Source organism: Phorcysia thermohydrogeniphila (genome assembly GCF_004339575.1).
Taxonomy (GTDB): Bacteria; Aquificota; Aquificia; order Desulfurobacteriales; family Desulfurobacteriaceae; genus Phorcysia; species Phorcysia thermohydrogeniphila.
Map to the genome: position 1 here is coordinate 113,977 of NZ_SMFV01000004.1, position 54,726 is coordinate 168,702.

The 54,726-nt window shown below is 45.4% G+C and carries 61 protein-coding genes and 1 riboswitch (2 of these 62 cut by a window edge); of the genes, 31 read left to right on the forward strand and 30 right to left on the reverse strand.

The genetic code is table 11. The annotated features are described in order from the left end of the window. A protein-coding gene (gene accC / locus CLV27_RS06200) for an acetyl-CoA carboxylase biotin carboxylase subunit (RefSeq protein WP_132526918.1) crosses the window boundary here: on the reverse strand, positions 1-1,206 show its 5' portion. 213 nt of this gene lie to the left of the window's left edge; 1,206 of the gene's 1,419 nt are visible here — the first part of the coding sequence; its start codon is at positions 1,204-1,206; the stop codon falls past the left edge of the window. Next, positions 1,206-1,658: a phosphatidylglycerophosphatase A family protein gene (locus tag CLV27_RS06205; RefSeq protein WP_132526920.1), complete on the reverse strand. Its 453-nt coding sequence runs from the start codon at positions 1,656-1,658 to the stop codon at positions 1,206-1,208. The genes accC and CLV27_RS06205 overlap by 1 nt, the downstream gene beginning before the upstream one ends. Positions 1,659-1,708: 50 nt before the next feature. Between CLV27_RS06205 and CLV27_RS06210 the strand changes: the two genes are divergently transcribed. The 3 genes from CLV27_RS06210 to CLV27_RS06220 are packed head-to-tail and all read left to right on the forward strand — an operon-like array spanning position 1,709 to position 4,629. Beyond that, the gene (locus tag CLV27_RS06210) at positions 1,709-2,914 is read left to right on the forward strand and encodes a bifunctional folylpolyglutamate synthase/dihydrofolate synthase (protein ID WP_132526922.1); all 1,206 of its coding nucleotides are present in this window, start codon (positions 1,709-1,711) and stop codon (positions 2,912-2,914) included. Next, on the forward strand, positions 2,895-3,776 hold the full coding sequence (gene truD / locus CLV27_RS06215) for a tRNA pseudouridine(13) synthase TruD (protein ID WP_132526924.1): 882 nt from the start codon (positions 2,895-2,897) through the stop codon (positions 3,774-3,776). The genes CLV27_RS06210 and truD overlap by 20 nt, the downstream gene beginning before the upstream one ends. Before the next feature lie 4 nt (positions 3,777-3,780). Next, entirely contained in the window at positions 3,781-4,629 is an 849-nt protein-coding gene (locus tag CLV27_RS06220; protein WP_132526926.1) for a radical SAM protein, read from the forward strand. 10 nt (positions 4,630-4,639) lie between these two features. Here CLV27_RS06220 and CLV27_RS06225 read toward each other — a convergent pair whose 3' ends face one another. Further along, entirely contained in the window at positions 4,640-5,299 is a 660-nt protein-coding gene (locus tag CLV27_RS06225; RefSeq protein ID WP_132526928.1) for a HEPN domain-containing protein, read from the reverse strand. Between the two features lie 78 nt (positions 5,300-5,377). Further along, the gene (locus CLV27_RS06230; RefSeq protein WP_132526930.1) at positions 5,378-6,820 is read right to left on the reverse strand and encodes an HD domain-containing protein; all 1,443 of its coding nucleotides are present in this window, start codon (positions 6,818-6,820) and stop codon (positions 5,378-5,380) included. A gap of 41 nt (positions 6,821-6,861) precedes the next feature. On the opposite strand from CLV27_RS06230, the gene CLV27_RS06235 reads away from it, so the two are divergent. From CLV27_RS06235 to CLV27_RS06260, 6 genes are read left to right on the forward strand one after another with little or no spacing between them, the layout of a single operon-like run. Beyond that, positions 6,862-7,539, forward strand: coding sequence for an ABC transporter ATP-binding protein (locus CLV27_RS06235; RefSeq protein WP_132526932.1), 678 nt, complete (start codon positions 6,862-6,864; stop codon positions 7,537-7,539). A 20-nt stretch (positions 7,540-7,559) separates the two neighbouring features. Next, positions 7,560-10,022, forward strand: coding sequence for an ATP-dependent Clp protease ATP-binding subunit (locus CLV27_RS06240; protein WP_132526934.1), 2,463 nt, complete (start codon positions 7,560-7,562; stop codon positions 10,020-10,022). 3 nt (positions 10,023-10,025) lie between these two features. After that, entirely contained in the window at positions 10,026-10,745 is a 720-nt protein-coding gene (locus tag CLV27_RS06245) for a 16S rRNA (uracil(1498)-N(3))-methyltransferase (protein ID WP_132526936.1), read from the forward strand. A 33-nt stretch (positions 10,746-10,778) separates the two neighbouring features. After that, complete coding sequence (locus tag CLV27_RS06250) at positions 10,779-11,324, forward strand: macro domain-containing protein (RefSeq protein ID WP_132526938.1); 546 nt, start codon at positions 10,779-10,781, stop codon at positions 11,322-11,324. Between the two features lie 8 nt (positions 11,325-11,332). Then, positions 11,333-12,193, forward strand: coding sequence for a tRNA (5-methylaminomethyl-2-thiouridine)(34)-methyltransferase MnmD (locus CLV27_RS06255; protein WP_132526940.1), 861 nt, complete (start codon positions 11,333-11,335; stop codon positions 12,191-12,193). 50 nt (positions 12,194-12,243) lie between these two features. Beyond that, complete coding sequence (locus CLV27_RS06260) at positions 12,244-12,753, forward strand: BCAM0308 family protein (RefSeq protein WP_132526942.1); 510 nt, start codon at positions 12,244-12,246, stop codon at positions 12,751-12,753. Positions 12,754-12,804: 51 nt separating this feature from the next. Here CLV27_RS06260 and atpE read toward each other — a convergent pair whose 3' ends face one another. Genes atpE through pheA form a run of 7 tightly spaced genes read right to left on the reverse strand, consistent with a single transcriptional unit; the run spans position 12,805 to position 17,530 of the window. Continuing rightward, positions 12,805-13,167: an ATP synthase F0 subunit C gene (atpE, locus tag CLV27_RS06265; RefSeq protein ID WP_132526944.1), complete on the reverse strand. Its 363-nt coding sequence runs from the start codon at positions 13,165-13,167 to the stop codon at positions 12,805-12,807. A 29-nt stretch (positions 13,168-13,196) separates the two neighbouring features. Further along, positions 13,197-13,901: a F0F1 ATP synthase subunit A gene (atpB, locus tag CLV27_RS06270; RefSeq protein WP_243644907.1), complete on the reverse strand. Its 705-nt coding sequence runs from the start codon at positions 13,899-13,901 to the stop codon at positions 13,197-13,199. Next, positions 13,880-14,272: a hypothetical protein gene (locus tag CLV27_RS06275; RefSeq protein ID WP_132526946.1), complete on the reverse strand. Its 393-nt coding sequence runs from the start codon at positions 14,270-14,272 to the stop codon at positions 13,880-13,882. The genes atpB and CLV27_RS06275 overlap by 22 nt, the downstream gene beginning before the upstream one ends. Continuing rightward, a complete protein-coding gene (locus CLV27_RS06280; protein ID WP_132526948.1) occupies positions 14,269-14,478 on the reverse strand; it encodes an AtpZ/AtpI family protein in 210 nt (69 codons plus the stop codon). Before CLV27_RS06280 ends, CLV27_RS06275 begins: the two co-directional genes overlap by 4 nt. Before the next feature lie 32 nt (positions 14,479-14,510). Then, positions 14,511-15,812 (reverse strand): glutamate-1-semialdehyde 2,1-aminomutase, encoded by a 1,302-nt coding sequence (hemL, locus tag CLV27_RS06285; RefSeq protein ID WP_132526950.1) that lies wholly within the window; start codon positions 15,810-15,812, stop codon positions 14,511-14,513. A 36-nt stretch (positions 15,813-15,848) separates the two neighbouring features. Further along, positions 15,849-16,433 (reverse strand): imidazoleglycerol-phosphate dehydratase HisB, encoded by a 585-nt coding sequence (hisB, locus tag CLV27_RS06290; RefSeq protein WP_132526952.1) that lies wholly within the window; start codon positions 16,431-16,433, stop codon positions 15,849-15,851. 20 nt (positions 16,434-16,453) lie between these two features. Next, a complete protein-coding gene (pheA, locus tag CLV27_RS06295; RefSeq protein WP_132526954.1) occupies positions 16,454-17,530 on the reverse strand; it encodes a prephenate dehydratase in 1,077 nt (358 codons plus the stop codon). A gap of 107 nt (positions 17,531-17,637) precedes the next feature. Here pheA and CLV27_RS06300 point away from each other — a divergent pair, with 107 nt between their 5' ends. After that, the gene (locus tag CLV27_RS06300) at positions 17,638-17,829 is read left to right on the forward strand and encodes an FmdB family zinc ribbon protein (protein WP_132526956.1); all 192 of its coding nucleotides are present in this window, start codon (positions 17,638-17,640) and stop codon (positions 17,827-17,829) included. A 5-nt stretch (positions 17,830-17,834) separates the two neighbouring features. On the opposite strand, the gene CLV27_RS06305 is transcribed toward CLV27_RS06300, so the two are convergent. The 7 genes from CLV27_RS06305 to trpE are packed head-to-tail and all read right to left on the reverse strand — an operon-like array spanning position 17,835 to position 24,359. Then, entirely contained in the window at positions 17,835-18,089 is a 255-nt protein-coding gene (locus CLV27_RS06305) for a hypothetical protein (protein ID WP_132526958.1), read from the reverse strand. Continuing rightward, entirely contained in the window at positions 18,073-18,834 is a 762-nt protein-coding gene (trmD, locus tag CLV27_RS06310) for a tRNA (guanosine(37)-N1)-methyltransferase TrmD (RefSeq protein WP_132526960.1), read from the reverse strand. The genes CLV27_RS06305 and trmD overlap by 17 nt, the downstream gene beginning before the upstream one ends. Continuing rightward, positions 18,831-19,409 carry a ribosome maturation factor RimM gene (gene rimM, locus CLV27_RS06315; RefSeq protein ID WP_132526962.1) on the reverse strand — a complete coding sequence of 193 codons (579 nt, stop codon included), beginning with the start codon at positions 19,407-19,409 and terminating at the stop codon, positions 18,831-18,833. The genes trmD and rimM overlap by 4 nt, the downstream gene beginning before the upstream one ends. An 18-nt stretch (positions 19,410-19,427) precedes the next feature. Then, the gene (locus CLV27_RS06320; protein WP_132526964.1) at positions 19,428-20,051 is read right to left on the reverse strand and encodes a DUF309 domain-containing protein; all 624 of its coding nucleotides are present in this window, start codon (positions 20,049-20,051) and stop codon (positions 19,428-19,430) included. A 58-nt stretch (positions 20,052-20,109) separates the two neighbouring features. After that, complete coding sequence (gene leuC / locus CLV27_RS06325) at positions 20,110-21,384, reverse strand: 3-isopropylmalate dehydratase large subunit (RefSeq protein ID WP_132526966.1); 1,275 nt, start codon at positions 21,382-21,384, stop codon at positions 20,110-20,112. A 48-nt stretch (positions 21,385-21,432) separates the two neighbouring features. Continuing rightward, positions 21,433-22,884, reverse strand: a complete 1,452-nt coding sequence (dnaB, locus tag CLV27_RS06330) for a replicative DNA helicase (protein ID WP_132526968.1) — start codon at positions 22,882-22,884, stop codon at positions 21,433-21,435. Beyond that, positions 22,884-24,359: an anthranilate synthase component I gene (gene trpE / locus CLV27_RS06335; protein ID WP_132526970.1), complete on the reverse strand. Its 1,476-nt coding sequence runs from the start codon at positions 24,357-24,359 to the stop codon at positions 22,884-22,886. Before trpE ends, dnaB begins: the two co-directional genes overlap by 1 nt. Before the next feature lie 84 nt (positions 24,360-24,443). Here trpE and queA point away from each other — a divergent pair, with 84 nt between their 5' ends. From queA to CLV27_RS06365, 6 genes are read left to right on the forward strand one after another with little or no spacing between them, the layout of a single operon-like run. Further along, the gene (queA, locus tag CLV27_RS06340) at positions 24,444-25,475 is read left to right on the forward strand and encodes a tRNA preQ1(34) S-adenosylmethionine ribosyltransferase-isomerase QueA (RefSeq protein ID WP_132526972.1); all 1,032 of its coding nucleotides are present in this window, start codon (positions 24,444-24,446) and stop codon (positions 25,473-25,475) included. After that, entirely contained in the window at positions 25,405-26,295 is an 891-nt protein-coding gene (locus tag CLV27_RS06345) for a DUF3108 domain-containing protein (protein ID WP_132526974.1), read from the forward strand. The genes queA and CLV27_RS06345 overlap by 71 nt, the downstream gene beginning before the upstream one ends. Then, positions 26,295-26,735, forward strand: coding sequence for an NUDIX domain-containing protein (locus CLV27_RS06350; protein WP_132526976.1), 441 nt, complete (start codon positions 26,295-26,297; stop codon positions 26,733-26,735). The genes CLV27_RS06345 and CLV27_RS06350 overlap by 1 nt, the downstream gene beginning before the upstream one ends. Continuing rightward, complete coding sequence (gene glmU, locus CLV27_RS06355) at positions 26,732-28,135, forward strand: bifunctional UDP-N-acetylglucosamine diphosphorylase/glucosamine-1-phosphate N-acetyltransferase GlmU (protein ID WP_132526978.1); 1,404 nt, start codon at positions 26,732-26,734, stop codon at positions 28,133-28,135. Before CLV27_RS06350 ends, glmU begins: the two co-directional genes overlap by 4 nt. Continuing rightward, positions 28,110-28,886 carry an indole-3-glycerol phosphate synthase TrpC gene (gene trpC / locus CLV27_RS06360; protein WP_132526980.1) on the forward strand — a complete coding sequence of 259 codons (777 nt, stop codon included), beginning with the start codon at positions 28,110-28,112 and terminating at the stop codon, positions 28,884-28,886. Before glmU ends, trpC begins: the two co-directional genes overlap by 26 nt. After that, positions 28,874-29,488 carry a peroxiredoxin family protein gene (locus CLV27_RS06365; protein WP_132526982.1) on the forward strand — a complete coding sequence of 205 codons (615 nt, stop codon included), beginning with the start codon at positions 28,874-28,876 and terminating at the stop codon, positions 29,486-29,488. The genes trpC and CLV27_RS06365 overlap by 13 nt, the downstream gene beginning before the upstream one ends. Before the next feature lie 29 nt (positions 29,489-29,517). Here CLV27_RS06365 and rpmB read toward each other — a convergent pair whose 3' ends face one another. From rpmB to thrC, 4 genes are read right to left on the reverse strand one after another with little or no spacing between them, the layout of a single operon-like run. Next, entirely contained in the window at positions 29,518-29,706 is a 189-nt protein-coding gene (rpmB, locus tag CLV27_RS06370; RefSeq protein ID WP_132526984.1) for a 50S ribosomal protein L28, read from the reverse strand. Between the two features lie 47 nt (positions 29,707-29,753). Continuing rightward, entirely contained in the window at positions 29,754-31,043 is a 1,290-nt protein-coding gene (locus CLV27_RS06375) for an adenylosuccinate synthase (RefSeq protein WP_132526986.1), read from the reverse strand. Positions 31,044-31,075: 32 nt separating this feature from the next. Beyond that, positions 31,076-32,332, reverse strand: a complete 1,257-nt coding sequence (gene hisZ, locus CLV27_RS06380; protein ID WP_132526988.1) for an ATP phosphoribosyltransferase regulatory subunit — start codon at positions 32,330-32,332, stop codon at positions 31,076-31,078. Positions 32,333-32,334: 2 nt separating this feature from the next. Beyond that, positions 32,335-33,396, reverse strand: a complete 1,062-nt coding sequence (thrC, locus tag CLV27_RS06385; RefSeq protein WP_132526990.1) for a threonine synthase — start codon at positions 33,394-33,396, stop codon at positions 32,335-32,337. An 80-nt stretch (positions 33,397-33,476) separates the two neighbouring features. Between thrC and dapA the strand changes: the two genes are divergently transcribed. The 8 genes from dapA (at position 33,477) to CLV27_RS06425 (ending at position 42,324) form a co-directional block, all read left to right on the forward strand. Next, the gene (gene dapA / locus CLV27_RS06390; protein ID WP_132526991.1) at positions 33,477-34,352 is read left to right on the forward strand and encodes a 4-hydroxy-tetrahydrodipicolinate synthase; all 876 of its coding nucleotides are present in this window, start codon (positions 33,477-33,479) and stop codon (positions 34,350-34,352) included. Further along, positions 34,349-35,362, forward strand: a complete 1,014-nt coding sequence (locus CLV27_RS06395; RefSeq protein ID WP_132526993.1) for a protoglobin domain-containing protein — start codon at positions 34,349-34,351, stop codon at positions 35,360-35,362. The genes dapA and CLV27_RS06395 overlap by 4 nt, the downstream gene beginning before the upstream one ends. Then, complete coding sequence (dapB, locus tag CLV27_RS06400; RefSeq protein ID WP_132526995.1) at positions 35,359-36,141, forward strand: 4-hydroxy-tetrahydrodipicolinate reductase; 783 nt, start codon at positions 35,359-35,361, stop codon at positions 36,139-36,141. Before CLV27_RS06395 ends, dapB begins: the two co-directional genes overlap by 4 nt. A gap of 20 nt (positions 36,142-36,161) precedes the next feature. Further along, complete coding sequence (hisA, locus tag CLV27_RS06405; protein WP_132526997.1) at positions 36,162-36,887, forward strand: 1-(5-phosphoribosyl)-5-[(5-phosphoribosylamino)methylideneamino]imidazole-4-carboxamide isomerase; 726 nt, start codon at positions 36,162-36,164, stop codon at positions 36,885-36,887. Continuing rightward, complete coding sequence (locus tag CLV27_RS06410; protein WP_132526999.1) at positions 36,884-38,020, forward strand: RNA ligase; 1,137 nt, start codon at positions 36,884-36,886, stop codon at positions 38,018-38,020. Before hisA ends, CLV27_RS06410 begins: the two co-directional genes overlap by 4 nt. A 35-nt stretch (positions 38,021-38,055) precedes the next feature. Further along, positions 38,056-38,162: riboswitch (TPP riboswitch) on the forward strand. A gap of 62 nt (positions 38,163-38,224) precedes the next feature. Next, positions 38,225-39,031, forward strand: a complete 807-nt coding sequence (locus tag CLV27_RS06415; protein ID WP_132527001.1) for a sulfide-dependent adenosine diphosphate thiazole synthase — start codon at positions 38,225-38,227, stop codon at positions 39,029-39,031. Then, a complete protein-coding gene (gene thiC / locus CLV27_RS06420) occupies positions 39,031-40,332 on the forward strand; it encodes a phosphomethylpyrimidine synthase ThiC (RefSeq protein ID WP_132527003.1) in 1,302 nt (433 codons plus the stop codon). Before CLV27_RS06415 ends, thiC begins: the two co-directional genes overlap by 1 nt. 48 nt (positions 40,333-40,380) lie before the next feature. Beyond that, positions 40,381-42,324 carry an EAL domain-containing protein gene (locus CLV27_RS06425; RefSeq protein ID WP_132527005.1) on the forward strand — a complete coding sequence of 648 codons (1,944 nt, stop codon included), beginning with the start codon at positions 40,381-40,383 and terminating at the stop codon, positions 42,322-42,324. Between the two features lie 25 nt (positions 42,325-42,349). Here CLV27_RS06425 and CLV27_RS06430 read toward each other — a convergent pair whose 3' ends face one another. The 3 genes from CLV27_RS06430 to pyrE are packed head-to-tail and all read right to left on the reverse strand — an operon-like array spanning position 42,350 to position 44,128. Further along, the gene (locus CLV27_RS06430) at positions 42,350-42,532 is read right to left on the reverse strand and encodes a MarR family transcriptional regulator (protein ID WP_132527007.1); all 183 of its coding nucleotides are present in this window, start codon (positions 42,530-42,532) and stop codon (positions 42,350-42,352) included. An 18-nt stretch (positions 42,533-42,550) separates the two neighbouring features. After that, positions 42,551-43,525, reverse strand: coding sequence for a polyprenyl synthetase family protein (locus tag CLV27_RS06435; RefSeq protein WP_132527009.1), 975 nt, complete (start codon positions 43,523-43,525; stop codon positions 42,551-42,553). A gap of 9 nt (positions 43,526-43,534) precedes the next feature. Next, the gene (gene pyrE, locus CLV27_RS06440; protein WP_132527011.1) at positions 43,535-44,128 is read right to left on the reverse strand and encodes an orotate phosphoribosyltransferase; all 594 of its coding nucleotides are present in this window, start codon (positions 44,126-44,128) and stop codon (positions 43,535-43,537) included. A gap of 123 nt (positions 44,129-44,251) precedes the next feature. On the opposite strand from pyrE, the gene CLV27_RS06445 reads away from it, so the two are divergent. After that, positions 44,252-44,542 carry a hypothetical protein gene (locus tag CLV27_RS06445; RefSeq protein ID WP_132527013.1) on the forward strand — a complete coding sequence of 97 codons (291 nt, stop codon included), beginning with the start codon at positions 44,252-44,254 and terminating at the stop codon, positions 44,540-44,542. A 4-nt stretch (positions 44,543-44,546) separates the two neighbouring features. On the opposite strand, the gene CLV27_RS06450 is transcribed toward CLV27_RS06445, so the two are convergent. Together CLV27_RS06450 and CLV27_RS06455 are read right to left on the reverse strand one after the other, a co-directional pair. Beyond that, positions 44,547-45,458, reverse strand: coding sequence for a dihydroorotate dehydrogenase (locus CLV27_RS06450; RefSeq protein WP_345775893.1), 912 nt, complete (start codon positions 45,456-45,458; stop codon positions 44,547-44,549). Then, a complete protein-coding gene (locus CLV27_RS06455) occupies positions 45,455-46,753 on the reverse strand; it encodes a class I SAM-dependent RNA methyltransferase (RefSeq protein WP_132527015.1) in 1,299 nt (432 codons plus the stop codon). Before CLV27_RS06455 ends, CLV27_RS06450 begins: the two co-directional genes overlap by 4 nt. Positions 46,754-46,860: 107 nt before the next feature. On the opposite strand from CLV27_RS06455, the gene CLV27_RS06460 reads away from it, so the two are divergent. Both CLV27_RS06460 and CLV27_RS06465 read left to right on the forward strand, forming a co-directional pair. Continuing rightward, positions 46,861-48,699, forward strand: a complete 1,839-nt coding sequence (locus CLV27_RS06460; protein WP_132527017.1) for a methyl-accepting chemotaxis protein — start codon at positions 46,861-46,863, stop codon at positions 48,697-48,699. Continuing rightward, the gene (locus CLV27_RS06465; protein WP_132527019.1) at positions 48,677-49,321 is read left to right on the forward strand and encodes a hypothetical protein; all 645 of its coding nucleotides are present in this window, start codon (positions 48,677-48,679) and stop codon (positions 49,319-49,321) included. Before CLV27_RS06460 ends, CLV27_RS06465 begins: the two co-directional genes overlap by 23 nt. Here CLV27_RS06465 and mqnC read toward each other — a convergent pair. Beyond that, positions 49,308-50,375 carry a cyclic dehypoxanthinyl futalosine synthase gene (mqnC, locus tag CLV27_RS06470; protein ID WP_132527021.1) on the reverse strand — a complete coding sequence of 356 codons (1,068 nt, stop codon included), beginning with the start codon at positions 50,373-50,375 and terminating at the stop codon, positions 49,308-49,310. The genes CLV27_RS06465 and mqnC overlap by 14 nt on opposite strands. A 56-nt stretch (positions 50,376-50,431) precedes the next feature. Between mqnC and CLV27_RS06475 the strand changes: the two genes are divergently transcribed. The 4 genes from CLV27_RS06475 to rapZ are packed head-to-tail and all read left to right on the forward strand — an operon-like array spanning position 50,432 to position 53,661. Beyond that, complete coding sequence (locus CLV27_RS06475) at positions 50,432-51,112, forward strand: ATP-binding protein (protein ID WP_132527023.1); 681 nt, start codon at positions 50,432-50,434, stop codon at positions 51,110-51,112. After that, positions 51,084-51,974: an NAD(+)/NADH kinase gene (locus CLV27_RS06480; protein ID WP_132527025.1), complete on the forward strand. Its 891-nt coding sequence runs from the start codon at positions 51,084-51,086 to the stop codon at positions 51,972-51,974. Before CLV27_RS06475 ends, CLV27_RS06480 begins: the two co-directional genes overlap by 29 nt. Beyond that, positions 51,965-52,765: an NHL repeat-containing protein gene (locus CLV27_RS06485; RefSeq protein ID WP_132527027.1), complete on the forward strand. Its 801-nt coding sequence runs from the start codon at positions 51,965-51,967 to the stop codon at positions 52,763-52,765. The genes CLV27_RS06480 and CLV27_RS06485 overlap by 10 nt, the downstream gene beginning before the upstream one ends. Further along, the gene (gene rapZ / locus CLV27_RS06490; RefSeq protein WP_132527029.1) at positions 52,762-53,661 is read left to right on the forward strand and encodes an RNase adapter RapZ; all 900 of its coding nucleotides are present in this window, start codon (positions 52,762-52,764) and stop codon (positions 53,659-53,661) included. Before CLV27_RS06485 ends, rapZ begins: the two co-directional genes overlap by 4 nt. On the opposite strand, the gene CLV27_RS06495 is transcribed toward rapZ, so the two are convergent. Together CLV27_RS06495 and CLV27_RS06500 are read right to left on the reverse strand one after the other, a co-directional pair. Next, complete coding sequence (locus tag CLV27_RS06495) at positions 53,642-54,259, reverse strand: alpha/beta fold hydrolase (protein ID WP_132527031.1); 618 nt, start codon at positions 54,257-54,259, stop codon at positions 53,642-53,644. The two genes, rapZ and CLV27_RS06495, sit on opposite strands and share 20 nt — an antisense overlap. Then, positions 54,256-54,726 carry the 3' end of a S41 family peptidase gene (locus CLV27_RS06500; protein ID WP_132527033.1) on the reverse strand. 828 nt of this gene lie beyond the right edge of the window, so only the last 471 of its 1,299 coding nucleotides appear in the window; its start codon lies off the right edge, out of view; it ends in the stop codon at positions 54,256-54,258. The genes CLV27_RS06495 and CLV27_RS06500 overlap by 4 nt, the downstream gene beginning before the upstream one ends.

Consider the following 54,726-nt stretch of genomic DNA (forward strand, 5'->3'; position numbering starts at 1 on the left):
TGAACGCCTTATAACCTCGTCCCAGCTCCTTCCCCAAACAATGAGCTTTGCAACCATGGAGTCGTAGTATGGAGGAATCGTGTAACCTTTATAGACGACGCCGTCAATCCTTACGCCAATACCTCCCGGAGAGTAGTAGGCAGTTATCGTTCCGGGAACTGGAGCAAAGTCCTTAGTTGGGTCCTCTGCGTTTATCCTGAACTGCATGGCAAAGCCGTGTATCTGAACGCTCCTCTGGGAGAAGGAAAGCCCCATACCCGCTGCTATCCTTATTTGCTCCTGAACAATGTCTATGCCGGTAATTTCCTCCGTAATAGTGTGCTCAACCTGAAGCCTTGGGTTTACTTCCATAAAGTAGAAGTTGCCGTACTTATCCATTAAGAATTCCCAAGTTCCGGCTCCGTAGTAACCTATCGCCTTTGCTGCCTCAACGCAGATTCTACCGAGTTTTTCCCTCTGCCTGCGCGTTAAAACGGGAGAAGGTGCAATCTCCAGAACTTTCTGGTGCCTCCTCTGGAGTGAACAGTCCCTCTCTCCTAAGTGAACAACGTTTCCGTGCTTATCTGCAAGTATCTGAATTTCTATGTGACGGGGATTCTCAATGTACTTTTCTATAAAAACTTCTCCCTTACCGAAAGCTGCCTCAGCTTCCTTTACAGCGATGTTAAACAGGGTCTCAAGCTCCTTTTCACTCCTTGCAACCCTCAGTCCCCTTCCTCCACCACCGTGGGCAGCCTTTATCATTACAGGGTAGCCTATCTTCTCGGCTATTTTCTTAGCCTCCTTAAGGCTCTCTATAGGCTCTTCGCTTCCCTCGGCTACAGGAACGCCAAGCTCCCTCATAAGCTTTTTAGCCTCAATTTTCGAGCCGAAAACTCTTAGGTGCTCAGCAGAAGGTCCGATGAACTCTATTCCTTGCTTCCTTGCGTACTCGGCAAAATCTGCCCTTTCTGACAGGAAACCGTAACCGGGGTGAATGGCGTCAGCGCCGGCCCTCTTTGCTATATCAACTATCCTGAAGTAGTTGAGGTAGGCCTTTATAGGGTCACCGTGAATCAGGTAGGCCTCGTCGGCCTTCTTAACGTGGAGTGAGTTAACGTCTGCCTCTGAGTATATGGCAACGGTTTTGATTCCAAGCTCTTTACACGCCCTTATTACCCTCGTTGCAACCTCACCCCTGTTGGCTATTAAAACCTTTTTAAACATTAAAGCAAACCTCCAAGCATTCTGAGAATCATGTTTGTTATGACGCCTGCTAAGGCATCATCAATTGTTATTCCCCAGCCGCCGGGGAATCTTTCAAACCATGGAATAGGCGGGGGTTTCATTATATCAATAATCCTAAATAAAAGCAGGCCTAAGAAAACAAGCTTTAAATTTCCTTGAGCAGAAAGTCCTAAAAGGGCAAGTTCCATTCCCAGTATCTCGTCAATAACCACACAGTCAGGGTCCTTACTTCCTAACTCCTTTGAAAGGAAGTCCGCTGATACCACGCTCAAAACAAACGTTACAGCTATAACGCCGAGCTGAAACCATAAACTTTCAGGCCAGAAGAAGAAAAGGAGTACAGCAGCAAGTATTGAACCCCAAGTGCCCGGCATTTTTGGCAGTTTGCCACTATAAAACCCAGTAGCTATGAATTCTAAGAGCTTTCTCATAAATTTTCCCCTTGACGTTAGTGACTCCTGAATTTTACCAAGAGGGAAAAATGACGTTATTTGAAGAGTTCTACAAGAGCAAGGAATTCAACTGGAAACCGGGACTTGAAAGGATAGAGAAAGCAGTAAAGGAGAGCAATTTTAAAATTTTCCCCTCCATAATCGTTGCCGGAACTAACGGGAAAGGTTCAACGTCCCACATGATAGCTGAAATTCTCAGGCAAAATGGTTTAAAAGTAGGCCTTTTCACCTCCCCCCACCTTTTAAGGTTTAACGAACGAATAAAAGTTGACATGAAGGAAGTTGATACAGAAACCCTTGATAGCTCTTTTAAGGAAATTATCCCGCTCGTTGAAGAATATCAACTAACGTACTTTGAGGCCTCCTTTCTCCTCTCCCTTAAGGTCTTTCACGATGCAAAAGTAGACGCAGCAGTCTTTGAAGTAGGACTTGGAGGAAGACTTGACGCTACCAACGCCCTTTTCCACGAGCTTGCCGTTATAACACGGGTAGGCCTTGACCATACGGACTACTTAGGAAACACGCTCGCAGAGATAGCAAGGGAAAAGGTTGCCGTTATAAAGGGGGGAATTCCAGCTGTTATATCTGATAACCCTCCCGTAGTTAGAGAGCTTGCAGAGGAGAGAACAAAGGAACTTTTTGCCTACGGAATAGACTTTAAGGCAGAAGAAATAAAGGTCTCTCCATCTGGCACTCAGTTTCTCTACAATGGAAAGGTTATAAGAACTTCCCTAATCGGAAAACATCAGGCCGTTAACTGCGCTACCGCTCTAACTGCCACTAAACTCTTTATTGAAAGGAACTTTAAAAAAGAATTCCTCCTACCCGAAACTGTAAACGTTCGTCTCCCCGGAAGGCTTGAAGTTATAAGAAATTCTCCCCTCATTATCTTTGACGTCGCCCACAACGTGAACGCCCTTACAGAGCTCTTTAAAACCTTAAATACTCTCGGCATCAGGGCAGACGTTGTCTTTTCAAGCCTTAAAGACAAAAATGTAGAAGAAAACCTAAGGGTAGTTGCAGACTACCTAAGAACTTCTGGTGGAGAGCTCTACCTGATTGAGATTAAAAACGAAAGGGGCACTCCCCTAAGGGAGCTCCTTACAGCTTCCCAAAAACTCGGAATAAAGGCAAAGGTATTAGAGAAAATCTACCCAGAAGACTTTAAGAAAGATACAGTAATAACTGGCTCATTCTACATAGCGGAGTTAATAGATGGTTACCGTGGAGTTTAGCTGGAAGAGGGAAACACCCGAAGACTTCATCGTAAAAGAGGTTGCAGAGTACCCCTTAATCCCAAAAGGCGAGCACTACCTTTACATCCTTGTAAAGAGAAACCTTACAACGAAGGAACTTGCGAGAGCTCTCGGCTTTTCCTACGCTGGAATGAAGGACAAGCTTGCCCTCACCTCTCAGTTCGTTTCCTTTGACAGGTTCTTGGGAGAGCTTGAAAAGGGCAAAGTTGACGATGAATCTTGGTACATACTGAAGTTCATAGGAAGAACCCAGAGGAAGCTAAAAATCGGACAGCTCAAAGGGAACAGGTTTGCCGTAAACCTGAGAAACTTTGAAAGGGAAGAAAGGGACTGGTTTATAAACTACTACGACGTCCAGAGAGTAAAGAACAACAGCCAAAGGGGGAAGGAACTCCTTAAGAAACTCTTTGAAAAACCAAAAAGGAAGTTAAAGTGGAGCGAAAACTTCTACATTGACGCGTACCTTTCCTACCTTTGGAACAAAAGCCTTGAAAAATTCTTAATGGAAAGAACAAAGGGACACTTCATCTGCGAGAAGGAAGAGCTCTTCTTCATTCCAGAGAAAGGTTTTAACTACACCACATTACCTAAGTTCTGGACGATTCTTGGCTACAAGAAAAAACTCCTTGACTCAGAAAGCTACTACAGGGAAGTACTTAAAGAAGAGGGTTTTGAGTTTGAGGAGTTTTTGGAGCTCCTAAGGAAGCTCAGGATAAAGGGCGATTACAGAATGACTTACGTGAAAGTAAAGGAACTAAAGGAGATAGGCAGTTACCTTTTCTTTTTCCTCCCTAAGGGGAGTTATGCTACTATGTTTTTAAAACACGTTCAGAGGGTTTAATCTGATGGAAAAACTAAAAAGTTTCCTTTCACCCTGTAAACTCTGTCCACGAAACTGTAAAGTCCTGAGAGACAGGGGAGAAACGGGCTTCTGTGGGGTTACAGATAAGCCTATGGTCTCTTCCTTTGGCCCTCACTTTGGAGAAGAGCCCGTCCTTGTAGGTTACGGCGGAAGTGGAACGATATTCTTTACAGGGTGCAACTTGGGGTGCGTCTTCTGCCAGAACTACGACATCTCCCACGAGCTTAAAGGAGAGTACATTACCGTATCCCAGCTTGCCGAAATAATGCTCTACCTTCAGGAAAGGGGCTGTCACAACATTAACCTCGTTACTCCAACTCACCAAGTCCCCCAAATTTTTGAGGCCGTAGAGGAAGCAAAGAGGAGAGGACTAAAGCTTCCAATAGTTTACAACTGTGGAGGTTACGAGAGCGTAGAAGTCTTAAAAGAACTTGAAGGACTCGTTGACATCTACATGCCCGACGTAAAAACCTTCAGTAGAGAGTTTGCCACCAAATACCTTAAAGCTCCCGACTACCCAGAAGTCGTAAAAGAAGCCGTAACTGAGATGCACAGACAGGTAGGCCACCTTGAAATTAACGAGTTCGGGATAGCTGTTAAAGGCCTAATGGTTCGCCACCTTGTTATGCCCGGCTGGACGGAGGACAGCAAGGAGATTTTAAGCTGGATAACAGAAAACCTTGGAAGAGAAACCTACGTAAACGTGATGGATCAGTACTTTCCCTACTACAAGGCCTGTGATTACGAGGAGCTCTGCCGCAGGATAACCAAAGAGGAGTTTGAGGAGGTCTATAACTTCGCAAAGAGTTTAGGTCTTAGACTCGCCGTTTAACTTAGCTCATTTACTTCACTCCCCCGTTTTCGCAAGAAATAAACTCTAAAAGGTACTGTTCCGTAGCCTCCACAAAACTAACTAAGCATTCAAACAAGTTCTTTAGCCTTTTTAATCCTAGCCTTTCCTTAAAACTAACCTGATGAACAAACCTATGTCTAAGGTTCAAAAGCTCTTCTAGCTTCTTCCTCCAATCAGGACACTTTTCATTCAAAACAAAGCTTTTTCCTTCCTCATCTTCAACTTTGACTTTCCCCACTTTATCTAAAAACTTTTCTCCAGTTAAAGCAGAAAAAACTTCTTCTATATGAGCTATATTTTGAAACGAATAAGTAGCAACAATAAGTTCCCCCAAAGAAACCTTACGTTTGTTAAACATCTTACAAGCATCTAAAAGATTAAGTTTTATATCTCTCAGTTTTTGTAACTTCTTTACCTTTTCATAAAACCATTCTTCATTGCTATACAACAAAATTACTATCATGTCTTTTAAAAAGACCTCCAGAGCGGTAACACAATTAATCACAAAATTCTTTCTTGCTTCTATTTTCAGTTCCTTAGGAACATTAGAATCCTCAATCGTACCTAAGAGGAGCAGGGCTCTCCGACTTTTCTCATAAAAGACATCTATAGGTATATCACAATATCCGTCATATCTTTTCGCTATCATTTTTTTTTATTTCTTCCGCTTTTTCTACTAAATCCCTTACCTTCATATTGAAACCTCCTTATTCTGCTTGCTCCTTCTTTACACCTTTTCAAGACAACAGAAAGAAACCACAAACTTTTCAGCATCTTCCTTAGTCTTAATTACACCAACCGCTTGGAGCTCCAGCATTTTTTCCTTTATCCTGCCGATACATTCGTTTGGCCTGTCAAAACCCTTTATATCCATTATCTCTTTACCGGAAAGTAAAGGTTTAAGGTTCTCCATTCTCTCTTCATAAAAAGAAAGAAGCTCGTGAATAAATGAAACAAACTCTCCTACTTTCTCAGACATTTCACAAGAAGTAGCCATCCAGTCGGCAACAGAGTGAAGAAGAGTATGGAATGCATACCTTTTAGTATCGCGGAAGAACCTGTAAATAGCCCTCTCCGTTAACCTACCCTCTTTATAGAGCTCGTAGAGGAAGAAGGGACGAAGGTGGTTGCGAACGATGAGAGCTCCCATCCTGCTGGCCTTCCTCCCAAGTCCAAGCCTTAAAAAAGCGTCTGCCGTAATTTCTGCCCCAACCTTATCGTGGCCGTAAAAGGTGAGTTTTCCGTCCTTTTCCTCCATAGTCAGAGGTTTTGCAACGTCGTGATAGAGGGCAACAAACTTTAAACAGTCGGCATCTGTAAAACGGGAGAAAAACTCCTCACTACCTATCTTTTCCGCATATTTCCCGAGTATCTCCTCCCTCTTTGGCAGACAGTAGGTTTCAAGAAACTTAACGGTTAAAAAGGTATGTTCTTTAAGGTTGTACTGGTGAAGTCCCGAAGGGGGAACTGTTTTTAGCTCCTCAAGCTCCCTAAAAATTGGAATAAGAGCTCCCAAAGAGTCAAAGTCATTAAGGGCTTCATAGAACCTGTCCGTTTTAAGAATTTTTAGGAGCTCCTCCTTTACCCTCTCAACAGGCACTTCAGAGAGTTTATGAGCTACTTCCTGAGCGTAGCTGATAAAGGAGTCGTGGTATGAAAAGTCAAGCTGAAGCTTGAACCTAACGCCCCTTACTACCCTTACAGGGTCTTCTCTAAGAGCTCCCCCCGTAACCGGCCTGATGATTCCCTTCTGTAAATCCTCAAGTCCACCAAAGGGGTCTATTAAAATGGCGTCGTCGTTAAATGGCAAGAAGAGCTCCGAAATATCAACGGCAATGGCGTTTATCGTAAAGTCCCTCTTTGATAGGTCTTCCTCAATACTTTTGCCTTCAACGCTCGTTATGTCAAAGCGATAATCCTCTCCAACGTAACAAACAACCCTCTTTTCCTTTTCAAAGGAAAAGGGTTTCTTACCAAGGGTTTTAGTAACGCACCTTTCAACCTCCTCTAACCTGTCAAAGGTAACAATATCTATATCTGTAAAGTCCTTCCTGACACCAAGTATCCTGTCCCTTACAAACCCTCCCACCAAATAGGCCCTGTTAAAACAGTCCCAAATTCTCTCCAGCTTGGGGTGATAGAAAGTTAGTTTGTGGATTCTCTTTTCCATACCTTCTCCCGAACTTAAATTCTCTCCTCAAGGAGGCCAAGATGTCAGAAATCGTCCTTAAAGCCGTTAACCTCAGGAAAGTATACGAAACAGAAAACGATAGAGTAGAAGCCCTTAAGGGGATTAACCTATCACTTAAAAGGGGAGAGTTTTCTCTCCTCATGGGAGCTTCAGGCTCAGGGAAGTCAACCCTCCTTCACATACTTGGAACTCTTGACAGACCAACCGGTGGAAAGGTTTTCTACAAGGACTTAGACCTCTTCTCACTACCGGAAAAGGAGTTAGCCTTTTTTAGGAACAAAAAAGTTGGATTCGTATTCCAGTTTCACTACCTTATAAATGAACTGTCTCTGGTTGAGAACGTGATGATTCCAATGCTCTTAGCCGGAGCTCCCAAAAGAAAGGCCAAGGAAAGGGCAGAGTACCTGTTGCAGACTATAGGACTTGGACATAGATTATCTCACAGACCATTTGAGATTTCTGGTGGAGAAAAACAGAGAGTAGCTATTGCACGGGCCCTCGCTAACGACCCTGAGATTGTCCTTGCCGATGAGCCAACCGGCAACCTTGACACCGAAACTGCCAAGTCCGTCCTCACCCTCATGAAAGAGCTGAACCGGAAGTTCGGGACTACCTTCCTCATAGCCACCCACAACAGGGAGCTGGAAAAGTTTGCCGATAACGTATACTTTATAAAGGATGGCGTCTTAATAGCTTAAACCCTATCAAAGGAGCGTATATGTTTGAAAGGTTCACCACGAAAGCAAGGCAAATCATCATCAAAGCCAAGGAGCAGGCCGTTGCCTTAAGGTGCGAAAAGCTCGGAACTGAACACATCCTCCTTACACTCCTAAAGGAGGATGAGATAACGAATCAGATTCTTGCCAAGTACAACATATCAAAGGCAAGAATTCAGGAGATTATCATATCTCAGGTTCAGCCGGTCTCCTTTGACGTTGACGTAAACACAATCACCTTCTCAACAGAAGCAAGGAGAGTCCTTGAGCATGCCCTTGAAGAGTCAAAAATCTTAGGACACGCCTACGTAGGCCCCGAACACCTTTTCATCGCCCTTGCAAAGGAAAGGCTTGGACTTGCAGGTAGGATTTTAAGGAGCTACGGACTTGACCACTACACCTTAAGAAGAGAGGTCTCTAACCTCCTTAAAGGAATCGCCAGAGAGAAAAAAGCTACAAGGCGCTCTTCCACTCCAAACCTTGATAAGTTCGGAAGGGACTTAACTAAGCTTGCCGAAGAAGGAAAGCTTGACCCGGTGATTGGAAGGGACAGGGAAATTGAAAGGGTAACCCACATCCTTGCAAGGAGGCGCAAGAACAACCCTGTTCTCATAGGAGACCCCGGAGTTGGAAAGACTGCCATAGTAGAGGGACTTGCCCTAAGGATTGCAAAGGGTGAAGTGCCTGAAAAGCTCAAGAACAAGAGAATCGTCTCCCTTGACATGGCCTCCCTCATTGCCGGCACAAAGTACAGGGGTCAGTTTGAGGAAAGACTAAAGGCTATCGTCAGGGAGCTTGAGAACAACAAGGACGTAATCCTCTTTATTGACGAAATCCACACCCTTGTGGGTGCTGGAGCTGCCGAAGGTTCTATGGACGCTTCTAACATACTCAAGCCTTCTCTTTCCCGCGGTGAAATTCAGGTCATCGGTGCAACAACCATTGACGAGTACAGGAAGTACATAGAGAAGGACGGAGCTCTTGAACGCCGATTCCAGCCCGTTCTCGTAGAAGAGCCTTCTGTAGAGGACACAATTGAGATACTCAAAGGTTTAAGGCCAAAGTTTGAGGAGTTCCACAACGTCAAGATAACAGACGGAGCTATTGAGAGAGCCGTAAAGCTGGCCGTTCGCTACATAAACGACAGGAAACTCCCCGACAAGGCCATTGACATCATTGATGAGGCAGGAGCAAAAGCTCAGCTTCAGGCAAGCAAGAAAGACTCACGGATAGAGAGCTTAGAGAAAGAGATTGAGAAGGTTCGTTCCCTCAAGGAAGAAGCCCTCGCAATGGCAGAGTACGAGAAGGCCCACTACTACAAACAGCAGGAGCTCTCCCTCTTAGCAGAACTTGAAGAGCTCAAGAGAGAGCAGAAGCTCAAGCAGAAGGAAGAGAAGATAGTCATAGATGAGGCCAAAGTTGAGGAGATAGTCGCCCTCTGGACTGGTATCCCTGTCCAGCAGTTACAGGAGAAAGAGGCAGAGAAGCTCCTGAAACTTGAAAGCGAGCTCCACAAGAGAATCGTAGGTCAGGAAGAGGCCGTAAAGGCCGTCGCTAAGGCCATTAAGCGTTCAAGGCTTGGAATCAGGAGCAACACCAACAGGCCTATAGGCTGCTTCCTCTTCTTAGGTCCAACTGGCGTTGGTAAGACTGAGCTTGCCAAAGCCCTCGCAGAGGTTCTCTTTGGCGACGAGAAGGCAATGATAAGGCTTGACATGTCTGAGTACATGGAGAAGCACACAGTTTCAAGGCTAATCGGTGCTCCTCCCGGATACGTCGGCTACGAAGAAGGTGGTCAGCTTACAGAGGCTGTAAGGCGTAAACCTTACACGGTTATCCTCCTTGACGAGATTGAGAAGGCTCACCCGGACGTCCTTAACATCCTCCTTCAAATAATGGAGGACGGAAGGCTCACAGACGGACTTGGAAGAACAGTCTCATTCACAAACACCATACTGATTATGACGTCAAACCTTGGAGCTAAGCACCTCATTTCCTCACAGAAAGGTTTAGGATTTGAAGTGGCAGACGGAAAAGAGGAAGAACGCTCATTTGAGAGGATGAAGTCCTTTGTCCTTGAGGAGGTCAAGAAACACTTTAAGCCTGAGTTCTTAAACAGGCTTGACGGAATAATCGTCTTCCACCCACTTACCCGTGAGGACGTTAAGGAAATCGTCCGCAAGCAGGTTGAAAAGCTCAACGAGGAGCTCAAGGAGCGCAACCTTAAAGTTCACGTTACAAACAGGTTCATTGAGTACGTCGTTGACAAGGAGTTTAAGAAAGAGTACGGTGCAAGGACTATCCGCAGAGCTCTCCAGACCCTCATTGAGGACAGGCTCACAGACGAGATTCTCATGGGAAGGTTTACAGAGGGTGGAGAGGTCGTCTTTGACGTTACTCCAAAGGGTAGAATCTCCGTAAGGGAGAAAAAACCAAGGAAGAAAAAGGAAACTACCGGAGTGTAAGTAATGAGGCGCTTTAAGGTTGACAAGGTAAAAAACGGCGAGGCCTTCCTGAGAGGACAGGAGGCCCGCCACGCCTTAAAAGTCTTAAGGCTTAAAAAAGGGGACGAGATAATCATCTTTGACGGGGAAGGAAAGGAGTACTTGGCCGAAATTACTGCAGCTTCACCAACGTCTGTGAAGCTCAAAGTCCTTGAAGAGATAAACATAAACAGGGACAGCCCCTTAAAGTCCATTCTCTACATGGGTATAACAAACAAGCTCCAGAAGTTTGAGCTGGCAATCCAGAAGTCAACGGAGCTCGGAGTTACCGAAATCGTTCCCGTAATCTGTCAACGCTCATCAAACGCCCACAACATAAAGAACTGGGAAGGAAAGTTAAGACGCTGGAACGAGATAGTTATAAACGCAGCAAAACAGTGCGGTAGGAACATCCTTCCCGTAATTCACGAACCTGTAAGGCTTCCGGAGATTGAGAACAACACGGAGCTCTCCTTCGTTCTCTGGGAAAAAGGTGGAAAGTCTTTTAAAGATTACGAGTCCTACAACGCTAGCTCCGTCTCTTTCTTAGTCGGTCCAGAAGGAGGTTTAGACAAAACGGAAATTGAAATCCTTAAAGAGAAAGGCTTTAAACCCATATACCTTGGAAAACGAATCTTAAGGGCAGAGACAGCAGCGATAGCTGGTATGAGCCTCGTCCAGTACATATGGGGAGACTTGGGATAGTCCCTTGCAAACCCTAATAGAGGTGATAGGAGCATGGAAGTTCTCCTTGAAAGGAGCTACAAGGGGGTAACCATAAAGGTAATCCACGGCGATATAACGGACGAGGACACAGAGGCCATAGTAAACGCTGCAAACAGCTCTCTAAAACACGGCGGGGGAGTTGCAGGTGCAATTGTAAGGAAGGGAGGAACGGTTATACAGGAAGAGAGCGACAAAATAGGCTACGTTCCCGTAGGGAAGGCAGTTTACACCTCTGCAGGAAACCTAAAAGCAAAGTACGTAATTCACACGGTAGGCCCTGTCTGGGGAGAGGGGAACGAGGAGGAGAAACTGAGGAGCGCAATCCGTTCAGCCCTTGAGGTGGCAGAAGAGTTAAAGGTAAAGTCTGTCGCCCTGCCGGCAGTTAGCACAGGAATATTCGGATATCCCAAGGAGTCTGGCGTTAAGGTAATCACAGATGAAGTCCTAAAATATATAGACAATAACCCAGAAACCTGTTTAAAAGAAATCCACTTTACAAACATAGATAAGCTAACCTCAGAGCTCTTTTACGGGGAGCTCCTTCGCAGGCTGAGGTAAGAAGTTCTATGCTAAAGGAGCTCAAAACTGCCGACGGCTCTATTACCTTCTTTTCTGAGAAGTTCAACGAAGCCTACCACTCGGTTACTGCCGGAGCTTTCAGAGAATCAGTAGAAAAGTTCTGCATCCCCTGTAAGGTAGAGGAAAAAGTAAGAAAAAAGGGAGAGCTTAATCTCTTTGACGTCTGCTTTGGCCTTGGTTACAACACCGTCGCCTTCTTAGACACAGTATTTAAGGCCAACCCAAAAGCTAAGGTTTCAGTAGTCGGCTTTGAGATGAACCTCTCTGTAATAGGGAGCTCCCTTAAAGTAAACTGGAAGGAGTATGAAATCTGGAAGCCAATTATAAGAACAGCTTTAAAAAACAAGGGGTGTGAAAAAGGATTTCTAAGTCTAAACTACGTAGACGAGAGAATTAGACTGAAAATCTTTATAGGAGAAGGAAGGGCTATTCTCAAAGCGTTTGGAGAAAGGTTTTATGGGTTTGCAGATGCAATTTTTCACGACCCTTTCTCCCCAAAAGTAAATCCGGAGCTCTGGACGCTTGAGTTCTTTTCTATCCTGAGAAGGATTATCAAGGATGATGGAATACTTGCAACCTACTCTGCAGCCTCACCTGTGAGGAGAGCTCTCCTAATGGCCGGTTTTGGAGTAAAAGAAGGTATAGCCCTCGGGCGAAAGTCAAAGTCCACCGTAGCCTCCCCTTCCTTTAAAACGGAAGAAAAGCTCCTCAAAAAGTTCAAAATCTCAACCAAAGCTATCCCATTCAGGGATTTAACCTTAAGTGACCCTCCAGAACTAATAAGAAAAAGACAACAGGCCTGCGTAAAAATCCTTGAAAGGACTTTAGCCCTAACTCCAATCTACTGAGAAAGGACTTAAATTAAAGAGTAGAGACCAAGAAAAAAGGAGGAAAAACTATGGGAGCAAAACCCGGCTACGTTCCCGCAGAAAGGAAAGAGTACACCTGGGAAAGCGACAACCCCTACTACGAAAAGAGGAAGTACCCAGAGCCAACAAAGTGTCCAGAGTGTGGAGTGATATTTAAGGACGGAAGGTGGCAGTGGCCAGAACAAATTCCAGAGAAACTGACCGGAGAAATTAACGAAACCCTGTGTCCTGCATGCAGGAGAAAAAGGGACAAATACCCGGGAGGTTTAGTTTACCTGAGTGGAGAGTTCCTTGTGAAACACAAGGAGGAAATACTCAACAGAATAAAGAACATCGTTGACGAAGTAATGGCGCAGAGGCCTCTCCAAAGAATCCTCTGGTTAGAGGAAAAAGAAGACGGGACAATAGAAATAGCAACCACAAACGAACACCTTGCAAGACACTTAGGAGAGGCCATAAACAGCGCCTTTAAGGGAGAGTTTGACTTCAAGTACAACGAAGGTGAGAAGTTAGTAAGGGTTTTCTGGCACAGGGATTAAGAAAAAATAAAAAGCCCCGCCTTTAGGCGGGGCAGACCAAACTGCTTATACTTACTTTCCGAGAAGATGTCCAGCAAAAGGATTGGCGTAGAGGAGAATGAGCGCAATAACGAGACCGTAGATAGCCAGCGCTTCAATGATAGCAAGACCGATGAACATTGTAGTTGTAAGCTTACCAGCCATTTGAGGATTCCTTGCCATTCCTTCACACGCACCCCTTACAGCCTGACCCTGTCCAGCACCTGCTCCACCTGCTGCGGGACCAATGGCAAGGCCTGCACCAATCGCAGAAAGTCCAAGTAAGAGAGCCACAGCATTAGGGTCCTTTGCACCCTCAGAAGCAAAAGCTGGGAATGCCCCTACTGCAAGAAGGAAAAGGGTGAAAAGGACGCTCTTGAGAGAAATTCTCTTCATCAGCAACCTCCTGTTCCTAAAAATTATAGTTAACTATGTTGCTCCTCGTGTTCTTCAATTGCCGTTGCAATGTAGACTACAGTTAATATGCAGAAAATAAAGGTCTGAAGGAAGCTGTTTGCAAAGACGATAAACTCTCCTGCAACGGGCACAAGGAAAGGAACGAGCATAAGGGCAACGAGAACTACCATCTCATCACCGAACATGTTACCAAACAAACGGAAGGAAAGAGAAAGTATTCTTGAAAGATGAGACACGACTTCTATAGGAAACATTATGGGAGCCATCCAAGGAACAGGGCCGGCAAAATGCTTGATATACTTAACAAATCCGTGTTTCTTAATTCCCTCATAGTTATAGACAAGGAAAGAAATTATAGCTAAGGCCAAAGTGGTATTGAGATTGGCCGTCGGCTGGGCAAGCCCCGGAATAAGCCCCATGAGGTTTCCAAGAAGGATGAAAACCGCCAAACCACCTATCAAGGGGAAGAACTTTCTACCGTAACTTCCCATCGCATCTTCAAGGGTGTAAACTATGAAAGAAGTAAGGGCTTCTAAGACGTACTGAAACTTGGTCGGGAACTTTTTCAGGTTCTTACCGAAGAAGTAGGCAAAGGGTAAAACCACCGCCATTAAGAGCCATGTCATTGTAATAGCATCTGGGAGGTAATCACCCGGTATAAAAGACTTAGGGAATATGTTCACTATCTTTATTATGCTTCCGTGCTCCTGCATCCTTCCCACTCCTTCCTGAATTTTACCGCCGAAACGGCTACTCCAGAAGTAGCTATCGCGACGGCGAGGATTATAGCAAAGAAGTCCACGGAAGTAAACTGAGCCACCAAGAGGAGAAGTAGAGCAATTATAAAGAAACGTTTCCAGAACTGAGAGCCTGTCTTTTTGCCGAGGAAAACCTTCTCAGGAACCTGCCTTGAAAACTTTATCAGCAGAAAGTAGTCAACAAACATAATAGAGTAACCTACAATAAAAGAAGCAAGGAATGAAACGTCTCCTCCTGTTAGGATTAAAACCAACGCTACTGAAACAAAAAAGAAGGTAAGTTGGACTGAGAAAAAAGTTCTTAAAAACTTATCAAACTCCTTCATTTCGTTACCTTTTTAAGCTCCCTGTAAACGTTTTTAAGCCCTGCAAAAAAGCCTATGATAAGCCAAAAAAGCGTCAGCCAAGGGAAAGTGTTAAACTGGCGGTCAAGGTAGTAACCAATCGCAAGTCCAATAATGATGGCGAGGGCAAACTGCACCCCCACCATCATGTATGAAGTCCTCTCTATGTACTCTTTCAGTTTACCCACGCTTTTCCCTCTTACTCATTGAGAACTACACATTAGAGCATATCTGCAACTTCTCTAAACGCAACCTCAGCTGCCTCTATGGTCTTCTCAATATCTTCGTCGGTGTGGGCTGTTGACATAAAGGCAACTTCAAACTGGGATGGGGCAAGGTAAATTCCCTGCTCAAGCATCTTCTGGAAGAAGGCTGCGTAAGCTTTTGTGTTGGAAGTTAGAGCATCCTGATAGTTCTTAACGTCCTTAGATGTAAAGTAAACGATTGAAATGCTCTCTATCCTCTTAAAGCAGAGCTTATCCTCTATGCCTGCCTTCCTTGCTGCCTCTCTTAAGCCTTCAGCAAGTTTTTCCATTTTCTTCCTCAGTGACTCGTAAACGCCCTCTTTTTGGAGCTCCCTCAAAGTCGCTATACCGGCCACCATTGCAAGGGGGTTACCAGACAGCGTTCCAGCCTGATATACAGGGCCTTCTGGTGCAAGGTAGTCCATTATCTCCTTCTTACCTCCAAAAGCCCCAACGGGAAGTCCACCACCTATGATTTTTCCAAAGCAGGAAAGGTCTGGAGTTATGCCAAAGTACTCTTGAGCTCCTCCTAAGGAGAGTCTAAAGCCGGTTATTACCTCGTCAAATATGAGGACGATTCCCTTCTCTGCAGTTAGTTCCCTTACCTTCTCAAGGTAACCATCCTCGGGGATTATGAGACCGGCGTTGGCCATTACAGGCTCCATTATTACCGCCGCTACATCATCACCAACTTCGTCAATTACCCTCTTAAGGGCATCTATGTCGTTAAATGGAACGGTTATCGTGTGCTTTGCAAAGTCCTCAGGAATTCCGGGACTTGTTGGAACTCCAAAGGTTGTAAGTCCAGAGCCCGCCTTTACGAGGAGAGCGTCAACATGGCCGTGGTAACCACCTTCAAACTTGATAACCTTGTTCCTTCTGGTGTAACCCCTTGCAAGCCTTATGGCAGACATTGTGGCCTCTGTTCCAGAGTTGACCATCCTTACCTTTTCAACTCCGGGAACAAGGTCAACTATCATCTTGGCAAGCTCTACCTCAAGCTCTGTGGGAGCACCAAAACTCGTTCCCTTTTCAGCCTGCTCCTTTATCGCCTCAACAACGGCAGGGTGAGCGTGTCCAAGTATCATGGGACCCCAAGAGCAGACGTAGTCAACGTACTCGTTGCCGTCAACGTCCCATATGTGAGAACCTTTTGCTTTAGCAATGAACCTCGGAGTTCCCCCAACGGACTTAAAAGCCCTTACGGGACTGTTCACTCCACCGGGAATGTATTTCTTTGCCTCCTCAAAGAGCTCCTTAGAACGCCTAACTTCCATTTTCTACCTCCTCCAGTATTTTCTTTTTCTCTTCTCTCACAGCACCCCTTTAGTAGAGGGTATTCCCTTTGCCCTTTCATCAATTTCAACAGCTACCCTCAGAGCTCTTGCAACGCACTTAAAGGTCCCTTCAGCCATGTGGTGAAGGTTAAGCCCGTAGTGGCAGTTTATGTGAAGGTTGCAGGAAAGAGAAAAGGCAAAGGACTTCCAAAACTCTCTGAAAAGGTCAAACTCTATTCCCATTAAAGTAGCCATTTCAGGAAAGCCCTTGTAGACAAAGTAAGGCCTTCCGGAAAGGTCAATAGCCACAGAGACAAGGGTTTCATCCATAGGTAGGGTAAAGAAACCGTAACGGTTAATCCCCCTCTTATCGCCAAGGGCTTTTTTAACGGCCTCTCCGAGGACTATTCCCACGTCCTCTATTAAGTGGTGGTGGTCAACGTCAACGTCTCCCGTAGCTTTTACTTTCAGGTCAAAGAGTCCGTGCTTAGAAAAGAGTTCCAACATGTGGGTTAAAAAGGGAATATCCGTTTCTACCTCGTACTTACCACTACCGTCAAGGTTTATAGAGATTTCTATCTCTGTCTCCTTCGTAACTCTCTTTACTGTAGCTTCCCTCAAAAGACCCTCCAAGAGAGGTTTTATTCCTTAAAGCCTGCAGGGTAAGAGCCGAGTATCTTGAAGAAACTGCACGTTTCCTTTAGCTCCTCAAGGGCCTTGGCAACTCTATCTTCTTTCCTGTGCCCCTCAATGTCAACGAAAAAGACGTACTCCCAAGGCTTCTTCTTCGTTGGACGTGACTCAATCTTAGAAAGGTTAACATCATAAACGGCAAAGGGTTGAAGGGCTTTAAAGAGAGCTCCAGCCACGTGCTTGGTGCTAAACATCACAGAGGTCTTGTCCCTTCCCGAAGGAAACTCAGAGTCGGTCTTACCTATGACGAGGAAACGGGTGAAGTTCTTGGAGAGCTCCTGAATGTTTTTGGCCAAGATGTTTAAGTCGTAAAGAAGCGCCGCTGCCTCGCTGGCTATCGCTGCCGTTCCGGGCTCTCTGCTTGCAAGCTCTGCTGCCTTGGCCGTGCTTGAAACCTCCTCCACCTCAATCTTTGGAAGGTTCTCAGAGAGCCACTTCCTTGCCTGAGCTATTGCGTGGCGGTGGGAGTAAACCTTTTTTACCTTGGAGAGCTCTGCCTCCTTACTCATAAGGTGGAGGTTAACCGACACGAATATCTCTCCGCTTATCTTCAGGTCTGTATCAAGGAACATATCTATCGTGTAGTTAACTATTCCCTCTATGGAGTTCTCAATGGGAACAACGCCGTAGTCTACCCTTCCCTTCTCTACCTCGTCAAAGACCTCCTGAATTGAATCCATAGGACGAAGGTCTGAGGAAGTTCCAAAGTGTTTTAGGGCTGCAAGGTGGGTAAACGTCGCCTGAGGACCAAGGAAGGCCACTTTTGTGGGCTCTTCAAGAGCTCTACATGCAGAAATTATCTCCCTGAAAATAGCCCTGATACTCTCTGGAGGGAGAGGCCCTTGATTAATCTCCTCAAGCTTAGAGAGAATTTTTGCCTCCCTGCCGGGAACGTAAAATGGAAGCCCTTTCTTCTTCTTTATCTCGCCTACTTCCTGAGCAAGACGGGCTCTCCTGTTTAAAAGGGCAAGGATTTCCCTATCTATACGGTCTATCTCCTCTCTGAGTTCTGAAAGGCTTTTCATTCTCTCTCCTCACAAGTGAAAGAAGTGTAACTTCTATTTTAACTTACTTGACATTTACCTTCTTTCATTCAAATTTTCCAATGAAACACTTTCACAGGGAGGCATGAATGCCAATTTATGAATTCAAGTGTAACGAGTGTGGAAAGGAGTTTGAAAAGTTCGTCCTCTCCTATTCACAGATTGGTAGCGTAAAGTGTCCAGAGTGTAACTCCGAGAAGGTTACAAAGAAGGTATCTGCCTGTGCAGTTGGAGGAAGTGACTCCGGAACAACGGGAAGCGCCTGCACAGCTTTTGGCTGAGGCATCTAAGGGGCGGGGTTCCCGCCTTCAACCTCTATCTCCCTTCCACAGACAACCACCCTGCTAAGCTCGTTAAGTACCATATTTGGAGTGAAGTCCATCCCAGTTTCTTCCTTTAGGTTGACGATTAAAAGGGTAACGACCTCCATAAGGAGCTCCCCATCGCTCAAAGAGCTAAACCTTTCACACACATCCTTATCCACCTCCCAGCCGGCTATGAGAGAACCGTCTTTTCCGTAGATTTCAACTCTCCTTTCCACCTTCCATCTCCCTCTCTATTTTCTCAAGTATCCTAAGCTCCTCCTTAGTTAACATTCCTTCCTTCTTCAACCTTTCAATAACTTCAGGTTTCCTCTTTAAGGTTTTCCTCAAGGACTGCTCCTTCCTCCAGAGCTCTATCTTTTTGTGGTGTCCAGAGAGGAGAACCTCCGGAACTTTCATCCCCCTAAACTCTGCCGGACGGGTGTAGTTGGGATACCCCAAGAGCCCCCTGTCCATAAAGGAGTCTGCCTTTAAACTCTCCTCATTCCCCAGAACCCCCGGCAAAAGCCTTATAACGGCATCCATAATTACCATTGCGGGGAGCTCCCCACCGGTCAGAACGTAATCTCCGATTGAAACCTCCCTATCAACAAGGGCCTTTACCCTCTCATCAACCCCCTCATACCTTCCACATATTATCAGGAGGCGCTCCTTCTTAGAGAACTCCAAAGCCATATCTTGGTTAAAGGTTTCCCCCCAAGGCTCTGTAAGAATGACGTAAGGCTTTTCTCCCTCCTTCGTAAGCTCCTCGTAGGCACGAAATATCGGCTCAGGCTTTAAAACCATTCCGGGGCCGCCACCGTAAGGGACGTCGTCAACAACCTTGTGTTTATCCAGAGCAAAGTCCCGAATGTTTACAACGTTTACCTCAACCTTCCCAGACTGAACGGCCTTCCCTATTATTCCTTCACTTAAAAAGCAGTCAAAAAGGCCGGGAAGAACGGTTAGGACGTCTATCCTCATTCTTCCATTCCTTCAATGAGTGAAACGACTATCTTCTTGTTCTTAACGTCAACTTCCTTTACAAACTGGTTTATGAAGGGAATCAGAACTTCCTTTCCGTCCTCCTTTTCAACTTCAAGGATGTGGCTTGCAGGCTGTTCCAAGATACCTTTTAAAACTCCTACCTTCCTTCCGTCCTCGGTAAAGACCTCACAGCCGATAAGGTCAAGGAAATAGAACTCTCCCTCACCGAGCTCAATCTGCTTGTTTTTATCTATCCATATTTCCCCGCCGATTCTCTCTTCTGCCTCAGTCCTATCGTCAAGACCCTTAAACTTGATTATGTAGAGCCCTTTGTGGTGTCTCATAGACTCAAGCTGTAACTCTTCCCTCTTCGTTCCCCTGTAAATGGGAACGGTATCAAGAACCTTGATTTGCCTCTCAAAAACGTCGGACTCAGACTTAACCTTCACCTCTCCCCTAATCCCGTGAACGCCGACGATTTTACCTATCATAACCTCATCTTTATGGTCAAAGGCCTTCCTCTGACGCCTCTCAAGTATAGCCTTTATGCTCCTCTTCCTCTTTTTTTCCATGTTAGCTCCGGATATTGGTTAAAGAAGCTTTGTAGCATCAAACCGGCCTTCTAAGGCCATTTTAATTTTAGACCGGAGCTCCGCGATATCAATTCCGTAGAGAACGCCCGAGTACCTTTGAAGGAGCTCCAGAGCGTTTTCAAGGAGCTGTCTATAACCTTTTTCATTATAGTTTTCTAAGTGGTAGCAGGCAGCCCCGAGCTGTATAAGGGCTTGTAGGAACTCTCTTACACTGCCAAACTCAACCATCCAGACGTGCTCTAAGATTTCGTGAACCTCAAAGAAGAGACCGGCCCTAAAGAGCTCCTTTGCCATCAGGACGTTCTTCTCTATATCTTCCCCGACAGGCTCAAAATCCCCCAAGCCTTTTAAGAAATTTTCATACCTTTTGGCTTTTTCTTTTAGATAAATCTCCGTAAAAGGGTCAACCTGACTCAAGTCAAAGAGTATAAAACCCTTATCCTCTGTAAGGAGAGGGAACTCTGACAGGAGCTCTTCTCTGACCTTCTCAGGTGCTTCTGCCTTTCCGTAAAGGATTGCTTTTATTACAGCGTCAAGTTTTTGAAGTGCATTTTCGTCTTTTTCTCTCAGAAAATCGCAGAGGTTATCGGCAAACCGGTCTCTGATTTCAAAAAAGTTCACTTAAATCCCCTTTTTATCGTAGATTTAGGAGAGAAAAGAGGGGAACACCCCTCCCGAATTAGTTCTCAGAGCCGACGACTTCGTCGGGATGTGCAATTCTTCCGAGGACGGCAGAAGCTGCTGCAACGGCCGGGGAGGCAAGGTAAACTTCGCTCTCTGGGTGTCCCATCCTTCCAACGAAGTTCCTGTTTGTAGTTGCAACAGCCCTTTCACCCTTTGCAAGGATTCCCATGTGACCACCGAGGCAAGGACCACAGGTAGGTGTAGAGACCACGCACTCAGCTTCAAGGAAGATGTCAATGAGTCCTTCTTTTAGTGCCTGCCTGTAGATTTCCTGAGTTGCCGGAATGATGATACAGCGAACGTTGGGGTTAACCTTCTTTCCTTTTAAGATTTGAGCTGCAACCCTTAAGTCGCTTATCCTTCCGTTGGTGCAAGAGCCTATGACAACTTGGTCTATTGTAACGTGGGTAGCCTCTGTAACAGGTCTTGTGTTAGATGGAAGGTATGGGAAGGCTACCTGAGGCTCTATCTTGGAAACGTCTATCTCGTAGACCTCTGAGTACTCTGCATCCGGGTCAGATTTATAGAGCTTGTAAGGTCTCTTAGCCCTACCCTTCACGTACTCAAGGGTTTTCTCGTCCGGCTCAATGATACCGTTCTTTGCTCCGGCCTCTATCGCCATGTTGCAGATTGTAAAGCGGTCGTCCATAGGGAGCTCCCTTATGGCTTCACCCGTGTGCTCCATCGTCTTGTAGAGAGCTCCATCCACCCCTATCATTCCAATAACGTAGAGAATTATGTCCTTTCCGCTAACCCACTTTTGACGCTTTCCGTAGTAGATGAACTTCATCTGCTCAGGAACTTTAAACCAAACCTCCCCTGTAAGCCAAGCGTAGGCCATGTCGGTTGAACCTACACCCGTAGCGAAAGCGCCGAGAGCTCCGTAGGTACATGTGTGGGAGTCTGCACCGATAACTACGTCGCCGGGAACAACGATTCCCTGCTCAGGTAAAAGTGCGTGCTCTATACCGACCCTTCCTTCCGGCCAGAAGTGCTTAATACCGAACTCTTTTGCAAAGTCCCTCATCATCTTAACCTGCTCAGCCGCCTTTATATCCTTGGCCGGAACGAAGTGGTCTGGAACAAGGGCAATCCTTTCTCTGTCCCAAACTTTTTTCGCCCCAAGTGCCCTTACCTGCTTAATGGCAATAGGGGCAGTAACGTCGTTAGCAAGGGCAATGTCCACTTTACACATTATCAGCTCACCGGGATAGACCTCTTTCTTACCTGCGTGCTCTGCAAGTATCTTCTGGGTTATGGTCATTCCCATTTTTCTACTCCTTAGAGGGGTTTAGGTCTGCAAATTATAACAACAGCCTTAAAAGTCAAAGCCGTACTCGTCATCGTCAAAGTTAAACTCTTCTGAAGTCTCGTCAATTACCGGAGATTCATGCTCTTCCTGAATGGACTCTTGGGGGAGCTCCTCTTTAACAACCTTTTGAACTTCAGAGTCGTCAAGGTTCTCAAACCTCGTAAACTCCTTTATAAAGGCAAGCTTTACCGTTCCCGTTGGACCGTTTCTCTGCTTGGCGATGATTATCTCAGCTATACCCTCTTCCTCAGGGTCTGGATTCTTCTTGTAAACCTCCGGACGGTGGATAAACATCACAACGTCTGCATCTTGTTCAATACTTCCCGATTCTCTCAAATCTGAAAGCTGAGGTCTTTTATCTGCCCTATGCTCTACCTGACGGGAAAGCTGTGAAAGGGCTATTACGGGAACGTTCAGCTCCTTAGCTAAGGCCTTTAAGGAACGGGAAATCTCAGAAACTTCCTGCTGACGGCTCTCTGTCCTCCTAATACCTCTCATAAGCTGAAGGTAGTCAACGATTATAAGGTCTAACCCCCTTTCTGACTGGAGTCTCCTTGCCTTGGCCCTCATCTCAACGATTGAAATGCCGGGGGTGTCGTCTATGTAGAGGGGAGCTCCAGCTATCCTATCGGCAGATTCAACGAACTTATCAACCTCCTGAGGGAAGAGGAAACCTGAACGAATCTTGTAAAGGGGTATCTTTGAGTCCTGAGCTATTAGCCTCATAGCTATCTGTTCTTTTGACATCTCAAGGGAAAAGAAGGCAACGTTTTTCCCTTCCTTAACGGCTACGTTGTAGGCAATTGAGAGAGCAAGGGCGGTCTTACCCATAGAGGGACGGGCAGCGAGGATTATGAGGTCAGAGTCGTGAAGGCCGGAGGTCATCCTGTCAAGCTCTGTAAACCCGGTCGGGATACCGGTTACCATCTCCCGACGGGCAGCAAGCTCCTCAACTTTTTTAACGATTTCAGGAACAATATCGCCAACCGGAACGAGGGTATTGGTTATCCTCTCCTCAGATAGGGAAAAAACCTTTTTCTCTATGGAATCAATGAGAAGGTCGGGGTCTGGAGTCTCCTCAACTTTTTCGGTTATAAAGTTTGCTACCTCAAGGATTCTCCTTAAAAGAGCCTTGTCCTTTACTACCTTACACGCAGACTCAAACTTTTCGTAGCTATCTAAGGCAAACTCTATCACGTAGGCAAGGTGCTCTTCTCCTCCAACCTTTTCAAGGAGGTTCTTTTTAACGAGCTCATCCTTAAAGGATATCTCGTTTAGCTGAGCCTCCGTATACCCTTCAGCAACAAGGTCTCTTATAAAGCTAAAGAGAGCTCTATTCTCTTCCCTAAAAAAGTCCTCTGGCTGGAGGAGCTCTACGCCTCTAAAAACAAAAGAAGGTTGAACAATCATGCTCCCAAGAACCGAATACTCGGCCTCAAGATCAAATAGCTTGCTCATTAGAGTCCCCTCTCTGCAATTTCAACAGCCTTAAAGAGAGCTCTCGCCTTGTTTAGGGTCTCTTTCGCCTCAAGTTCGGGGATTGAATCTGCAACGATTCCAGCTCCAGCCTGAACGTAGACCTTGTTCCTCCTAACTATTGCTGTCCTTATGGCTATTGCTGTATCCATGTTCCCGTCAAAGGAAAAGTATCCAACAGCTCCGGCGTAGACTCCCCTCTCTGAAGGTTCCATCTCGTCTATGATTTCCATTGCCCTTACCTTTGGAGCTCCAGAAACCGTTCCGGCAGGAAAACAAGCCCTTAAAACGTCAAAGACGTCTTTATCCTCCCGGAGCTCCCCTACAACGTTTGAGACGATATGCATAACGTGGGAGTACCTCTCTATCACCATAAGGTCTGTAACCTTTACAGTTCCAATTGTTGCTACCCTTCCGACGTCGTTCCTTGCAAGGTCAACGAGCATTATGTGCTCTGCCCTCTCCTTTTCGTCTGAAAGGAGCTCCTCTTCAAGGGCTAAATCTTCTTCGTAAGTTCTTCCCCTTCTCCTCGTTCCTGCTATAGGCCTTGTCTCAATACGGCCGTCTTCAACCCTTACTAAAACTTCCGGAGATGCCCCAACTATCTGAAAGTCTCCATAGTCAAGGTAGTACATGTAGGGAGATGGGTTTATGTGGCGGAGAGCTCTGTAAAGTGTAAGTGAATCCCCGTAAAAGTACTTTTCAAAACGCCTTGAGAGGACAACCTGAATGATGTCTCCAGCCCTTATGTACTCCTTTGCCCTCTCAACCATCTCCATGAATTCACTATCGCTTATATTGGCCTTCCAATCTGAAAGTGAAGGGGAGGGAGTTGCTTCAGGGATAACGGGTGCTTCCCTTAACTTCCTCTCTATCTCCTCTAAAAGACTTAGAGCTCTCCTGTACTCGTTCTCAACCTCTCCCTTAGTTGTTATAACGTAGCTTAAGAGGGTAATTTTGTGGGTAACGTTGTCAAAGATTAGAAGAGCTGAAGGAAGGGAGAAAAACATGTCATAGAGGTAAGAGTCCTCCTTGTTCGGGTTAACGTTAACCCTTGGCTCAAAGAACTTTACGGCGTCGTAGGAAAGGTAACCGAAAAACCCTCCCCAGACACGGGGGAGCTCCACCGGCCTAAAAGGTTTAAAAGATTCATATACTTCCTTTAAAACCTCTAAGGGGTCGTTTTCAAAGGTCTTTACCTCTATACGTCCAAGGTTGTTAACTTCAACAAACCTTCCTTTGCTTTTAACAGAGACAAGCCTTCCTATTCCGATGATGGAAAACCTTCCCCACTTTTCGCCCCCCTCAACGCTTTCAAGGAGCATGTTAGCCCCAAGGGGACGTAGCTTAAAGAAGGCAGAAAGGGGAGTCTCAAGGTCTGCAAGTATCTCCTTATAAATGGGTATAAGGTTATAACCTTCTGATGCTAACTCCCTAACTCTATCAAGAGATACCATTTCCTCTCTCCACTAACTTTTTGGTCAAGTATAGCATCGGTTTCAGATAAAATTATGCAAAAGCTTTTCTTAAAGGCGGATAGTATGAAGGTAAGCGATTTTGACTACGAACTGCCAAAGGAGCTGATTGCAAAGTTTCCGGTAGAACCAAGGGACTCTGCAAGGTTAATGGTTCTACACAGAGACTCTGGGAAATTAGAACACAGAATCTTCAGGGATATAGTGGAGTACTTGAAAGAGGGAGACGTTCTCGTACTGAACGACACAAAAGTCATCCCTGCAAGGCTATTTGGAAGGCTTGAGACAGGTGGAAAGGTGGAGCTCCTCCTCGTCCGTCAGCCCCTCCCAAACCTCTGGGAAGTAATGGCAAAGCCTGCAAGGAAGCTAAAGGAAGGAAAGAGAATAATCTTTGACGAAGAGCTTGAAGGAATCGTTAAAGGTTACGCCGGAGAGGGAAGAAGGCTTGTAGAGTTCAAGGTAAAGGGCAACAAAGACTTTATGGAAAAGCTGGAAAAGGTAGGGCACATTCCACTACCTCCATACATAGAGAGGGAAGAAAGACCGGAAGACAGGGAAAAGTACCAGACAGTTTTCGCTCAAAAGCCGGGAGCTGTGGCAGCTCCGACGGCAGGATTGCACTTTACTGAGGAGCTCCTTGAAAAGCTAAGGGATAAAGGCGTTATAATCAAAACTGTAACCCTCCACGTTGGCCCCGGAACGTTTAAACCCGTCAAAGTGGAAAACGTTGAAGAACATCAGATGGACTACGAAACCTATAATGTCCCAGAAGAAACGGCTAAAGAAGTTAACAGAGCTAAAGACGAAGGAAGAAGGGTCATCGCCGTTGGAACAACTGTCGTAAGAACCCTTGAAAGCGCCGCAGACGAAAGCGGTAGAGTAAAGTCCGGGGAAGGCTCAACTAACTTATTTATATACCCCGGTTACAGGTTTAAAGTGATAGACGCACTGATAACAAACTTCCATCTACCCCGCTCAACTCTTTTAATGCTCGTCAGCGCCTTTGCGGGGAGAGAGAGGATACTAAATGCCTATAGGGAAGCTGTTAAAGAAGGTTATCGCTTTTACAGTTACGGCGACGCTATGCTTATCCTTTAGTGCCGAAAGTGCCTTTCTACCAGAGTTAAAAGTTTCAGGAAGGCCCTCAGACTACGACTTTGACGGCGAGGAACTCAAGTTCAAGCTCTACTGGACCATATTCCACGTTGCCGATTCAAAGTCAAAGGTTACAAGACTTGATAAGGATAGATACAAATTTCAAGGAAAAGTTTCTACAGCGGGGATTGCTGCTTGGTTTAAAAAGATAGAAGATAGAGGCTATTCCATCTGGAACGAAAAGACCCTGTGTCCAGAAAAAACCTACATCTACCAGAAGGAAGGTGACTACGAAAGGGAAAGAATTTTCACGTATGACCTTAAAAGAGGTACTGTAAAGTACGAAAAGCGAAACCCCAAGAAAAACAAAGTTCAGGTCAAAGTGATAAAAATACCCTTTACTCCTTTTCAGGATATTGTAACCTCCGCCTACTTCTTTAGGCGATACGGAATATTTGAGGTTGGAAAAGAAACAGTCTTTCCTCTATTTGCCGGTGGTAAATTCCAGAACGTAAGCTTTAAAGTCGTTAAGAAAGAAACAATAGACACCCTGTTCGGTAAGATGGAAGTATTTAGAGTTATACCTTCTGAGAACCTTTCCCCAGAAGGAGCCTTTAAGAGAAAGGGAAAAGTAATATTCTGGTTTACAGCAGATAGAAAACATCTCCCTGTCAAAATTGTTGCAGAAGTCGCCATAGGCAGCGTAAGTGCTGTCTTAGTTGACGCAAAAGGAAAGGGATTTGACTTAAGAAAGGATTACGAGAAACAGAAGAAACGGGACCTTCTTGAGAAAGTAATGACAGGAACTTTCGGAGGAGAGTGATGGGTTTTAGACCAGAAACGCCCCTTTTAGCCGTTGACGGGATAATAAACCTTCAGGACGAAAAGGGAAACTGGAAGGGAATCGTTTTAATAGAGAGGAAGTACCCTCCCGTTGGACTAGCATTACCGGGAGGATTTGTTGAAATTGGAGAAACTGTTGAAGAGGCATTAATAAGGGAAATGAAAGAAGAGACCGGGCTAGACGTTATAATCATCAAGCAGTTTAGAGTTTACTCAGACCCTGAAAGAGACCCCAGAAGACACACAGTCTCCGTTGTCTTTGAGTGTGTTGCAAGAGGAGAACCAAAAGGAGCAGACGACGCAAAAACTGCCAGAATCTACTCTTATGAGGAAATTCCCTTTGAAAAACTCGTTTTTGACCATGAGAAGATACTAAAAGACTACCTCGCCGATATAAAGGCTGTGTGGAGGGAAAGGTGAGCTTTAAAGTTCTCATACTTGCGGCTGGGAAGGGAACGAGGTTTAAGTCGGATTTACCGAAGGTTCTCCATAAGGTTCTCGGTAAACCTATGCTCTGGTACGTAGTTAAGGCAGCAAAAGAGTCGGGAGCTCAAGAGGTAATCGTCGTAGTGGGACACAAGAAAGAACTCGTTGAAGAATTTTTAAAAGCTGAATTCCCCGATGTAAAGACCGTTTACCAGAAGGAGCAACTTGGAACGGGACACGCCGTTATGTGCGCTAAGGAGCTCCTTGACGGCTACACCGGAAGGCTTGTCGTCCTTAACGGCGATACCCCCTTAGTTCAGCCAGAGGATATAGAGAAGTTAAAGGAAACTGAAGGAGATATGGTCGTCCTCACGGCTAAAGCCGAAGACCCGACAGGTTACGGCAGAGTGGTAAGGGACGGAGACGAGGTTTCATACATCGTTGAGGAGAAGGACGCAAACAGCGAGGAGAAGAAGATAAAGGAAGTAAACACGGGAATCTACGCCTTTGACACAGAGAAACTCTTTGAAGCCCTTAGGAGCATAGACAACAACAACGCCCAAGGAGAGTACTACCTGCCAGATGTTTTAAAAATCTTTAAAGAAAAGGGCTGGAAAGTCGTCCCCGTCCTTGCAGACGACTTTTCAAGCTTTATAGGAGTTAACAACAGATATGAACTTGCGAAGGCAGAAAAGATTCTCCTTGAGAGAATAGTAAAACATCACCAGCTAAACGGCGTAACAATACACAACCCAGAAGCTGTCTACATAGAACCGGAAGTGAAGATAGGAAAGGATACAGAGATTTTTGCTCCCGTTTTAATCAAGGGAAAGACCGAAATTGGGGAAGGCTGTAGCATTGGAGCTTTTACTGAGATAAGGAACTCAAAGCTCGGAAACGGCGTTAAGGTAGAAACCCACTGCTGGATAGAGGGAACAGTTCTTGAAGATAACACCTCCGTTGGTCCTTTTGCAAAACTCCGTCCGGGAACTTACCTTGAGAGCAGAGCAAAGGTTGGAACCTTTGTGGAGACAAAGAACGCTCACCTTGAAAAAGGAGCTAAGGCCAACCACTTAACCTACCTTGGTGACTGCAGGGTAGGAGAGAATACAAACATAGGAGCAGGAACGATTACCTGTAACTACGACGGCTTTAACAAGTGGAGAACGGAAATCGGAAAGAACGTTTTTGTCGGAAGCAACACCCTATTCATAGCTCCCGTAAAAGTAGGTGACGACTCCATTACAGCTGCAGGCTCTGTAATAACCAGCGACGTTCCCGAAAACACCCTTGCAGTAGCAAGGGCAAGACAGGTTAACTACGAGGGTAAAGCAGAATCCATCAGGGAAAAGGCAAGGAGAAGGAAGGATGAACATTCTGGAAAGGATAGTTGAGTTTAAGAAGGAAGAGGTAGCCGAGCAGAAGAAAAAGTTCAACCTCTCTGTTTTAAGAGAGGAGGCCGAAAAGCTCAAAGTGCCCTACGACTTTAAGTCGGCAATATCTGGGAATGGAATAAACATCATCGCTGAAGTCAAAAAGGCCTCCCCTTCAAAAGGGGTAATAAGGGAAGACTTTGACCCTGTGGAGATAGCAAAGGCCTACGAGAGGGGAGGAGCTAAAGCTATTTCTGTTCTGACGGACAAAAAGTTCTTTCAGGGCTCTCCCTTCTACCTTCGTCAGGTAGCTGAAGCCGTGAAACTTCCAGTCCTTCGTAAGGACTTCATAATAGACGAGTTTCAGATTTACGGTGCAAAAGCTTTAGGAGCTTCTACCTTCCTCCTTATAGTTTCTATCCTCTCAGACCAGCAGTTGAAGGACTTTATAGAGCTCGGAAGGGAGCTTGGACTTGAACCTCTCGTTGAAACCCACGACGAGGAGGAGGTTGAGAGAGCTCTAAAGGCCGGCGCAGAGATAGTAGGGGTAAACAATAGAGACCTTAAGACTTTCACAGTTTCCCTTGAAACAACTTTAAGGCTTTTACCGATAATAAAGGAGGAAGGAAAGCTTCTTGTCTCTGAGAGCGGTATAAAGAACAAGGATGACATTCTGAGGCTCAGAGAAGCTGGTGTTGACGCCTTCTTAGTAGGAGAAACCCTCATGAGGAGCGAAAACCCAGAGGAGGTTCTAAGAAGTTGGGTATCCTAAAGGCATCTTTACTTATAACCCTCCTTCTTTCATCTACAGCGCTGGCCGACTGGTACATCCTTATTCCCAAGAAACCTCCTGCGAGAAGGGAGAAACCCAGAAATGTCCCCCTTCCACAGCTTAAACCCAACAAGATAGAGGCCAAACCTTACAGGATAGAAGTAAGGAAAATACTATCTCCTGATTTCGCTATAAGAACTTTAGAACTTAAAAAAATAACTAAGAAGGACCTCGAAGGAAGGAAAGTGGTTATTGTCTTCTTGAAAAATCTGTATTCCCCTCTGTCAGAATTGCTCCTTTCAACCCTTCAGGAAATTGCTAAAAAGGAGAAGAACTTAGTTATTCTTGCTGTTGACATTAACGATGCTGACTTTCCTATCTTACGTAAGTTTAAAGAATCTATGGGACTCAAAGATATTGTTGTAACTGCTGACAGTTACGTGTATATAGAGTTTAAAGAAAGGTTAAAAGTGCTTAACGTTCCGTCACTGGTCGTTATAGATAAGTACGGTTTCATCAGGTTCTTTGCTAACGAGATAGAAGAGGAAAAAATCACAAGTGCAAGTAAGGAACTTGAAAAAATACTAAAGTCTTTAGGATAAATAGGGAAGGAGCGGCCAAGGCCGCCGACTTAAATAGCTTTGATAACTTTTCCAGCCTTGAGACACTTGGTGCAAACCCAAATTCTCTTCTTCTCGCCATTAACGATAGCTCTAACTTTCTGCAAGTTTGCTCTCTGCTTTTTGCTTGTAACCCTGTGGGAGTGGCTCACCTTGTTTATGAAGATTGAAGTCTTTCCGCAGATTGCGCACCTTGCCATTTCAGTCCCTCCTTAAGCTAAAAATGCAGGAGCAAATTTATCACCAACTACCAAATTTCGCAAGCAACTATGGTTTCATCCCTCTGAGGCCCAGTAGAAATTATTGGAACGGTAGTTTCAAGGTAGTCCTCTATGAACTTAATGAAGTTCTGAGCCTCCTTTGGAAGGTCTTCAAACCTCTTTATGTGAGTAGTTTTCGTTTTCCAGCCGGGAAGGGTCTCGTAAATAGGCTTAACGCGGGAGAGCTCTTTCGCCGTTGACGGGAAGTGGTCAAGAACCTCTCCGTCAAGCTCGTAGCCAACGCACACCCTTATCTCGTCAAAGGCGTCAAGAACGTCAAGCTTTGTAACTATTACGCCGTCAAGGTCGTTAACCATTTTAGAGAACTTAACGGCAAAGAGGTCAAGCCAACCGCAACGCCTTGGTCTCCCGGTTGTAGAGCCGTACTCGTGTCCACGAGCCCTTAGGAGCTCCCCCATCGTATCCTTTAGCTCTGTCGGGAAAGGACCTCCTCCAACGCGGGTTGTGTAAGCCTTCATTATTCCGTAAATCTTTTCCACCTTGCGGGGACTTATACCAGCACCCGCCGGAATTCCAAGGGCAGAGGAATTAGAGGAGGTTACAAAGGGGTATGTTCCTACGTCTATATCAAGGAGAGTAGCCTGAGCGCCTTCAAAGAGGACGTTATCTCCCCTGTCAATTGCCCTGTTAAGGAGGGTCACGGTATCGCACACAAAGTTCGCCACCTTCTCGTAGACCCTCATTATGTGGGAGTAAACTTCGTCAAAGCTAAAGCTTACCTCGTAGTTGTAGACGTGTTTAAGGGTTAGCTCCTTCTCCCTTATATTCCAGCGAAGTTTCTCTCTAAAGGTTTCCTCATCCTTTAAATCGGCAATTCTGATGCCAACTCTTCCGGCTTTATCCCTGTAGGCAGGCCCTATACCTTTAAGGGTAGTTCCTATGGAGCCGTTTCCCCTGAGCTTTTCTGAAGCTGCATCAAGCTCCTTGTGGTAGGGAAGGATGAGGTGTGCCCTTTCACTTACGAATATCCTGCCCTCAACGCTTTTACCTACTCTCTTTATGAATTCAATCTCGTTTAGGAGTCCCTCAAGGTCTATAACCATACCGTTGCCAAGAACACACTTCTTATCCTCGTGGAGAATACCGGAAGGTAGCAGGTGAAGGATGTACTTGTTGCCGTCTATTACGACAGTATGCCCGGCGTTGTTTCCTCCCTGAAATCTTACGATGTAGTCAGCTTTTTCTGAAAGGATGTCAACGATTTTTCCTTTTCCCTCGTCACCCCACTGGGTTCCGACTATCGCAAGTGTGGACATTTAGCCGCCTCCCGTAAAATTTGCCGACGTAATCATACCCTATCAATTAAGCTCAGGATTGAACCGGGTATGTCCCTCTCATCAAGCTTAAAGAACTCATCAGGAGAAGTATAGAGAAGGTGATGGGGAGTTTCCTCTCTGTTCAGGATAACCACAAAGCGGTAACCCTTATCAAAGGCCGTTTTCATGGACTTTCTAAAGTCCCTCCTCACTATATCCCTTGTAGCTATGTAGCCCCTCTCCCTTAAAGCCCTTGCCACTTCGTAAGCTTTGTGGAGCTCCTTCCTCAGGTCAATTATGTAAAAGTCTTTCCTGTGGCTTTCAAAGAGCCCTTTCTTTTCAAGGAGGAGCTGAAGGGCATCAACGTTTAAGGCCATTCCCGTTGCTGGGAGCTCCCTTCCAAACTTTCCTACAAGCTGGTCGTACCTGCCCCCCGCTCCTAAGGAAGAGCCAAAGAGAGGGTGAAAAACTTCAAAGGTTACGCCTGTGTGGTACTTCATCCCCCTCTTTTCTGAGAGGTCAAAAATTACTCTCTTTTCAAATCCGTAGCTCCTTAGAATGGAGAAGATTTCTTCAAGCTCCTTTAGGGCCTTTCTTGACCTTTCGTTCTTAAAGAGTCCTTTAGCCCTCTCTAAAACGTCCTCCTTACCGTAAAGCTCCATAAGTTCCAGAATTCTCTCTCTCCTGCTACCCGTTATACTCCTCTCTTCAAGAAAGAGCTCTATACCGGAAAGATCCTTGTGAGCTAAGAGCTTTAAAAACTCCTCCCTATCGGGAATCTCAAGCTCTTCAAGGACGCCCTCTACAAACTCCGAATGGCCTATGTCTATCTGGAAGGACTTAAGTCCCAACTTCTCTAAGATATTTACGACAACGGCAACGATCTCAGCATCCCCTTCTGTCTCCTTAACTCCTATCAGCTCAAAGCCAAACTGGAATATCTCCCTCTCCCCCGGAACGTCCCTGAATATCTTTCCCGAGTAGTAAAAGCGAAAGGGAGGCTCTTCATTCTTGAAAGAGGAGGCAACTATCCGAGCAACCTGAGGGGTAAAGTCGGGACGAACAGCCATTAACTTTCCGGTAATCCTGTCTACTATCTTAAAGGAGAGCTCCTCTAACCTTTCATCAACCACCTTAAAGGGAGAAAGGAACTCTATGGAAGGGGGTAGAATAGGTTCATACCCCCAGAGCTTAATAACCTCTTCCATAAGGAAGAGTATCCTGTTTCTTCTCTCAGCCTCCTCAGGTAAGAGGGTCTTAAAGCCTTCAGGAATTTCCGTTAATCCCATCCCTAAAACCCTAAGTGCTTTATTATCTCTTCCCTGTCGGCCGGAAGGGTTACAGGTTTTACCCCCATTGAGATTGCAGTGTCTGGATCTTTAAGGCCATGTCCTGTAAGGGTGCAGACAATAACGTCCCCCTTCTCAAACATACCCTTTTCCCTTGCAGACTTTATAACGCCGGCAATAGAGGCTGCAGATGCCGGTTCGCAGAATATTCCCTCAAGCCTTGCAACAAGCCTATAGGCCTCAAGGATTTCCTCGTCGGTAACCATGTCTATGAAACCACCAGATTCCTTGGCAGCGTTAACTGCTCCCTCCCAGCTTGCAGGGTTTCCGATTCTAATCGCAGTTGCAACTGTCTCTGGGTTTTTAACGGGATGTCCGAGAACTATCGGCGCAGCTCCGGCCGCCTGCCAGCCACACATCTTAGGCTTTGAATCTACTTTGCCTGCTTCGTAGTACTCCTTGTAGCCCATCCAGTAGGCAGTTATGTTTCCAGCGTTACCGACAGGGATAAAGTGGTAGTCTGGAGCTCTTCCGAGCTGTTCACAGATTTCAAAGGCAGCTGTTTTCTGTCCTTGGAGTCTATAAGGGTTTATGGAGTTAACTATCGTAATTGGATACTCTGCACCAATTTCTCTTACTATCTCAAGAGCTTCGTCAAAGTTACCCTTTATCTGTATAACCTCTGCCCCGTACATTACGGCCTGAGAGAGTTTTCCAAGGGCAATTTTTCCTTCCGGTATAAGGACAACCGCCTTTAGGCCTGCTTTTGCAGCGTAGGCAGCTGCAGACGCAGAGGTATTACCTGTTGAAGCACATATAACAGCCTTTGCTCCTTCCTCAACAGCCTTTGAAACAGCAACGGTCATTCCGCGGTCCTTAAAAGAACCGGTGGGGTTGAGTCCTTCAAACTTCAGGTATAGCTTTATTCCCGGCTTTATGGCCTCTGCAAGGTTGTTTGCCTCAATTAAAGGGGTGTTTCCTTCAAGGAGGGTAACAACGGGCGTTTTGTCTGTAACCGGCAAGAACTCACGAAATTCCTCTATAATGCCTCTCCACTTTTCCATTAAAAAACCCCCAGAAAACGGATAAAATACGGAAAAGAATTATATTGCTTTTGGCACTTTAAGCAAAAAGTGGAGGAGTCATGTTTGAAGGCATTTACGTTGCCATTCCCACACCTTTTAAGAACGGTAAGGTTGATGAGAGAGCTCTAAGAGAACACATAGAGTTTCTCATTGAAAAAGGCGTTGACGGAATTGTCCCCTGTGGAACTACAGGAGAGAGCGCAACCCTTTCCTACGAAGAGCACGAGGAAGTAATAGCCATAACCATTGACCAGTGTAAGGGCAGAGTAAAAGTTATCGCCGGAACGGGCTCAAACTGCACAGAGGAGGCCATAAGGCTCACAAAGTTTGCAGAGGAAGTAAAAGCAGACGGAGCTCTCCTCATAACTCCCTACTACAACAAGCCAAATCAGGAAGGGCTTTACCTACACTTCAAGGCCGTCGCAGAGGCCGTAAGTATTCCAATCGTCCTCTACAACGTTCCGGGAAGAACCGGCGTAAACATGCTCCCCGAAACCGTAGCAAGGCTTGCCGAAATAGAAAACATCGTCGCCATTAAAGAAGCAACCGGCAACACAAACGTAACGACAGAGATTGTTAACCTCTGCGGGGAAAAAATTACCGTCCTATCCGGTGATGACACAACTTTCTTCCCCCTCCTTGCAGTTGGAGCAAAGGGAGTTATTTCGGTTACTGCAAATATCGTTCCAGACAAAATGGCAGAAATGTTTAAAAAGTTTATGGAAGGTAACGTTTTTGAAGCGCAAAAGCTCCACTTAGAGCTCTACCCCCTCTCAAAAGTCCTCTTCATAGACACAAATCCAATACCGGTTAAAACTGCCCTCTGGATGATGGGAAGAATGGAAAAGGAGTTTAGACTTCCCCTGTGCCCAACGACTCCTGAAAAGGAAGAGAAAATCAAGGAAACTCTTAAATCTATGGGAGTGTTAAGATGAACCTTTCTATGAACTACAGGGATTTTGAAAAACTTCTCTACTTCTTTGAGATAAGAGAAAAAGACGTTAAAAACATGTTATTCTTGGGACAGATACTCCTTCCGTATGAGGAGGAATTTGCAGATGCCTTCTACAACAACTTAATGAAATTTGATGACATCAAAGAGTTCATTCCCGAAGAAAAACTTAACAAGCTAAAAACGACAATTAGAGAGTGGTACAGGAAACTATTCTCTGGAAAATACGACTCTGAATACTTCCTGTACCTCTTAAGAGTAGCAAAGGTTCACGTTGAAGAAGGCATCCCCCCTCACTATATCATCGTGGCAATGAACTTCGTTAGCCGTTTCTGCACAAGAAGAATCGCAAGGTTCTTTTCCGAAAAGGCAAAAAAATTTATCGGACAGTTTGAATGTGAATCCTCCGAAACAGAGATTCTTGAAGACTTTGTTCTTGAGGAAGTCTTTGAAAGAATGGAGGATCTAACCCGTTCACTGAGAAAGTTGCTTGCCCTCAACGAGGACGTTCTCGTTTCCTACTACGTTGATTCAGAACTTCGTATGTTCTTAGAATCAGGAAAATTTGAAAGGTTTACTATAAACTTCAGCAAGAAATTTGCCCTCTTTGTGGACGTTGCTATACTCCTTGGGCTCATGCTCCTTGCAACCTTTGTAGTGGTTCTCTTCGGAATAGACATTTCCCACGTATTCCACGGAGACCTTTCCCACGGTCTCATTGCAGCACTTGGAGACCTCCTGATACTCTGGACGGTTCTGGAGCTCCTTAACAGTGAAATTAGGTTCATGCTCGGCGGAGAGCTCGCCGTTAGTGCTTTTGTTAGTGTTGCCTTGGCAGCAACAATTAGGGAAGCCTTGGTTGTCTCCTTAGAGCACGACAAGCCCATAGAGTTTAAGCTCGGCATAGGATTTCTCATCCTCATTCAGGGTATAGTCTACGGAATCGTCAAGTGGTTTGAAATCAAAAGGGAGAAAAAGAGAGGTAAAAGATGATAAAGGTTGCTGTAACCGGTGCTAAAGGAAGGATGGGGAACTTGATTGCCAGCTTAGTCCTTCAGGATAAGGATTTTAAACTCGTTGGCGTAACGGAAAGGGAAACTACCGGAGTAATTGGAAAGGAGTTTTCGGTAGGCGTAAAGTTCTACTCATCCATTAAAGAGATGCCTGAAAAGCCCGACGTAGTTATAGACTTTACACTTCCGGAGGCTACCCTCAAGCTCCTTGAAGAGGCTAAGGAGCTAAAAACTGCTCTCGTAATAGGAACGACTGGATTTTCCGAGGAAGAAAAGAGGAAGATAGAGGAAACTGCACAGGAAATCCCCATCGTTTTCTCTCCTAATATGAGTCTTGGAGTTAACCTCCTTTTTAAGCTCGTTGCCGAAGTTACGAAAGCTCTAAAAGACAAGGGTTACGACATAGAGATATTTGAAATCCATCACCGCTTTAAGAAGGACGCTCCCTCTGGAACTGCAATGAGGCTTGCAGAGATAATAGCTGAAAATCTCGGCAAAGACCTTTCAGAAATAGCCGTTTACGGAAGGAAAGGAATCGTCGGAGAAAGAAAGCCCAACGAGGTTGGCGTTTTAGCTGCAAGAATGGGAGACGTAGTTGGAGACCATACCGTATTCTTTGCAACTCTTGGGGAAAGGCTTGAGCTCACCCACAGGGCTACGAGCAGGGAAACCTTTGCAAGGGGAGCTATAGTCGCTGCAAAGTGGGTAGCCAACAAGAAAGCGGGACTTTACACGATGTTCGACGTTCTGGGGATTTAACTTTGTAGGAGGTTTTATGCATGTTTGAAATAATTCCGGCAGTTGATATAAAAGGCGGAAAGTGTGTAAGGCTCTATCAGGGAAGGGCAGATAAGGAGAAGGTTTACTTTGAAAACCCCGTTGAAGTTGCCAAGAGATGGGAAGAGGAAGGAGCTAAGAGGATTCACGTTGTTGACCTTGACGGTGCTTTTGAGGGAATTCCTAAGAACATAAAAATTGTTGAGGAAATCGTTAAGACTGTTTCAGTTCCAGTTCAGTTTGGTGGCGGCGTAAGGACAATAGAAGCCGTTGAAAGGTTATTCAGCATAGGCGTAGATAGGGTAATTGTCGGAACAATAGCCGTTGAGAAGCCCGAACTCTTTGAGGAAATGGTAAGAAGTTTCCCTAACAGAATCGTTCTTGGAATAGACGCCAAAAACGGTAGAGTAACAACAAGGGGCTGGGTAGAGGTAACAGAAATTCCGGCCGTTGAGCTTGCCAAAAAGTACGATTCTATGGATATATGGGGATACGTCTATACAGACATATCAAGGGACGGAACACTAACAAGTCCAAACTTTGAAGAGATTGAAAAGTTTGCCTCCTCCGTTAAGAAACCCGTTATAGCCTCTGGAGGTGTCGCAAGGAAGGAGGACATCCTTAAGCTCTCACAAATAGGCAACGTTTCGGGCGTTATCGTCGGAAAGGCACTCTACGAGGGAAAGGTTAACCTAAGGGAAGTCCTTAAAGAGATTGAAAGTAGATGAAAATCTCCCTTGAAGAAGTTTTAAAGGAAATTGAAGGCAACAAGTTTTTTAAGGTCATTGAAGAGGGAGGGCTCCTAAAAGTCTCCTACCGATTTAACGCCCCCTTTGTCTTTGATACTCCTCTTAAGAGGGAGCTCCGCGGTATAACCTTTAATAGACTTACGGGAGAGGTTGTCTCCCGCCCTTTCCACAAGTTCTTTAACCTTAACGAGATAGAAGAGTCAAAGGAGGAAAGGTTAAAGGGGAAAGAGTTCATCTTCAGGGAAAAACTTGACGGAACGATGGTTCACTTTGCCCTTTACAGGGGAGAGCTCCTTCCTTTAACCCAAAAGTCCTTCAAGAACGAGCAGACAGAAAGAGCAAAGGAGATAGTAGAGAAGGACGATAAGCTACGGCAATTTATTCTCTCCGCACTCAAAAAAGGGATAACTCCAATCTTTGAGCTACTAAGTCCAGACTTTCAGATAGTCGTTCCCGTTTCAGAAGAAAAGCTCTACCTTACAGAGCTCCGGCAAAACAACAACGGAAAGTACCTCCTTGAAAGGTACGAAAGGGAAATCTCAGAGCTCGGCATTCCCCTGCCGAAAAAAAGGGTTTTAACCTTAGAGGGAGCTCTAAAGGAGCTTGAAGGAACAGAAAACATAGAAGGCTTCGTCCTTAAAGACTTTTCTAAGGAAGAACCTTTTCCCCTCTTTGTAAAACTAAAGTCACCCTGGTATCACGAAAGACACTACATCTTCACTTACCTTCACAACATCCCAGACCACAAGCTATTTAAGCTGTTCCTTGACGGAAAGGCCGATGAGTTCTTCTCAAAGCTAACAAACAAAAAGCTCAAAAGAAACAGGATGGGAAAGCTTAAAAAACTTGTAGACCTTTACATTGAACTAACCGAAACTGCGAAGGAGCTCTCCCCTCTCTACGGAAAGAAGAATTTTGAAAGAAGGGTCTCTAAGGAAACAGAAAGGATTAAGTCAACTTTCTCAAGGGACTTTAAAAAGCTTCAGCTCAGCCCTTCATTCCTTAGGGAATCTGCACGGGTAGCCTCAAAGGGAGGGAAGTTTGAGAAGTTTATCGGTATGAAACTCTACTCCCTACTTAAAGAGAAGGAAATTGAACTTAAGCAAGATTAAAAATTGAAAATCATTCTTACTAAGCATAAAATTAGATAATGCCGCAGGGGTGGAGCGTGAGCTCCTGAGACTCCCCTTACGGGGAGAACCCTTTGAACCTGATCCGGGTAATACCGGCGTAGGGAGCGGCGTGGAAGAATTCCTTACTCTTCCCGTCCCTCCAGCCTCCCCCCCACGGCAAATCCAAAACACAGGAGGAAAAGCATGCAGAACCTAAACGAAGTCATCATCTCTCAGGCCATCATTGAGTCCTTCATGGAGAAGCTCAAGAACTCCTTAGAGGTGGATGTAGCCATCGTCGGTGGGGGACCTTCCGGCCTTGTAGCTGGCTACTACCTTGCGAGAGAAGGCTTTAAGGTGTCCATCTACGAAAGACACCTTGCCATCGGCGGCGGAATGTGGGCTGGAGGTATGCTCTTCAACGAGATAGTCGTTCAAGAAATGGGTAGAGAAGTCCTTGACGAGTTTGGAGTTCGTTACAGGGAGTTTCAGCCCGGATACTACGTTGCAGACTCCGTTGAGGCAGTAACTACCATAGCCTCTAAGGCCGTAAAGGCAGGAGCTGTTATCTTCAATGGAGTAACTGCAGAGGACGTCGTTCTCAAAAAGGTGAACGACGAGTACAGAGTTTGCGGTCTCGTTATCAACTGGACTTCCGTTGAAAGGAGCAGACTGCCCGTAGACCCTCTCGTTATCACAGCCAAGTACGTTATTGACGCCACAGGACACGACGCTTCCGTCGTTTCAACGCTTCAAAAGAAGGCAGGTATAAAGCTTGCCACCGAAACAGGTTGCGTTATAGGAGAAAAGCCCCTCTGGGCTTCTGTAGGAGAGGAGGATACCGTTAAGAACACAAGAGAAGTATTCCCCGGTATTTTTGTTAGTGGAATGGCTGCAAACGCTACCTGTGGAAGCCATAGAATGGGGCCTGTCTTTGGCGGAATGCTCGTTTCTGGAAAGAAAGCTGCTCAAGAAATAGCTGAAAAGCTCAAAGGAAATAAGGAGGAGTGATGGCTACGCTCGTTGAACTTGCCAAAAAGGGTGTTGTAACGAAGGAGATGGAGCTCTGCGCTCAGTACGAGCGCAGAGCCGTTGACTATATAGTTCAGGGACTTATTGAAGGAACTATCGTCATACCGGCAAACATCTACCACAGGGAAAGAGAAAACTTCCAACCCAGAGCCATAGGTAAAGGACTTAAAACGAAAGTTAACGCAAACATTGGAACGTCTGGAGACATTGAAAAGATAGACCTTGAGCTTGAAAAGCTAAGGGTAGCTGTAAAGTACGGCGCTGACGCGGTAATGGACCTCTCAACTGGTAAACACATAGACGAAACGAGGAAGGTAATCGTAGAGAACTCCCCTGTAATGGTGGGAACTGTCCCCATATATCAGGCCGCAAAGGAAGCCGCTGAAAAGTACGGCTTTATCGGCAAGATGACCGTAGACGATATCTTCAACGTCATTGAAAAGCACTGTCAGGACGGCGTTGACTTCATAACGGTTCACTGTGGAGTCACCCTCTCTGCCCTTGAGAGGCTCCAGAAAGAGGGGAGGCTCATGAACATAGTCTCCCGCGGTGGAGCTCTCATGGCAGAGTGGATGGTCTACAACGAAAAAGAAAATCCCCTCTACGAGCACTACGACAGACTCCTTGAGATAGCCAAGAAGTACGACGTTACCCTCTCCCTCGGCGACGGCATGAGGCCGGGGTGTATAGCAGACGCAACTGACAGGTGTCAGATTGAAGAGCTCATAACCCTTGGAGAGCTCGTTGACAGGGCGAGAGAAGCCGACGTTCAGGCTATGGTTGAAGGTCCCGGCCACGTTCCCCTTGACCAGATTGAGGCAAACATACTGCTCCAGAAGAGGCTCTGCCACGGAGCTCCCTTCTACGTCCTCGGTCCCCTCGTTACTGACATCGCTCCCGGTTACGACCACATAGTTAGCGCCATAGGAGGAGCCATCGCTGCTAAGGCCGGCGCAGACTTCCTCTGCTACGTTACTCCAGCAGAACACTTAGCCCTGCCCGACGTTGAGGACGTAAAACAGGGGGTAATTGCCGCAAGAATTGCAGGCCATGCAGCAGACATTGTAAAGGGCATTCCGGGAGCTCTTGAGTGGGACATTGAAATGGCAAAGGCAAGGGAAGCCCTTGACTGGGAAAGACAGTTTGAGCTTGCAATAGACCCTGAAACTGCTAGGAAGTACAGGGAAGAAAGGCGTCCACAGGAAGACGAAAAAACCTGTACTATGTGTGGTAGCCTCTGCTCAATTAAAAGAGTTGAGGAATACCTAAAAAGGAAATAAATTTAGTGGGGGGTGTCCTTCCCCCTAATTTTTTAGGAGAATGTTTTTATGGTAATGGACAGTTACTCTAACCTGTTTGAGTTATTTTGCACAGAATACCTAAACGAACTACCGGCAGGTATTAGAGAAAAACTTGGAATAGAAAATGTAGAAAGCTTCTGTAAAAGGGCAAGACCAGAATTTGAAAGGCTACTCCAGACATTCCAGAACGACAGAAAAACCTTTGAAGAACTGGTAATTTTGTTAGGAAAAAAGCTCTATAAAAGCAACCTGAGCATAGCTTTTGTAATTGACGCAATAAACACCATAACTTTTAAGGTTCTTAACTTCATAAACACTGAGTACTTGCCCAACGAACTTTCCGACGAATTCTTAAACTTCCTTAAAGACTTCCCAAATCTAATAGCTCTGGGCTACACAGAAGAATCCCTTCCAGAGAAGAAGAACCTAATGCTACTCAAACATGGAAAAAGGGAACAGGACAAGGTTATAAACCACTACAGAACAATAGAGGAAATCATAAGTGGAAACAAGAAAGGCGTTCCCAGTGAAAAGGATTGTCCCTTTGCCAGTTACCTTGAAAGGCTTGATTTTCAGATTGTCTGCCGGAAACTGGGAAGCTGTAAAGAAGCCAAAAGAATTCACCGTCTTGTCCACATCTACCTTGAGCTGTTTAAGAACTACTTCTCAGAGAAAAAATTCTTAGCCGCTTACCTTGTACTCGTTACGATTTACTTTTTCCTTGAAAAATTAGCCGAGTTTGTATCAAGCGTAAATACATCAAAGAGAAACATATCCTTAGAAGATATCGTTGACTACTTGGTTAATGAAATAAAAAGCGAAGCTACTCTCCTAGTGATAGACCCTTCAGAAATCTCCTTCGTCAATAAGGTCTTTGGCTTCTCTGCAGGGGACGCAATATTTGAGTTCCTCACAGAGAAGCTATCAAAGCTCGTGGGCGACGATAAAAGCCACGGCATCATCAAGTGCTCCTACGGAGCTGTATGTGTCCTATCTAAGGGTAACAACATCAAGTACAAAAGCATATTCCAGACTCTCAAAAAAGAGATAAAAGAGCGCTTTAAGTCCTACCCCGTAAACATTGATATAACGGGCTTTCTCCTTAAGTTTCCAAAAGAGATTAACGCCAAGGAAGAGGACATCTTAAACACGGTTAGGTACGCCATAAGGGAAAGTAAAAGGACTCCCTCCCGCCTACTCATCCTTGACCTGAAGGACCTGTCAAAATCCCGGAAGCTTCAGCTATTCAAGAACATAAACGAGGATCTAACAGAAAAGTTCCGCTCCGGCAACCTTAAGTTAGCACTACAGGGAATTTACGACCTAAAGGCAGGAAAGATTTCCCACTACGAGGTTCTCTTCAGGCTAACAGATGATAGCGGGAAAGTAGTCCCTGCCTACGAGTTTATAGACTTGATATACGAGCTAAGGCTCATACACCTACTTGACCTTGCCGTCCTAAGGAAGATAGCAGAGAACCTTGAAGTATTCAACGGAAAGAAGTTGTTCATAAACTTAAGCCCAAGAACCTTTAAAGTTCCATCTGCCCTTGAGGAAGTTAAAGAGATAACGAAGAACCTAAAGGAGAAAGGTCTTCAGTTCGGCTTTGAGATTACAGAGCAGGCGTCCATAGAGGACTACGACGCCCTTGTTGACTTTATAAGAGAGGTAGAAGTTCCCATTTCAATTGACGATTTTGGAACTGGCTACTCCTCATTTTCACAGTTCGTAAATCTGGTTGAGGCCGTTCCTGTTGAGTTTTTAAAGATTGATGGAAGCTACACAAAGAAGCTCTTAGAGTCACCTCAGGCGAAGAACGTCGTTAAGACAATAAACAGTATGGCCCACTCCCTCAACTTAAAGACAGTGGCAGAGTTTGTTGAAAATGAGGACATAGTTAAGGAACTAAAGAAACTGTCGGTAGACTATGCTCAAGGCTACTTCTTCTCAAAGCCAGAAATAGTTGTTTAACGAAAAAGCGGAAAAACCGCCCAAGTCACTCCTTGATAGCGTAGTAACATCTCTTGGGGCTGTAAACTTTCCCCTCTTCTTTAAGCTTCTTTATAATCTTTGAAACTTCTTTGCTCTCAAGTCCGGTCATTTTTGCTATTTCTCCCGGCCTGACGGGCTTTTCGGCCTTCTTCATAGCTTCAAGAACTAACTGCTCCTTGTTCTCCATAACCACCCCCTTCTTAGCTTAGTAGGTTCTTTCTACTATAAAATCTGCTATTTCGTTTAAAGCTCTCCTGTAAGGAGAGTCAGGGAAGATTGAAAGGAGCTCCTTCGCCCTTCTAACGTAGTCCCTCGCAAGGTTAAAGGTCTCTCTATCTCCACCTTTCTCAAGGACAAACTGCCTCACTCTTTCTATATCCTCTCTTGAGGGCTCTACCGAAGAAAGAATCTCGGCTATCTCCTCCCTTTCTTTCTCTGAAGCCTTCTTAAGGGCAGATATTAGAGGATAGGTTACTTTACCCTCCCTTATGTCGTTTCCGGCAGGCTTGCCGATTGTCTCTTCCTCAGAGATGTAGTCAAAGGCGTCGTCAACGAGCTGGAAGGCGTAGCCGATGAGTTTTCCGTAGTCCCTTAGAGCTCTCCTCTCTTCCTCAGAGGCATTACCGATTAGAGCTCCAACCTCACAGCAGGTTGAAAGGAGGGAAGCCGTTTTGCGGTAGATTATGTCAAAGTACTCCTCTTCTGTAAGGTTTACGTCGCCGATTTTCTCAAGCTGGAGGAGCTCCCCTTCTGCCATATCCTGAACAGTCTGGGCTGAAACCTTTAAAACTTCTTCCCCGCCGTAAACGGCCAGAACGTAGATGGCCTTTGCAAACATGTAGTCGCCCACTAAAACGGCAACGTCGTTTCCAAAGACGGTGTTCGCAGAAGGTCTACCTCTCCTGAGTTTTGCCCCATCAACAATGTCGTCATGAAGGAGAGTTGCCGTGTGCATGTACTCCATAACGGTTGCAACGGGGATAAGCCTGTCAAGGGGAGCGTCAACGAGCTTTCCGGCGATTATCGTAAGTCCCGGCCTTACCCTCTTTCCACCACTATCAAGGATGTAACCGCCGGCTCTAAGGACGAGCTCCACTTTTGAGTCAAGGAGCTCCCTTGAAAACTCCTCTGCCTTTAAGAGCTCTTCTCTAATAACCTCAAAAGGTTTAAATATCTTCACCTTATCACCTTACTTAAGTGGAATGTTCCTGCTACCCGGCTTAACAAGAGGTATTTTACCCTCTTTGCAAAGTGGACAGGAGTCTGGCTCGTAAACCGGAACTTCAAGCCTCCACAAGGTCACAAAAGGAACGCCAAAGTTAACCTTTCCACCACTTCTATCAACCAAACTACCGACGGCAACAACTTCTCCACCGTGCTGTTTCACAACTTCAATCGTTTCACGGGTAGACTTTCCGGTAGTTACAACGTCCTCAACGACAACAGCTCTCTCTCCCTCTTTTATCTCAAAGCCTCTCCTTAAGGTGAGCTTCCCGTCAACCCTCTCTACAAAGATGCCCCTTACTTTCAAGTGTCTTGAGGTTTCGTAGGATACGATAACCCCTCCAAGGGCTGGAGCTATAACAAGGTCGTACTCAACGCCGAGCTCGTTTATCCTCCTTGCAAGCTCCCTGCAGAGCTCTTCAGCGTACTCTGGATACTGAAGAACCTTCGCACACTGAAGGTAGTAGGGACTGTGAAGCCCACTTGAGAGTAAAAAGTGTCCCTCAAGAAACGCATCTGTTTTAAGGAATATTTCCTTTATTCTCTCCTCTGTAAGCATTCTTAAGCCTCCAGCTTAAAGTTGGAGTAATTTTAGTTTTAAGCTTTTACTCTTTCAACCCATGAATAGCCATTGCTGTAATTGTTATAATTGGTTCAAATCAACAAATGAAGGGAGGAAAAAATGAGAACAGTGATGCTAATAATAGCTCTTCTACTCTCATTAACCATCCCTTCCTTTGCTCAAAATAACAGCAACTCACAGAATTCATTGCCGAGCTTAATTTTTGATGGAAAGTTCAAAGGACCCTTCAGAGAAACCGTTATCGTAAGAATATACGACCCAACTTACGGAGTTGTGTGCTACTTATACATCCCTAATAATGTCTCTCTTAAAACATCCATTGACTCAAGCGGTATTCACACCTTTTTAACGAGTTTCGCAGGAAATATAAGCTGTGTGAAAATAAAGTAAGTTCTTATTCCTCCTTGAGGTCACCAACAAGTTCTGAAATATGGGAGTAGCCCATTTCTTTTAAGTATTTTTCAAGGCCGGAGACGATTTCTTCTACGGCCTTTGGGTTGTAGAAGTTTGCAGTGCCTACCTGAACTGCAGAAGCTCCGGCTAAGAAGAACTCAACGGCATCTTCCCAAGTGGATATTCCCCCGATACCTATAACGGGAATTTTTACGGCCTTTGCAACCTGATAGACCATCCTAACGGCCACAGGCTTTATTGCTGGGCCGGAAAGTCCCCCAAAGCGATTCTTAATTTTTGGTTTCCTCTTGTATATGTCTATCGCCATTCCAAGGAGGGTGTTTATCGCTGAAACGGCATCTGCACCGGCAGACTCAACTGCTTTTGCTATTTCAGTAATGTCTGTTACGTTGGGAGAGAGCTTGACTATTACCGGCTTATCTGAGTTTTTCTTAACGGCCTCTGTAAGTTTCCCTGCCTCTACCGGGTCAACTCCAAAGGCAAGGCCACCCTTTTTAACGTTTGGACAGGAGATGTTGAGCTCTATGGCGTGAACGCCGGAAACTCCCTTTAGCTCCTTTGCAACGGCAACGTACTCTTCAACTGTAGAACCGTAAATGTTGGCTATAACCCTGCACTTGTAGTTTTGGAGCTCCGGCAGAACCTTCTCCACAAAGTACTTCACCCCCGGATTTTGAAGGCCTATTGCATTTAACATTCCACAGGGGGTTTCCCATATCCTCGGGGGCTCGTTTCCTTCACGGGGCTCTATGGAAAGTCCCTTAACGCAGACAGCTCCAACCTTGTTAAGGTCAACGTAAGGGGCGTATTCAAGTCCAAAGCCAAAGGTTCCCGAGGCAGTCCAGACGGGATTTTCAAACTTAACGCCAAAGAGCTCTACCTTCAGCATCACTTCACCTTCCTAAGGTAAGCTATTGCCTCTATGTGGTATGTCTGGGGAAACATATCTATAAGCTTAACCTTTTCCATATCTATGCCAAACTGGTGGAAAAGAGCTATGTCCCTTGCAAGAGTAGATGGGTTACAGGAGACGTAAACAATCTTCCTGAGACGGGGAATCTGTGACAGCTCCCTTACAACCCTCTGGTTTAAACCGCTACGGGGAGGGTCAACAATGACAAGGTCGGGGTTATAGTCCTTCACAATGCTCAGTGCTTCCTCTGTCTGACGGCAGTAGAAGGTGATGTTCCTGAGGCCGTTTATGTCTTTATTGTAGAGGGCATCGCTAACTGCAGAAAAGCTTGCCTCAACGCCAAAGGCCCTGTGGACGTACCTGCCAACCGGTATGGTCAACGTTCCAACGCCACAGTAAAGATCTCCAGCAAGCATGTACTGCTGTTCCATAGCAGCTCTTGATACCCTGTTTATGAGGTTCCCCACCTGAAACCTGTTAACCTGAAAGAAGGAGTCTGCACTCACCCTAAACTTGAACTTATCAATTACCTCGTAAGTAAAGTCCCTGCCGAAGAACTTTATCCTCTCTGGGTAGCCGTCACCACCGGTCTTATAGATTCCGAATCCAACAACGTTGAGGTTCAGTATCTCTCTAACCCTTTCCAAAGTGAGGTTAATCCTCTTAAACCTGCCGGAGTAGACAATCTTTAACAGGACTTCGCCTTTAGAGGAGGAATAGATGTGAAAGTCAGAAGGTTCTGAGGGGAGCTCCTTTAAGAGCTCCTTTAACTTTGGCATTATGTCGTGAATGTCCTCTTTTAAAAGGTAACACCTGTCTATATCAACAACGTTGTGGCTACCCTTAGCAAAGAAGCCTACTTTTCCGTTCCTTACTTTTAGCTGAGCCCTGTTCCTGTAGTACCAAGGTGAAGAGGAAGGGATAACTTCCTCTATGTTGGGACGTTTTATCTTTCCTATCTTCTGGAGATTCTCCTCTAAGATGTCTCTCTTGAATCTCACCTGACTTTCATAGTCTATGTGCTGCCAGTCACAGCCACCGCACCTACCAAAGTAAGGACAGCGCGGAGTAGTCCTGTACTTGCTCCTTTCAAGGTAACGAACAACCTCTGCCTCGCTGTAACCACTTTTCCTACTCGTCTCCTCTACTATTACAACGTCTCCGGGAGCTACCTGAGGAACAAAGACAGCTCTACCGTTTAACCTACCAAGTCCTTTCCCACCGTAAACGAGCTTCTCTATTTTTATCTTGAATTGCTTTCCCTTCTGCTTCAAGGAATGGCCTCCAAGGGCGGAAGTGAAGCTTAGAGTCGGATTATACGAATTTCAAGGAACATTTGCTAACATAGAAATTAAGAGCTATAACCTTCAAGGAGTCGGCCATGAAGATAAAGACGAAACTTCTGATTTCCCTCGTGGTTGAAGTCCTGATGATTCTTTTCTTCACTGAATTTGCCACCTACAAACTCCACAGCTTTCGTGAAGCCTACGAGTTAGAGAAAGTTATGTTTAACGTTGAAAAGGATATAGCCGACTTGAGAACTTACCTCCTGCTTTCTGACCAAGAATTTAACAGCTCTTCAGACATAAACGATAGGCTGGAAAAGGACCTAATGAAACTTGGAGAGTTTAGCTCTCCAGAGGCCTCAAAAGTTTACTCTATCTTCCTTTCTGCAATCAGCGAGGTCAAGAAAGGAAGTCCAGACCTCCAGACGCTAACAAAGAGCCTATCAGACAAGGAAATGCAAGTCTACCACCTCCGGGAAAGCCTTTCAAAGGAAGCAGAAGGCATCCTCTCCTTTGCCGAAAGCATCGTCAGGATTATTCCCCTCTTTAGCCTCTTCATCATAGGTATAGGAGCTTTCAGCTCCTACAGGGCAATAGTTATGCCCATCCAAAAGATGACAGAGACGATGAAAGAGATAGAAAAAGGAAACCTCACAAAGCGCCTCTCCATAGATAGGGATGATGAACTCGGCCTTCTGGCCAAGGAATTTGATAAGTTCGTTACTTGGATTAAGTCAACCTTTGAGGAACTCGGGAAACTATCGGTCAAAGTCTCTAACGATGCCGGTGTTCTTATACTTGAACTCTTTAACACCAACCTGAAGAACAGCGATATCAAGAAGAGGTTCATGGAGCTCTCTGTCTCCTCAGAAATCCTCGCAAGCTCCATATCGGACGTAAACAGGCTAATAAAGACTGCCAGCAAGGAAGTTGAAAACGTAGATAGCGAAACCCGCAAAGGAGCCGAGATAGTTTCAAGGTCTGTTAACGACGTTCAGGAGCTTGCAGATAGAGTTATCTCCTTAAGGAGCAGGATTGAGAAACTACAGCAGAGCTCTGTAACAATCCAGAACGTAGTTGAAACAATTAAGACGATTGCAGACCAGACTAACCTCCTTGCCCTCAACGCCGCAATTGAAGCCGCGAGGGCAGGAGAGGCAGGAAGGGGCTTTGCAGTTGTAGCTGAAGAGGTAAGGAAACTTGCAACGAGGACGGTTAGCTCTGCCGAAGAGATTGGAAAAATCGTCAGCGACATCATCTACCTTATAGAAGAGTTTTCAAAGGACCTTGAGGAACGCGCAAGTGAGGCTTACAACGTTAAGCAGGAGATGGCAAAGACAGAGAACGTCCTTGTAACGATAAGGAAGAGAGTAGAGTCCCTATCAAAAGTTACGGAGAACATGCTCTTCTCCTTAAAGCAACAGTTAAGTGCTCTTGATACCGTAAGGAACAACGTTGCTGCAATTAACGAAGAGATGCTTAAGTTCCAAGAAGTGTTTAGGAAACTTGAAGAAAGAATATACAGGACAAAGGCTTCTATCAGGTCTGTTCAGGACAACATTTCAAGGTTCAACATAGGAAAGCTCCTCACAATCATCAGGGGAGAGGAGCTCTTTGCCGACTGGATAGCGAGACTTCCAAAGGTAAGGGAAGGTGGAGGAACTGTTCTTGACTTTGACGCTTCTCCTATAAGGGAGTGGATAAGGAAGGAGCTCCGTCAGCTTGACGTTAAGGGAATAAGTGAGGTGGCCAATCAGCTTGAAACGGCAATAGAAGGGTGTTTTGCTGTGGCGAGGGAGATAATGAAAGCAGTAGGCGAAGGCAAACCGGCAGACAGGTTCTTCAAGGACTTGGAAAATAAGGCCCTTCGTGTTATAGAGCTGTTTGAAGAGATAATAGAAAGGATTACCAATGGAGAGACAGAAAAGGTATGAAGGTATCTGCTACTTCAGGAGATTCTGCAACAGCAGGCTACTCCCTCATATAAATATTCCTCTCTTCTTTAGCTTTAGGGTTGTAAAAGTTGACGGGTCTGCCCTTTATGCAGACCGCTTTTCTCCCCCCGGAATCGTGGAGCTCCTTTTAGACAAGGAAGCTTTCCTTACAAAGAACGTCCTTGATAACGGGAAAGTAGTTCTCGTTAAGTCGCTCATAGAGAAGAAAATAGACAGCTCCACTGTACTTCTAAGGCTCGGTGAAGAAGTATGCGAAAACAGGCGTCTATTTGACAGGTACGTATTCTGTCCAGAAAAGCTTGGTGCCTTTGAGCTCTCATCTGAAAATGCCCCCCTCGGAAAAGCCTACATCGTCAACGTAAGTCTCTCTGGAGTTGAGTTTGTTTCTCCCTCGGCAGATACCTGTACCATTCTACCGGGCTTAATCTTGAATGCATCCCAAGGAAATAAGCGTCTAAGGGTAAAAGTTCTGAGAGTTAAAACAGAGCCCGGAAAGGTATTTATTGCTGGAGAAATACTAAACACAACCTTCAACCTGATGGACTTCATTATTGATAATTACGTCAAATTAGTAGGCGAAATTCTGCTCAAAAACTTCTGAGCTTCTGGTATAGAGTATCCCTCTGAACTGGCGTGTAGCCTGCGTCCTTTATCAGCCTTATGATTTCAGACAGGGGCATTCTGAACTTTACGCCTGCTGCTGCCACAACGTTTTCCTCAATCATGAGAGAGCCAAAGTCGTTTGCGCCAAACTTAAGGGCAACCTGTGCAAGCTTTCCCCCCTGAGTCACCCAAGAGGCCTGAACGTTAGGGATATTGTCAAGGTAAATTCTGGAAACTGCTAAAACTCTCAGATATCTCTCCCCACTGGCCTTATCTTTTACTTCTCTTCCAAGTTCGGTGTTATCCGGCTGGTAGCTCCAAGGTATGAAGGCTGTAAAACCTCCTGTTTCATCCTGTAATTCCCTTATCACTTTAAGGTGTTCAACAATATCCTCGTCGGTGTCCAAACTCCCAAACATCATCGTTGCCGTGGTTCTTAAACCGAGTCTGTGGGCAGTCCTGTGAACTTCAAGCCATTCCTTAGTTTTTGCCTTTCGGGGGGCTATTCTCTCCCTTACCTTGTCAACGAGTATTTCTGCTCCCCCACCGGGAATTGAACCAAGACCACAAGACTTAAGACGCTTTAAAACTTCCTCTATAGAGAGTCCTGAAACTCTTGAAATGTGCAGAATCTCTGGCGCAGAAAAGCCGTGAACGTGTATCTGTGGGAAGTTTGACTTTATAAAGCTGAGGAGCTCCTCGTAGTACTCAATGCCAAGACTTGGGTGGAGTCCTCCCTGAAGGAGAACTGCCGTCCCTCCCAGTTCTACAGTCTCCTCTATCTTTTTCCTTAAAGTTTCCCAGTCTATAACGTAAGCGTCGGGGTCTTTTTCTTCCCTATAGAAAGCGCAGAACCTACACTTACAGGTGCAGATGTTCGTGTAGTTTATGTTCCTATCTATGACGAAGGTAACCTCTTTTTCTGGATGTTTCCTATTCCTCACGAAATTCGCAAGTTGACCAAGCGTAATGAGGTCTGCTTCCCTTAAAAGCCACAGAGCCTCACCCTCAGAAATCCTCTCTCCAGAGAGAACCTTTTCTACAACCTCCATTCTCACCTCTGCGGAATATAATTAAACCTTAGAACTTTTAGTCTAAGAGGTAAACTTTGGAGTGTCAAATTTGCGGTGGCAGCGGTTGGATTGTAGAGGAATCGGGGGGCGTAAGCAAAGCAGTCCGCTGCAGGTGCCAGTTTGAACGCTTCAGCAAAGAATTCCTAAGGAGCTCCTCCATCCCTGCCAGATACAGGAACTGTAAGTTCTCAAACTTCTACCCAGAAACAGAAACTCAGCTAAGAGCTCTAAAGGCATGTAAGGAGTTCTTTTACCAGTTTCCCTTCGTTGACAGGGGAATTCTCCTCTATGGTAACCCCGGAACGGGAAAGACCCACCTTGCAGTTGCACTACTCAGGAACGTTATAAAGTATAAAGGGCTAAGGGGAGTTTTCTGCGACTTTAGGAATTTACTCATAGAGCTAAAGAGTACATTTGGTACCGGTGAATCTGAGACGGAGATTTTAGAAAACGTTATGAGAGCTCCCCTCCTTGTCCTTGACGACGTTGGAGCCGAAAGGGGAACGGAGTGGGCCAAAGACAAGCTGGCAACGATAATAAACTATAGGTACGCCAACAACTTACCCACAATCATAACGACGAACCTACGCTTTGACGTTCCAACAGGTGAGAGTTTCTCCTCAAGGTTTGACGAGAGAACGGAATCACGCATCTACGAAATGTGCACAATAATAAAGGTGGAAGGTCATGACAGGAGGAGGAAAGCCCGTTTATAAGAACATCGGCATAATAGCCAACCCGATAAAACCTGAAAGCGGTAGGGGTGTCCAGAGGATAATAAGGAAACTCAGAGACTATCCAGTTAGACTATACACAGATGAGGAAACCTGCAAGCTAACGGGAGAACCCGTTTGCAAGGAAAAGGTAAAAGTCGTTGATAGGCTAATTTTGCCCGACAAAGTTGACGTCATTCTGGTTCTTGGCGGAGACGGCACGTTCCTCACGGTGGCAAAGCTCGTTGATAAAAGACCCGTCCCTCTCCTTGGAATAAACTTTGGAACCCTCGGATTTTTAACGGAAATTTCCATAGACAACATAGAAGAAAGCCTTGAAAGACTGTTAAGGGGAGAATTTACCGTTGAAAACAGGCCGGTAATAAGGGTTAAAGTTCTTCGTAAAAACGGCCACATTTCCATCTATAGGTGCGTTAACGAAGTTGCAATAAAGAGGGACACCTTAGCGAGAATTATTGAAATAGAGGTTGAGGCAGATGGGGACTACGTTACAACCTTTAGAGGGGACGGTGTAATCGTTGCAACGCCAACAGGCTCAACTGCTTACTCTCTCTCCGCCGGTGGTCCCATACTGATGCCCACTTTGAGCGCAATGCTCCTTACGCCCATATGTCCCCACACGCTCACCCTTAGACCTCTCGTCCTTGAAGGAAAGATCTGTCTTACGGCAAAACTAAAGACTGAAAGCGAAACTGTGATGGTCATTTTTGATGGTCAGGAGGGGATAGAGCTCCGAAAAGGTGACATCATAGAGATAACCCGCTCACCCTACGACCTCCTAATCCTGAGAGACCCAAAGAAGTCTTACTACCAAACCTTAAGGGAGAAACTTAAATGGGGGTAGGAATAATCTCCGCTATAGCTGCTGCAGCTTTTTTGCTTCCAGTAATTTTTGGAATAAACGGTAAGTTAACTACACCCGAAAGTTCTCAATGTTACAGAGGAAAGCTCTACATCTCAAACATAGGAGGTTTACCGCCAGACAAAAAAGACGGAGACGGCTACATCCTGCTCGCCGACCTTAAAGGAAACGTCATTAAACGTAAGTTTATAACGGGACTAAACGCTCCAAAAGGAATAACCTTCGCAAAAGGCAAACTATTTGTGGCGGATATTGACACCGTTGTTGTCGCAGACCCGGAAACGGGAAAAATACTTAAGAAGATTCCAATACCCGGCGCTAAGTTTTTAAACGATATCGCCTTTGACGGAAAAAGGACTGTCTACGTTACAGATACCCAGACAAACTCCATATACACCATAGATACCGAAAACTTTAAAGTCTCCCTCTACTTAAAGGATTCAAGACTTCAAGGACCAAACGGAATAGCCTTCCTCCCTGACGGAAAAATACTCATTGCAAGCTGGGGCGGAGGGAAGCTACTTCTCCTTGACGGCAAGGATATAAAAGTAATAGCCTCTGGCTTTGAAACGCTTGACGGCGTTGTAGCTTTAGAGGATGGAACTATTCTATTTTCTGATTTTTCCGCCGGCAAAGTTTACGAGCTTAAAGGCGGAAAACTTAAAGAAATCTACAAAGGGTTTTCCCCTGCCGATATAGGCTACTGTAACGGCATTCTGTTTATTCCGGAGTTTATGGTCAACAGCGTTAAGGCCGTGAGGGTGAAAAAATGAAGAGAAAAAAGAAAATACTAATCTTGACGGGAGAATCTGGTGCTGGTAAATCCAGCGCAATGAGACATTTAGAAGATTTAGGTTTTTACTGTATAGACAACATCCCGCCCTCCCTCATTCCTAACCTCATAAGGCTCGTGGAAGATAACCCCGAAATAGAGAAGGCCGTCCTTGTAACAGATATAAGAAACCCTTCTTTCCGTACTACAGCTCCTTCAGTCCTTGAGAACATTAAGTCTAAGTTCCCAGAAGTTGAAATATGGTACTTCACAGCAGACAAAGAAACGCTCATTAAACGCTTCAGCGAAACTAGGCGCCCCCATCCTTTTGAACGTTACGAGCCGGGCAAAAGCCTTGAAGCTCTTATAGAGGAAGAGAGAGAAATCCTTGAACCGATAAAGGCCTTGGCGGATAGAGTCATAGACACCACTGAAATGACAACCCACGACCTCAAACGTTTCCTGAAGGAAATGATTCTCAGCGGTAAGCCAAGACTAAAAGTTACAGTTATGTCCTTCGGCTTTAAGTACGGTCTTCCGCCATCTGCCGATAACGTCTTTGACGTTAGGTTCTTACCCAACCCCCACTTTGTGCCAGAGCTCCGTCCAAAAACCGGTATGGACAAGGAAGTTGTTGACTACATCTTTCAGTTTCCAGAAGCTAAAGAAATCTCAGAACTAATAACCCGCTTTGTAGAGTTTACCCTCCCTATGTATGAGCAGGAAGGAAAAGCCTACGTCACCTATGCTATCGGCTGCACCGGCGGACAGCACAGGTCAGTAGCTATTACTGAGCTCGTAGCTCAGGAGATTGCAAAGAAGTTTAGAGGCTACAACGTGTTTGTTGAACATAGGGAACTAAGCGAAAGGAGGCAAATTAGTAGCGGCGAAGAATAGTTAAGTGGTCCTCTTCAGGGAAAACAGATAAGGTGGAGCTCCGAATAAGCAAGTGGAGCTTAAGAGCTCCCTGAACCCCCGTCACAGAATCTTTTTCTCCAACAAAGATTTTAGCAGGCACACTGAGATTCCTAGCGAAGTTAGACAGGTCAAAGTAAGAAAAAGACTCTAAGAGTTCTGTAACCTTTCCTTCGTCAAGCTCTGGAAGGGGCAAGTTCACTTTAGAACAGAGAGCTCTGAACTCCTTTACTGTTCTTTTAAAATCTTTTTTGAGCTTCCTTAAAAACCGCTTTACCACTACCTCTGGCTGGGAAATTCCAGAAAACCTTACTGTAGGAGCAAAAAGTATCAGTTCCTTAACTTTATCTGGGTAGAGGGAAGCCATTACAACGGCTAAGGTCGCGCCTAAGGACCACCCAACAAGGGCAGAGTTCTCAGGAAGGTACTCTCCAATTTCCCTCGCTAACTCTACGATATCTGAAGAACTAAAAAAGCTCTCCCCGTGGCCGGGGAGAATTATATGTTCTGCACTTTCAAAATGAGTTCCTTCCCAAACCGACGGCTCAAAGCTCCAGCCGTGGATAGTAAAAAGTTTCATGCAGCCTTTTTCCCGCTGTGCCCTAAGATACGCTGTATAAGGTGGTACTCCTTAATAACCTCTATTGCTCTCTTCATCTGGCTGTCAATACGTTTCTCCCTCTTCTTCCTTATCTCTTCCGTCTTCTCCGGATGCTCCTCCATTTCTTTAAACTCTTTCTTAAGCTTCTCTATGTCCTCCTTTGAGAGCTTGACTACGATGTCTGGATTGATTCCCTTGCCGTCTATACACTCGTTGTTGGGCATGTAGTACTTTGCAGTTGTTATCTTGACGGCGTAGCCCATCTCTAAGGGGTAGAGAGTCTGAACTGAACCCTTACCGAAGGTCTTTTCTCCAACAACTATTGCCCTGTTATTAAAGCGGAGAGCTCCGGTTAAAATCTCAGCAGCACTTGCCGTCCCGGAGTTAACAAGCATCACAACGGGCACGGAAACCGGCACAACTGGGTCATGTGTAGAGTAATACTT

What these genes read in the sequence shown, in the direction of transcription:
- thiC (WP_132527003.1), top strand. Translation starts at nt 39,031, where the DNA reads ATGGCTACGCTCGTTGAACTTGCCAAAAAGGGTGTTGTAACGAAGGAG.
- CLV27_RS06350 (WP_132526976.1), top strand. Translation starts at nt 26,295, where the DNA reads ATGGGTTTTAGACCAGAAACGCCCCTTTTAGCCGTTGACGGGATAATA.
- CLV27_RS06345 (WP_132526974.1), top strand. Translation starts at nt 25,405, where the DNA reads ATGCCTATAGGGAAGCTGTTAAAGAAGGTTATCGCTTTTACAGTTACG.
- dapB (WP_132526995.1), top strand. Translation starts at nt 35,359, where the DNA reads ATGATAAAGGTTGCTGTAACCGGTGCTAAAGGAAGGATGGGGAACTTG.
- mqnC (WP_132527021.1), bottom strand. Translation starts at nt 50,375, where the DNA reads ATGGAGGTTGTAGAAAAGGTTCTCTCTGGAGAGAGGATTTCTGAGGGT.
- hisZ (WP_132526988.1), bottom strand. Translation starts at nt 32,332, where the DNA reads ATGGGATTAACGGAAATTCCTGAAGGCTTTAAGACCCTCTTACCTGAG.
- CLV27_RS06300 (WP_132526956.1), top strand. Translation starts at nt 17,638, where the DNA reads ATGCCAATTTATGAATTCAAGTGTAACGAGTGTGGAAAGGAGTTTGAA.
- atpE (WP_132526944.1), bottom strand. Translation starts at nt 13,167, where the DNA reads ATGAAGAGAATTTCTCTCAAGAGCGTCCTTTTCACCCTTTTCCTTCTT.
- thrC (WP_132526990.1), bottom strand. Translation starts at nt 33,396, where the DNA reads ATGGAAAAGTGGAGAGGCATTATAGAGGAATTTCGTGAGTTCTTGCCG.
- CLV27_RS06235 (WP_132526932.1), top strand. Translation starts at nt 6,862, where the DNA reads ATGTCAGAAATCGTCCTTAAAGCCGTTAACCTCAGGAAAGTATACGAA.
- CLV27_RS06445 (WP_132527013.1), top strand. Translation starts at nt 44,252, where the DNA reads ATGAGAACAGTGATGCTAATAATAGCTCTTCTACTCTCATTAACCATC.
- trpE (WP_132526970.1), bottom strand. Translation starts at nt 24,359, where the DNA reads ATGGTATCTCTTGATAGAGTTAGGGAGTTAGCATCAGAAGGTTATAAC.
- CLV27_RS06220 (WP_132526926.1), top strand. Translation starts at nt 3,781, where the DNA reads ATGGAAAAACTAAAAAGTTTCCTTTCACCCTGTAAACTCTGTCCACGA.
- dnaB (WP_132526968.1), bottom strand. Translation starts at nt 22,884, where the DNA reads ATGAGCAAGCTATTTGATCTTGAGGCCGAGTATTCGGTTCTTGGGAGC.
- CLV27_RS06375 (WP_132526986.1), bottom strand. Translation starts at nt 31,043, where the DNA reads ATGTCCACACTTGCGATAGTCGGAACCCAGTGGGGTGACGAGGGAAAA.
- CLV27_RS06460 (WP_132527017.1), top strand. Translation starts at nt 46,861, where the DNA reads ATGAAGATAAAGACGAAACTTCTGATTTCCCTCGTGGTTGAAGTCCTG.
- trpC (WP_132526980.1), top strand. Translation starts at nt 28,110, where the DNA reads ATGAACATTCTGGAAAGGATAGTTGAGTTTAAGAAGGAAGAGGTAGCC.
- CLV27_RS06485 (WP_132527027.1), top strand. Translation starts at nt 51,965, where the DNA reads ATGGGGGTAGGAATAATCTCCGCTATAGCTGCTGCAGCTTTTTTGCTT.
- CLV27_RS06495 (WP_132527031.1), bottom strand. Translation starts at nt 54,259, where the DNA reads ATGAAACTTTTTACTATCCACGGCTGGAGCTTTGAGCCGTCGGTTTGG.
- CLV27_RS06230 (WP_132526930.1), bottom strand. Translation starts at nt 6,820, where the DNA reads ATGGAAAAGAGAATCCACAAACTAACTTTCTATCACCCCAAGCTGGAG.
- hisA (WP_132526997.1), top strand. Translation starts at nt 36,162, where the DNA reads ATGTTTGAAATAATTCCGGCAGTTGATATAAAAGGCGGAAAGTGTGTA.
- CLV27_RS06250 (WP_132526938.1), top strand. Translation starts at nt 10,779, where the DNA reads ATGGAAGTTCTCCTTGAAAGGAGCTACAAGGGGGTAACCATAAAGGTA.
- CLV27_RS06275 (WP_132526946.1), bottom strand. Translation starts at nt 14,272, where the DNA reads ATGAAGGAGTTTGATAAGTTTTTAAGAACTTTTTTCTCAGTCCAACTT.
- queA (WP_132526972.1), top strand. Translation starts at nt 24,444, where the DNA reads ATGAAGGTAAGCGATTTTGACTACGAACTGCCAAAGGAGCTGATTGCA.
- atpB (WP_243644907.1), bottom strand. Translation starts at nt 13,901, where the DNA reads ATGCAGGAGCACGGAAGCATAATAAAGATAGTGAACATATTCCCTAAG.
- pyrE (WP_132527011.1), bottom strand. Translation starts at nt 44,128, where the DNA reads ATGCTTACAGAGGAGAGAATAAAGGAAATATTCCTTAAAACAGATGCG.
- rpmB (WP_132526984.1), bottom strand. Translation starts at nt 29,706, where the DNA reads ATGGCAAGGTGCGCAATCTGCGGAAAGACTTCAATCTTCATAAACAAG.
- CLV27_RS06395 (WP_132526993.1), top strand. Translation starts at nt 34,349, where the DNA reads ATGAACCTTTCTATGAACTACAGGGATTTTGAAAAACTTCTCTACTTC.
- CLV27_RS06205 (WP_132526920.1), bottom strand. Translation starts at nt 1,658, where the DNA reads ATGAGAAAGCTCTTAGAATTCATAGCTACTGGGTTTTATAGTGGCAAA.
- CLV27_RS06245 (WP_132526936.1), top strand. Translation starts at nt 10,026, where the DNA reads ATGAGGCGCTTTAAGGTTGACAAGGTAAAAAACGGCGAGGCCTTCCTG.
- CLV27_RS06240 (WP_132526934.1), top strand. Translation starts at nt 7,560, where the DNA reads ATGTTTGAAAGGTTCACCACGAAAGCAAGGCAAATCATCATCAAAGCC.
- CLV27_RS06225 (WP_132526928.1), bottom strand. Translation starts at nt 5,299, where the DNA reads ATGATAGCGAAAAGATATGACGGATATTGTGATATACCTATAGATGTC.
- CLV27_RS06465 (WP_132527019.1), top strand. Translation starts at nt 48,677, where the DNA reads ATGGAGAGACAGAAAAGGTATGAAGGTATCTGCTACTTCAGGAGATTC.
- truD (WP_132526924.1), top strand. Translation starts at nt 2,895, where the DNA reads ATGGTTACCGTGGAGTTTAGCTGGAAGAGGGAAACACCCGAAGACTTC.
- pheA (WP_132526954.1), bottom strand. Translation starts at nt 17,530, where the DNA reads ATGAAAAGCCTTTCAGAACTCAGAGAGGAGATAGACCGTATAGATAGG.
- trmD (WP_132526960.1), bottom strand. Translation starts at nt 18,834, where the DNA reads ATGAGGATAGACGTCCTAACCGTTCTTCCCGGCCTTTTTGACTGCTTT.
- leuC (WP_132526966.1), bottom strand. Translation starts at nt 21,384, where the DNA reads ATGGGAATGACCATAACCCAGAAGATACTTGCAGAGCACGCAGGTAAG.
- CLV27_RS06430 (WP_132527007.1), bottom strand. Translation starts at nt 42,532, where the DNA reads ATGGAGAACAAGGAGCAGTTAGTTCTTGAAGCTATGAAGAAGGCCGAA.
- CLV27_RS06255 (WP_132526940.1), top strand. Translation starts at nt 11,333, where the DNA reads ATGCTAAAGGAGCTCAAAACTGCCGACGGCTCTATTACCTTCTTTTCT.
- CLV27_RS06425 (WP_132527005.1), top strand. Translation starts at nt 40,381, where the DNA reads ATGGTAATGGACAGTTACTCTAACCTGTTTGAGTTATTTTGCACAGAA.
- CLV27_RS06480 (WP_132527025.1), top strand. Translation starts at nt 51,084, where the DNA reads ATGACAGGAGGAGGAAAGCCCGTTTATAAGAACATCGGCATAATAGCC.
- rimM (WP_132526962.1), bottom strand. Translation starts at nt 19,409, where the DNA reads ATGGAAAAAAAGAGGAAGAGGAGCATAAAGGCTATACTTGAGAGGCGT.
- hemL (WP_132526950.1), bottom strand. Translation starts at nt 15,812, where the DNA reads ATGGAAGTTAGGCGTTCTAAGGAGCTCTTTGAGGAGGCAAAGAAATAC.
- CLV27_RS06415 (WP_132527001.1), top strand. Translation starts at nt 38,225, where the DNA reads ATGCAGAACCTAAACGAAGTCATCATCTCTCAGGCCATCATTGAGTCC.
- dapA (WP_132526991.1), top strand. Translation starts at nt 33,477, where the DNA reads ATGTTTGAAGGCATTTACGTTGCCATTCCCACACCTTTTAAGAACGGT.
- CLV27_RS06260 (WP_132526942.1), top strand. Translation starts at nt 12,244, where the DNA reads ATGGGAGCAAAACCCGGCTACGTTCCCGCAGAAAGGAAAGAGTACACC.
- rapZ (WP_132527029.1), top strand. Translation starts at nt 52,762, where the DNA reads ATGAAGAGAAAAAAGAAAATACTAATCTTGACGGGAGAATCTGGTGCT.
- CLV27_RS06410 (WP_132526999.1), top strand. Translation starts at nt 36,884, where the DNA reads ATGAAAATCTCCCTTGAAGAAGTTTTAAAGGAAATTGAAGGCAACAAG.
- CLV27_RS06210 (WP_132526922.1), top strand. Translation starts at nt 1,709, where the DNA reads ATGACGTTATTTGAAGAGTTCTACAAGAGCAAGGAATTCAACTGGAAA.